This is a genomic window from Listeria farberi, from assembly GCF_014229295.1.
Lineage (GTDB): Bacteria > Bacillota > Bacilli > Lactobacillales > Listeriaceae > Listeria > Listeria farberi.
Map to the genome: position 1 here is coordinate 230687 of NZ_JAARZL010000003.1, position 57671 is coordinate 288357.

The 57671-nt window shown below is 36.8% G+C and carries 58 protein-coding genes, 4 pseudogenes and 1 riboswitch (2 of these 63 running past the window's edge); of the genes and pseudogenes, 55 read left to right on the top strand and 7 right to left on the bottom strand.

Annotated elements, in window-relative coordinates; translation table 11 throughout:
* The 5 genes from HCB38_RS10455 to HCB38_RS10475 form a co-directional block, all read left to right on the top strand.
* Positions 1-552: the 3' portion of an alpha-amylase gene (locus HCB38_RS10455; protein ID WP_185319524.1), read on the top strand. The gene continues 24 nt to the left of window position 1, outside the view; the window shows 552 of its 576 coding nt (coding positions 25-576); its start codon lies off the left edge, out of view; it ends in the stop codon at positions 550-552.
* A 14-nt stretch (positions 553-566) separates the two neighbouring features.
* Complete coding sequence (locus tag HCB38_RS10460) at positions 567-1046, top strand: hypothetical protein (protein ID WP_185319523.1); 480 nt, start codon at positions 567-569, stop codon at positions 1044-1046.
* Positions 1043-1579, top strand: coding sequence for a hypothetical protein (locus HCB38_RS10465; RefSeq protein ID WP_185319522.1), 537 nt, complete (start codon positions 1043-1045; stop codon positions 1577-1579). Before HCB38_RS10460 ends, HCB38_RS10465 begins: the two co-directional genes overlap by 4 nt.
* Before the next feature lie 18 nt (positions 1580-1597).
* Positions 1598-2020: a phage holin family protein gene (locus HCB38_RS10470; RefSeq protein WP_185619762.1), complete on the top strand. Its 423-nt coding sequence runs from the start codon at positions 1598-1600 to the stop codon at positions 2018-2020.
* Positions 2021-2150: 130 nt separating this feature from the next.
* Complete coding sequence (locus HCB38_RS10475) at positions 2151-3422, top strand: phage baseplate protein (RefSeq protein WP_185319520.1); 1272 nt, start codon at positions 2151-2153, stop codon at positions 3420-3422.
* Between the two features lie 49 nt (positions 3423-3471).
* Here the strand turns inward: HCB38_RS10475 and HCB38_RS10480 are convergent, their stop codons facing one another.
* Positions 3472-5829, bottom strand: coding sequence for a bifunctional metallophosphatase/5'-nucleotidase (locus HCB38_RS10480; RefSeq protein WP_185638451.1), 2358 nt, complete (start codon positions 5827-5829; stop codon positions 3472-3474).
* A gap of 186 nt (positions 5830-6015) precedes the next feature.
* Between HCB38_RS10480 and HCB38_RS10485 the strand changes: the two genes are divergently transcribed.
* Positions 6016-6765 (top strand): EAL domain-containing protein, encoded by a 750-nt coding sequence (locus HCB38_RS10485; protein ID WP_185319518.1) that lies wholly within the window; start codon positions 6016-6018, stop codon positions 6763-6765.
* A 67-nt stretch (positions 6766-6832) separates the two neighbouring features.
* Here the strand turns inward: HCB38_RS10485 and HCB38_RS10490 are convergent, their stop codons facing one another.
* Positions 6833-8341, bottom strand: a complete 1509-nt coding sequence (locus HCB38_RS10490; protein WP_185319517.1) for an IMP dehydrogenase — start codon at positions 8339-8341, stop codon at positions 6833-6835.
* A gap of 167 nt (positions 8342-8508) precedes the next feature.
* Here HCB38_RS10490 and HCB38_RS10495 point away from each other — a divergent pair, with 167 nt between their 5' ends.
* The 19 genes and pseudogenes from HCB38_RS10495 (at position 8509) to HCB38_RS10580 (ending at position 19475) form a co-directional block, all read left to right on the top strand.
* Positions 8509-8742: a (4Fe-4S)-binding protein gene (locus tag HCB38_RS10495; RefSeq protein WP_185319516.1), complete on the top strand. Its 234-nt coding sequence runs from the start codon at positions 8509-8511 to the stop codon at positions 8740-8742.
* An 11-nt stretch (positions 8743-8753) separates the two neighbouring features.
* Complete coding sequence (locus tag HCB38_RS10500) at positions 8754-9032, top strand: GNAT family N-acetyltransferase (RefSeq protein ID WP_185319515.1); 279 nt, start codon at positions 8754-8756, stop codon at positions 9030-9032.
* A 138-nt stretch (positions 9033-9170) separates the two neighbouring features.
* A riboswitch (SAM riboswitch) is annotated at positions 9171-9273 on the top strand.
* Positions 9274-9359: 86 nt separating this feature from the next.
* Positions 9360-10934 carry an ABC transporter substrate-binding protein gene (locus HCB38_RS10505; protein WP_003772562.1) on the top strand — a complete coding sequence of 525 codons (1575 nt, stop codon included), beginning with the start codon at positions 9360-9362 and terminating at the stop codon, positions 10932-10934.
* A gap of 101 nt (positions 10935-11035) precedes the next feature.
* Positions 11036-11986 (top strand): ABC transporter permease, encoded by a 951-nt coding sequence (locus HCB38_RS10510; RefSeq protein ID WP_185319514.1) that lies wholly within the window; start codon positions 11036-11038, stop codon positions 11984-11986.
* Between the two features lie 10 nt (positions 11987-11996).
* Complete coding sequence (locus HCB38_RS10515; protein ID WP_003724035.1) at positions 11997-12890, top strand: ABC transporter permease; 894 nt, start codon at positions 11997-11999, stop codon at positions 12888-12890.
* A gap of 189 nt (positions 12891-13079) precedes the next feature.
* On the top strand, positions 13080-13364 hold the full coding sequence (locus HCB38_RS10520; RefSeq protein ID WP_185638453.1) for a DUF3130 domain-containing protein: 285 nt from the start codon (positions 13080-13082) through the stop codon (positions 13362-13364).
* Entirely contained in the window at positions 13365-13733 is a 369-nt protein-coding gene (locus tag HCB38_RS10525) for a hypothetical protein (RefSeq protein ID WP_003740150.1), read from the top strand.
* Positions 13730-15037 carry a T7SS effector LXG polymorphic toxin gene (locus HCB38_RS10530; RefSeq protein WP_185638455.1) on the top strand — a complete coding sequence of 436 codons (1308 nt, stop codon included), beginning with the start codon at positions 13730-13732 and terminating at the stop codon, positions 15035-15037. Before HCB38_RS10525 ends, HCB38_RS10530 begins: the two co-directional genes overlap by 4 nt.
* A 4-nt stretch (positions 15038-15041) precedes the next feature.
* On the top strand, positions 15042-15485 hold the full coding sequence (locus HCB38_RS10535; protein ID WP_085643416.1) for a hypothetical protein: 444 nt from the start codon (positions 15042-15044) through the stop codon (positions 15483-15485).
* Between the two features lie 231 nt (positions 15486-15716).
* Positions 15717-15953, top strand: a complete 237-nt coding sequence (locus tag HCB38_RS10540) for a hypothetical protein (protein ID WP_003726469.1) — start codon at positions 15717-15719, stop codon at positions 15951-15953.
* Between the two features lie 5 nt (positions 15954-15958).
* Positions 15959-16192, top strand: coding sequence for an Imm74 family immunity protein (locus tag HCB38_RS10545; RefSeq protein ID WP_003732237.1), 234 nt, complete (start codon positions 15959-15961; stop codon positions 16190-16192).
* A gap of 126 nt (positions 16193-16318) precedes the next feature.
* Entirely contained in the window at positions 16319-16627 is a 309-nt protein-coding gene (locus HCB38_RS15095) for a dihydroorotate dehydrogenase (quinone) (RefSeq protein WP_312025808.1), read from the top strand.
* A gap of 150 nt (positions 16628-16777) precedes the next feature.
* A pseudogene (locus HCB38_RS10555) lies at positions 16778-17479 on the top strand (T7SS effector LXG polymorphic toxin); the annotation flags it as partial.
* Between the two features lie 11 nt (positions 17480-17490).
* Positions 17491-17928, top strand: coding sequence for a hypothetical protein (locus HCB38_RS10560; protein WP_185638457.1), 438 nt, complete (start codon positions 17491-17493; stop codon positions 17926-17928).
* Positions 17928-18278 carry a dihydroorotate dehydrogenase (quinone) gene (locus tag HCB38_RS10565; protein WP_185638459.1) on the top strand — a complete coding sequence of 117 codons (351 nt, stop codon included), beginning with the start codon at positions 17928-17930 and terminating at the stop codon, positions 18276-18278. The genes HCB38_RS10560 and HCB38_RS10565 overlap by 1 nt, the downstream gene beginning before the upstream one ends.
* Positions 18279-18338: 60 nt before the next feature.
* Positions 18339-18794 (top strand): annotated as a pseudogene (locus HCB38_RS10570) (T7SS effector LXG polymorphic toxin); the annotation flags it as partial.
* Between the two features lie 9 nt (positions 18795-18803).
* Entirely contained in the window at positions 18804-19046 is a 243-nt protein-coding gene (locus HCB38_RS10575; protein ID WP_070285306.1) for a DUF1871 family protein, read from the top strand.
* Positions 19047-19154: 108 nt separating this feature from the next.
* Positions 19155-19334, top strand: a pseudogene (locus tag HCB38_RS15100) (hypothetical protein); the annotation flags it as partial.
* Positions 19335-19475, top strand: a complete 141-nt coding sequence (locus tag HCB38_RS10580; protein WP_185319511.1) for a hypothetical protein — start codon at positions 19335-19337, stop codon at positions 19473-19475.
* Here the strand turns inward: HCB38_RS10580 and HCB38_RS10585 are convergent.
* A complete protein-coding gene (locus HCB38_RS10585) occupies positions 19456-21111 on the bottom strand; it encodes a peptide ABC transporter substrate-binding protein (RefSeq protein ID WP_185638461.1) in 1656 nt (551 codons plus the stop codon). The two genes, HCB38_RS10580 and HCB38_RS10585, sit on opposite strands and share 20 nt — an antisense overlap.
* Positions 21112-21333: 222 nt before the next feature.
* On the opposite strand from HCB38_RS10585, the gene HCB38_RS10590 reads away from it, so the two are divergent.
* Genes HCB38_RS10590 through HCB38_RS10600 form a run of 3 tightly spaced genes read left to right on the top strand, consistent with a single transcriptional unit; the run spans position 21334 to position 23745 of the window.
* Positions 21334-22272 (top strand): metal ABC transporter substrate-binding protein, encoded by a 939-nt coding sequence (locus tag HCB38_RS10590; protein ID WP_185638463.1) that lies wholly within the window; start codon positions 21334-21336, stop codon positions 22270-22272.
* 13 nt (positions 22273-22285) lie between these two features.
* On the top strand, positions 22286-22990 hold the full coding sequence (locus HCB38_RS10595; RefSeq protein ID WP_185607985.1) for a metal ABC transporter ATP-binding protein: 705 nt from the start codon (positions 22286-22288) through the stop codon (positions 22988-22990).
* Positions 22939-23745: a metal ABC transporter permease gene (locus HCB38_RS10600; RefSeq protein WP_185319507.1), complete on the top strand. Its 807-nt coding sequence runs from the start codon at positions 22939-22941 to the stop codon at positions 23743-23745. Before HCB38_RS10595 ends, HCB38_RS10600 begins: the two co-directional genes overlap by 52 nt.
* A gap of 1 nt (position 23746) precedes the next feature.
* Here HCB38_RS10600 and HCB38_RS10605 read toward each other — a convergent pair whose 3' ends face one another.
* Positions 23747-24433, bottom strand: a complete 687-nt coding sequence (locus HCB38_RS10605; RefSeq protein ID WP_185319506.1) for a Crp/Fnr family transcriptional regulator — start codon at positions 24431-24433, stop codon at positions 23747-23749.
* A 272-nt stretch (positions 24434-24705) separates the two neighbouring features.
* Here HCB38_RS10605 and HCB38_RS10610 point away from each other — a divergent pair, with 272 nt between their 5' ends.
* From HCB38_RS10610 to HCB38_RS10650, 10 genes and pseudogenes are all read left to right on the top strand, one after another.
* Entirely contained in the window at positions 24706-27045 is a 2340-nt protein-coding gene (locus tag HCB38_RS10610; protein WP_185638465.1) for an ATP-dependent DNA helicase, read from the top strand.
* A 44-nt stretch (positions 27046-27089) separates the two neighbouring features.
* A complete protein-coding gene (gene yidA / locus HCB38_RS10615) occupies positions 27090-27902 on the top strand; it encodes a sugar-phosphatase (protein WP_185607988.1) in 813 nt (270 codons plus the stop codon).
* Positions 27903-28132: 230 nt separating this feature from the next.
* Positions 28133-29215 (top strand): dipeptide epimerase, encoded by a 1083-nt coding sequence (locus HCB38_RS10620; RefSeq protein WP_246414953.1) that lies wholly within the window; start codon positions 28133-28135, stop codon positions 29213-29215.
* Positions 29216-29231: 16 nt separating this feature from the next.
* On the top strand, positions 29232-30110 hold the full coding sequence (locus tag HCB38_RS10625; RefSeq protein ID WP_185638467.1) for a C40 family peptidase: 879 nt from the start codon (positions 29232-29234) through the stop codon (positions 30108-30110).
* Between the two features lie 9 nt (positions 30111-30119).
* Positions 30120-30899: a serine hydrolase gene (locus HCB38_RS10630; protein ID WP_185638469.1), complete on the top strand. Its 780-nt coding sequence runs from the start codon at positions 30120-30122 to the stop codon at positions 30897-30899.
* A 21-nt stretch (positions 30900-30920) separates the two neighbouring features.
* Positions 30921-32570 (top strand): peptide ABC transporter substrate-binding protein, encoded by a 1650-nt coding sequence (locus tag HCB38_RS10635; RefSeq protein WP_185319500.1) that lies wholly within the window; start codon positions 30921-30923, stop codon positions 32568-32570.
* A 14-nt stretch (positions 32571-32584) separates the two neighbouring features.
* Positions 32585-33403 carry a D-aminopeptidase DppA gene (gene dppA / locus HCB38_RS10640; protein WP_185319499.1) on the top strand — a complete coding sequence of 273 codons (819 nt, stop codon included), beginning with the start codon at positions 32585-32587 and terminating at the stop codon, positions 33401-33403.
* Between the two features lie 210 nt (positions 33404-33613).
* Positions 33614-35143, top strand: a pseudogene (locus tag HCB38_RS10645) (SpaA isopeptide-forming pilin-related protein); the annotation flags it as partial.
* A 24-nt stretch (positions 35144-35167) separates the two neighbouring features.
* Entirely contained in the window at positions 35168-35380 is a 213-nt protein-coding gene (locus tag HCB38_RS15200) for an LPXTG cell wall anchor domain-containing protein (protein ID WP_425488849.1), read from the top strand.
* Between the two features lie 188 nt (positions 35381-35568).
* Positions 35569-37329 carry a SpaA isopeptide-forming pilin-related protein gene (locus tag HCB38_RS10650; RefSeq protein ID WP_185607993.1) on the top strand — a complete coding sequence of 587 codons (1761 nt, stop codon included), beginning with the start codon at positions 35569-35571 and terminating at the stop codon, positions 37327-37329.
* 47 nt (positions 37330-37376) lie between these two features.
* On the opposite strand, the gene HCB38_RS10655 is transcribed toward HCB38_RS10650, so the two are convergent.
* Entirely contained in the window at positions 37377-38213 is an 837-nt protein-coding gene (locus tag HCB38_RS10655) for an STAS domain-containing protein (protein WP_185319496.1), read from the bottom strand.
* A 212-nt stretch (positions 38214-38425) separates the two neighbouring features.
* Between HCB38_RS10655 and holB the strand changes: the two genes are divergently transcribed.
* The 6 genes from holB to rsmI are packed head-to-tail and all read left to right on the top strand — an operon-like array spanning position 38426 to position 42601.
* Positions 38426-39418, top strand: coding sequence for a DNA polymerase III subunit delta' (gene holB, locus HCB38_RS10660; protein WP_185319495.1), 993 nt, complete (start codon positions 38426-38428; stop codon positions 39416-39418).
* Positions 39419-39423: 5 nt separating this feature from the next.
* The gene (locus HCB38_RS10665) at positions 39424-40257 is read left to right on the top strand and encodes a PSP1 domain-containing protein (RefSeq protein ID WP_070024341.1); all 834 of its coding nucleotides are present in this window, start codon (positions 39424-39426) and stop codon (positions 40255-40257) included.
* Positions 40258-40267: 10 nt separating this feature from the next.
* Complete coding sequence (gene yabA / locus HCB38_RS10670) at positions 40268-40657, top strand: DNA replication initiation control protein YabA (protein WP_185319494.1); 390 nt, start codon at positions 40268-40270, stop codon at positions 40655-40657.
* Between the two features lie 57 nt (positions 40658-40714).
* Positions 40715-41467, top strand: coding sequence for a tRNA1(Val) (adenine(37)-N6)-methyltransferase (locus tag HCB38_RS10675; protein WP_185319811.1), 753 nt, complete (start codon positions 40715-40717; stop codon positions 41465-41467).
* Positions 41451-41723 (top strand): GIY-YIG nuclease family protein, encoded by a 273-nt coding sequence (locus HCB38_RS10680; protein ID WP_003759922.1) that lies wholly within the window; start codon positions 41451-41453, stop codon positions 41721-41723. The genes HCB38_RS10675 and HCB38_RS10680 overlap by 17 nt, the downstream gene beginning before the upstream one ends.
* Positions 41720-42601 carry a 16S rRNA (cytidine(1402)-2'-O)-methyltransferase gene (gene rsmI / locus HCB38_RS10685; protein ID WP_185607994.1) on the top strand — a complete coding sequence of 294 codons (882 nt, stop codon included), beginning with the start codon at positions 41720-41722 and terminating at the stop codon, positions 42599-42601. The genes HCB38_RS10680 and rsmI overlap by 4 nt, the downstream gene beginning before the upstream one ends.
* A gap of 43 nt (positions 42602-42644) precedes the next feature.
* On the opposite strand, the gene HCB38_RS10690 is transcribed toward rsmI, so the two are convergent.
* A complete protein-coding gene (locus HCB38_RS10690) occupies positions 42645-42929 on the bottom strand; it encodes a transcriptional regulator AbrB family protein (RefSeq protein ID WP_185319492.1) in 285 nt (94 codons plus the stop codon).
* 114 nt (positions 42930-43043) lie between these two features.
* On the opposite strand from HCB38_RS10690, the gene HCB38_RS10695 reads away from it, so the two are divergent.
* From HCB38_RS10695 to HCB38_RS10705, 3 genes are all read left to right on the top strand, one after another.
* Positions 43044-43901: a GRP family sugar transporter gene (locus HCB38_RS10695; protein ID WP_003759931.1), complete on the top strand. Its 858-nt coding sequence runs from the start codon at positions 43044-43046 to the stop codon at positions 43899-43901.
* 68 nt (positions 43902-43969) lie between these two features.
* The gene (locus tag HCB38_RS10700; RefSeq protein ID WP_376740638.1) at positions 43970-45229 is read left to right on the top strand and encodes a DUF1214 domain-containing protein; all 1260 of its coding nucleotides are present in this window, start codon (positions 43970-43972) and stop codon (positions 45227-45229) included.
* A gap of 274 nt (positions 45230-45503) precedes the next feature.
* The gene (locus HCB38_RS10705; RefSeq protein ID WP_185638472.1) at positions 45504-47867 is read left to right on the top strand and encodes a LapB repeat-containing protein; all 2364 of its coding nucleotides are present in this window, start codon (positions 45504-45506) and stop codon (positions 47865-47867) included.
* 47 nt (positions 47868-47914) lie between these two features.
* On the opposite strand, the gene HCB38_RS10710 is transcribed toward HCB38_RS10705, so the two are convergent.
* Positions 47915-49174, bottom strand: a complete 1260-nt coding sequence (locus HCB38_RS10710; protein ID WP_185619788.1) for a MucBP domain-containing protein — start codon at positions 49172-49174, stop codon at positions 47915-47917.
* Between the two features lie 271 nt (positions 49175-49445).
* Here HCB38_RS10710 and HCB38_RS10715 point away from each other — a divergent pair, with 271 nt between their 5' ends.
* The 8 genes from HCB38_RS10715 to ispE all read left to right on the top strand — a co-directional run.
* On the top strand, positions 49446-50306 hold the full coding sequence (locus HCB38_RS10715; protein ID WP_185319489.1) for a GRP family sugar transporter: 861 nt from the start codon (positions 49446-49448) through the stop codon (positions 50304-50306).
* Between the two features lie 65 nt (positions 50307-50371).
* Positions 50372-52372, top strand: coding sequence for a methionine--tRNA ligase (gene metG, locus HCB38_RS10720; protein ID WP_311769038.1), 2001 nt, complete (start codon positions 50372-50374; stop codon positions 52370-52372).
* Between the two features lie 267 nt (positions 52373-52639).
* The gene (locus HCB38_RS10725) at positions 52640-53413 is read left to right on the top strand and encodes a TatD family hydrolase (protein ID WP_185619790.1); all 774 of its coding nucleotides are present in this window, start codon (positions 52640-52642) and stop codon (positions 53411-53413) included.
* 291 nt (positions 53414-53704) lie between these two features.
* Positions 53705-54931 (top strand): resuscitation-promoting factor, encoded by a 1227-nt coding sequence (locus HCB38_RS10730; protein ID WP_185607997.1) that lies wholly within the window; start codon positions 53705-53707, stop codon positions 54929-54931.
* Between the two features lie 101 nt (positions 54932-55032).
* A complete protein-coding gene (gene rnmV / locus HCB38_RS10735) occupies positions 55033-55608 on the top strand; it encodes a ribonuclease M5 (RefSeq protein ID WP_185319485.1) in 576 nt (191 codons plus the stop codon).
* A complete protein-coding gene (rsmA, locus tag HCB38_RS10740) occupies positions 55601-56488 on the top strand; it encodes a 16S rRNA (adenine(1518)-N(6)/adenine(1519)-N(6))-dimethyltransferase RsmA (protein WP_185638474.1) in 888 nt (295 codons plus the stop codon). The genes rnmV and rsmA overlap by 8 nt, the downstream gene beginning before the upstream one ends.
* 119 nt (positions 56489-56607) lie before the next feature.
* Entirely contained in the window at positions 56608-56865 is a 258-nt protein-coding gene (veg, locus tag HCB38_RS10745; RefSeq protein ID WP_003718261.1) for a biofilm formation stimulator Veg, read from the top strand.
* 137 nt (positions 56866-57002) lie between these two features.
* Positions 57003-57671, top strand: partial view of a 4-(cytidine 5'-diphospho)-2-C-methyl-D-erythritol kinase gene (ispE, locus tag HCB38_RS10750; protein WP_185319483.1) — the 5' portion only. 207 nt of this gene lie beyond the right edge of the window; only the first 669 of its 876 coding nucleotides appear in the window; its start codon is at positions 57003-57005; its stop codon lies off the right edge, out of view.

A 57671-nucleotide genomic window follows, 5' to 3' on the forward strand; every position in this document is an offset into this window, starting at 1 on the left:
GAAATGCTTCTTCAAGGTCGAGAATTTAGAAATAAAACCAATGACAATTGGCAAAAATTAATGGATTGGTCTAACTTTATTTCTTCGGGAATAGATAAGATTTATACCTACGTGAACAAAGCAGATGCTACCTTAAATGCCAAAATTGAAACAGTTGATAAAGCAGTGAATGCAAGAGTTAACGAGCTGATTAGCGGAACAGAACAGCTAAGTGAAGTTGTTGATGCCAGATCTGATGCATTTGGCACTAGGTATCCGGTTTTAAGAGAACGTCTAAATCTAGAACAGCAAATTTTTAGCAAGAAAAGCACGGCACATTTTGATGTGGATAATGTTATAAGCATGGATAAACAAGATATTGGTTTATTGACCAGCAAATCAATTACTGAAGCCCAAACAGTTTGTTTTTTAAATATATCAAGCTTCAATGAGAATGCAGATATTGTTCTTGAAAAGACTAGTGAAACGAGCTTTTCAGAAAGTTTAACAAGTTTAGTTTTTGCAAAGTTAGGGACGAATGAACGTTACCAAATGGAGTCAGCTGGTGCGTAAAGGAGGAGTGAAGAATGACTGAAATTAAACGAATGCTACAAACAAAAGACGATAATTCTAAAGAACAATTTTATCCAGAGACACATGTAGCGGGAATTGTTGGACTGACAGAATATGTTTCTGGTCAGATTCCAACCGGTGTCGTTAGCGTCAATGGAAAGGCTGGCAGAGTATTACTAGAAGCAGAAGACCTACATGCTGCTAAGAAAATCCATGAACATGAAGTCGCAACATACACAACAGATGGATTTATGAGTTCTTTTGATAAACAAAAAATAGATCAATTAGTATCTCCGGAAGCAGGCGTAACAAGTGTAAACGGTAAAACAGGAATTGTCGACTTATTTGCAGTTGATGTAGAGGCGGCGGAAATAAACCATACTCATCCAGAAGCATCAACTAGTGAAAGTGGCTTTTTATCAAAAGAAGATAAAGAAAAAATAGATGCGATGCCAATAATCGCACTGGAAACTATTAAGGAGGTTATAGAATGACTAAAATTGTAAAAATGTCAGAGAAAAACGAACATGGAACGTTAGAGCAATTCTATCCAGAAACACACGCCGAGGCTGTTAAAGGGCTTGTGAGTGTTACAGATGAAGAAAAGGCGACATGGAATGATAAAGAAACTATTTCAGGTGCGGAACAAAAGGCGAATACAGCTTTGAATAGTGCCAAAAATTATGTGGATACTATTGGTGAAGGAACTGTTATTTTCAAAGGGGCTAATCTAATGGGGGCTGGACAATCATTTAAATGGGACGCCTCTAAATTGAAATTTGGAATTACATTACTATTTAGTCGATATGATCCTGTAAATAATACACCACAAGACTATTATTATCATTCTGTATTCCTATCAAAAGCTCAGTTAGCAGAGATTGCAGGGAGAGGTATTTTGATTCAGATGCCTTCAACAACATATGGTGATAGAAAGTACTTGTATGTATCAACAACAGGTGTTTCGGGACATTTTGATAACTCGAATTATGGGGCTTGGGCATTACGCCTATTAACAGTTATGTAATTAAAAAGGAGGTTTTCCATGGAAGTCATACTAAAAATTGGGATTTTAGGTTTTGGCGCGGTGTTTGGATACTTGTTTGGGGAAGTGGATTTATTGGTAAAAGTGCTGGTGTGCTTTATTGTAGCTGACTATATTTCCGGGCTACTCGCTTCAGGGTATCTTGGTGAACTTAGCAGCAAAATGGGTTTCAAAGGAATCGCGAAAAAAATCGCTATCTTGATTTTAGTGGCTATTGCGCATCAAATAGATTTGATTCTGGGAACGCATAATACGACGCGGGATGCGGTTATCTTTTTCTATTTGGCGAATGAGCTGATTTCTATATTGGAAAATTTCGTTCGAATGGGAATGAAGGTCCCGGAAGTATTGAAAAATTTAATTTTGATTTTTGATGCGAAATCGGGAAACAAGGAGGATGATCATGACAAAAATATGGATTGATGTAGATTTCTGTGATAGCACATAAAAATTTTGAAATCAAAGGAATATCAAAAGGATTATTGTGTGGGAATTGTTGCAGGAGTGAAGTGGATTTTCAAATAAAGAAATAAAATTGTAGGAGGAATATTAAATGAATGAATTAGTAAAAGAATTTGATATTAAAAAAGCGCAGGACAATTTGGCAACACTTGTAAATTGCTGGGAGCCGTTTCAGTTTATTATGATTAGTGATTCTTATGTGTACGGAGTTTCTCAAACAGCACGGGTAGAGCCAAATGATGCTACTATTTATCAAATTGATAATAATGGTGAAGTTATGGGGAAAATGTTACTAGTCGGAGGTACTCATAATTCTGCATATGGTGTAAAAACTATCAATGGAAAAGACTATATTTATGCACCGATTCATACTTCTAGTGGAGATAAAGTTGTATATAAATTTGAATTTGAGAAGGACACAACCATCACTGAAAACTCTTCTAAAGCTAAGAAATTAGGAGATTTTAAACAAAAAAAATCATTAAATATTAGTATTTCAAATGATGATGTATTTGTTTTTACCTTATTAGCAGATAATACAGCTACAGTGATGAAATTTTCACTTGCGGAATTTGAGCAAGGTGCTACAGATAGCTCGATTAAGTTTGACGTAGGAAATAAAACCTATGGCTATTTACAAGGATTTGCTGGTTTTGGTGATAAAGTTTATATTGCGATTGGTCCAGGAGGTACAGCGCTTGATCCTGTAAGTAAATGTTACTTGTACACGCATTCCCTCATTGACGGTAGTTTGTATGACAAGCAATGGATTTCGTGGGGTAGTGATGATGAGCTGGGTGAGCCCTTTAACAAATACCGCGAGCCAGAAGGTATGGACTTTTTTGTAAGCAAAACGGGGGAACCGGTTTTAGTACAAACAGTCTTTACTGGTGGAAATAGTGGTGATGGGAAGACGGTTCGAAGACGTAATAAATTATATACAATAACAAATTTAAATAATAGTGATGATTTTACAAATAAGTTTAGTCGAAAAAGACCTGCATCAGCAACTCTATTTGAAGGCCAGTTAAAAGGAAATGATACTAGTACAGTATATTTACCAAGAGATATAGCTAATTTTGAGTATATTGTAGTGTCATGGATGCACGGTGACGGTGTTCGACGTCAAGAGAGTTTTCATGTGAAAAAATTAGAAGATTATCCGCGAGTTGATCTTTCTAATATTGTCTTACAAGGAGATGGGTTTGCTACTATCTATTACTTTATTGTTGAATTTACAACTTCTAAAATGCGTGTCGCTAATGCAAGAGCACGGAGAATGAAACCTACAGGCTGGGATGCTCTAGTTGATCCTTATGCTAATTCGATTATTCTATCTGTAGAAGGTTACAATTTACGTTAATATAAAGGAAACCCACTAATAAAGGAGCTATTAGTGGGTTTTTTCTTTATTAACTTCTTTTACGCAAAGTATAAAGCGCGGTAGCTGTTAAAATAGCTCCAAACACAGTTGCAAGTCCTGCTGTATCACCAGTGGTTGGTAGGGAAGTGTTGGAAGGTGTCCCTGTGTTAGATGTATTTGGTGTAGAGGTTGTTGGGTCTTCGGTAGTTGTAGTTCCGCCAGTATTTCCGGAGCCATTACCGTTATCTGTGCCACTATTTCCATCTGTTTCGCCGTTATTTCCGTTGCCATTGTCCGTTCCACCATTACCGTTTCCATTATCTGGAGGGGTAGTTGAAGCTGCTTCTTGAACAGTTGCTTGGAAAGTGGTGCTGTAGCCGTTTGTGTCAGTGATTGTTGTTGTTACTTGGTCACCCTTTTTGAGGTTTAAAGAAGTAACATCTACGGAAAACTTACCGTTTGCGTCAGCTGTTGCGTTAGGTCCGGCAGCGAGTGCCATTTTTGCATTAGCAGTTGCTTTTTGAACGGAGACAGTTGCGCCAGGCAAAGTAGTTCCAGTTAGATTTTTATCTTTTTCAGCTAATTTATTGATTTTTGTTGCATCTTTGATTGCTTTGATAGCTGCGTCTTCGGTTTCTTTGTCGATTTCAGCTTGGGATTTGTAGACTTTACGACCTTCTTTTTGAGCTGTAATGACTTTTCCAGCAGCTTTTTGGTCTTTGATGTAGTTGATGAATGTTTCAGTGTCTGGGTCGATTGCAGTTACTAGGTTTGCTTTTTTAAAGGCTGAGAATCCATCGCCACCGCCAAATAGGAAGTCATTGATTACGACTTTGTATTTTTGGTCAGCTTTTAAAGGAGTTCCATCTTCTGTTGTAACACTTGCCACTTTATACGCGTGATCTAAATCATCTGTATCAGTGAAAGTATATTTTAATCCAGAAATTTGTAGGAAATAAGTTTGGTTGCTTAAATATTGTTGGTTTAGAGCTTCCAAAATATCAGCGCCAGTCATTTCCACTACTTGCAAAATGTTACCAAATGGTTGAACAGCTTGAGCCGCACCCCATGTGATTTCGTTTTGGCCATTTGCAAGACGAGTAGTAAGATCAGAACGGATTCCGCCATTGTTAGTCATAGCAAAATCGACATCGGCGCCGGCTTTATTTGCCATGTAACGTTGTGCATCCGTAATCATGTTACCGAGCTCGGATTCTTTATCATCAATTGCTTTGTTATCTGGATTTGTATCACGAGAAATAACGTCTTTATTTGCTAGTCCGATAGTTTCGTTGATAACACCTTCAATGCGGCTTTTCGCATCTTCGGTTACAGTGGTAATATCGGCATTTGGTGTGACGCTTCTCGTGTTGTATGTAATTTTAGCGTCAGGTGGTGTAACGAAATCGCCGGTTGTTTTATCAAGTTCGCCAGTTACATCTGAAAAAGCTTTACCATTGTTGTAACTTTGAACAATACGAGTTTTTCCAACTAATCCGTTTGTGTATTGGTGATTGTGCCCTGCAAGGACTAAATCGACCGAGTTATTTGGGTCTAATTCATTTGCTTTGGTAATCATATTAGCAGCTTCCCCGGCTACATCTTGTTTTGTTCCAGTGTTTGGGTTTCCGGTGGAAAGTGCTGGAACGTGGGATAAAACAACGATTGCGTTAACGCCTTGATTTCTTAGTTCAGCAGAGTATTTAACGATTGTTTCTGCTTCATCAAGGAAATCGTAGTCTTTAATATGATTTGCAAGAACTAAATTAGGAATTTCTGTTGTAACGATACCGATGAAGCCAACTTTGACACCATCAATTTCTTTTACATAATATGGTAAAAAGCCTTCTGCGACTGTGTTTGTTCCTTTGTTGACCACGTTAGCTGCGACGATTTTCATGTCACTTTTAACGCGTGGATAAGCTTCTACGATTGGTCCGAATTTGTTTGTAGAAACTCCGTCCAAAATTCGTTTGTATTCAGGTAATCCTTCATCAAACTCATGGTTACCTAATGTGCCGACTTCGAAATTCATTTTTTGGAGAACTTTCATCGTTGGCTCGTCTTGAAGTAAACCTGATACTGCTGGACTTGCGCCGACCATGTCGCCTGCTTGAACACGGATAGCATTGTCAGTTGTTGCTCCAGGATTTGCCTGTAAAAATGAGTTAGTGGCATTATCCAAATTGGTAGCTAAGTAATCTGCTCCGCCAATTGGTGAGCCCGATGCATCTTTAGAGGCTGTTTCAAGCGCTCCGTGGAAATCGTTTATTCCCAAAATCTGGATAGGAACTGTATCTGCTGCTGCTTGTGCTGTTGTCCCGGTGAATGGTGCTGTAAGTCCGATTGTGAGCCCTGCTACGAGTAAAACATGTGTAGTTTTCTTGAAAAATTTGTTCACTTTCACACTCTCCCTTTTTTCGCCAGTGGCAATTTGTAAGCGCTAACTCATGGGTGTCTAGCTATAATTGTAGCAAAGAGGAATCACCCTAGCAATAGGAAATATGGATTTTGTGTAAATGTAGTGATAATATTTGGCTATATTTTCATTTCGACGGAAAAAAGGGTAAACTAGAGAAAAAGGAGGGTTAAGATGGATATCTCGAGTACGGAAATATGGGATGCGATTAGGAGAAATAGTTACTTGCTGTATTATCAACCAAAAGTAGACGCGAAAACAAATAAAATTATCGGTTTTGAAGGTTTGATTCGACTAAAAACTGCGACGACTATTCTAGCTCCAATTGATTTCTTTGATGATATTGTCCTTTTAAATGCAACGCGGGAAATGCAAGATTTTGTCGCTGAAACAGCGATAAAACAAATTAACCAGTTAGGTGGACGCTTTTCAATTTCGATTAATATTCCGGCGCATTATGTAGCGAGCAGTACGTATATGACTTTTTTACATGATTATGTGAAAGAAAATTTAAAGTATCCGGAATGCCTAGAAATAGAGATTATCGAACGGGGTGAAATAACGGAACTTGCTATCGCGGATAAAAACTTACGAAAAATAAAAAACCTTGGTGTCAAAGTGAGTATGGATGATTTTGGAAAAGGTTATAGTTCGCTTGCGTATTTGCGCAGCTTGCCGATTGATATTGTGAAAACAGATATGTCATTTATCGCGCTTTTAAAAACAGATCGAAAACAGCAAATTATTATTCGCGCGATCGTCAATTTGTGCCATGATTTAGGCGGAAAAGTGGTTACAGAAGGTGTGGAAGATATGGAACAAGTGGAAAAATTAAAGGAAATGAAAGTAGACTATTTTCAAGGTTATTATTTTAGTCGACCATTACCGATGGAAGATATTAAAGAAAAATATTCTTTTGTGTAGAAGAGTATATAAATAAAAAATTGGTTGGTGTGAGAATGGTAATTTACCAAATTCACACCAACCAATTTTATTTGATTAAATTGTTTGAAGCATCTTTTACAACAACGTCATGTGCGCCGCCTTCTACGATAGAAGTAGAAGATACAAGGGTGATTTTTGCTTTTTGCTGTAATTCTGGGATATTAAGCGCACCGCAATTACACATGGTAGAACGGACTTTACTAAGGCTGATTGCGACATTGTCTTTCAATGATCCAGCGTAAGGAACATAAGAATCTACGCCTTCTTCAAAAGATAATTTCTTGTCGCCGCCAAGGTCATAACGTTGCCAGTTACGCGCGCGGTTAGCCCCTTCGCCCCAATATTCTTTCATATATGTGCCGTTTAAATTCACTTTATTAGTAGGGCTTTCGTCAAAACGGGAGAAGTAACGACCAAGCATGATGAAGTCAGCTCCCATTGCGAGTGCTAGCGTCATATGGTAGTCATAAACAATTCCGCCATCAGAACAAATCGGGATGTAAACACCTGTTTCTTCAAAATATTCATCGCGGGCTTTAGCAACATCAATTAGCGCAGTTGCCTGTCCGCGACCAATGCCTTTTTGTTCGCGCGTAATACAGATTGAACCACCACCCACACCAACTTTGACAAAATCTGCGCCAGCATCAGCAAGATAACGGAAACCATCACGATCAACGACATTTCCTGCACCAATTTTAACCGTATCCCCGTATTTACCGCGAACGTAGTCAAGTGTGCGTTTTTGCCACTCGGAGTAACCTTCAGAGGAATCAATACACAGAATATCTGCTCCTGCTTCTACTAATGCGGGAACGCGTTCTTCGTAGTCGCGCGTATTAATACCAGCCCCAACAACGTAACGTTTCGAGGAATCAAGCAGTTCTAATTTATTTTCTTTATTAGAGTCATAGTCTTTACGAAACACCATGTGAACCAAGTGTTCGTTATCGTCTACAAGTGGCAGGGCATTTAATTTGTTGTCCCAAATAATGTTGTTAGCTTCTTTTAAAGTGGTCGATTTTTTAGCAGTAACTAGTTTTTCAAAAGGCGTCATGAAATCTGCTACTTTTTCATCAGGACTCATGCGCGTTACGCGGTAGTCGCGACTTGTCACGATACCTAGTAATTTACCGTGCGCTGTGCCATCTTCTGTAACTGCAACTGTGGAATGACCAGTTTTTTCTTTTAAATCAAGAATATCTTGGAGGGTTTTATCTGGGCTAATATTAGAATCACTAATAACGAATCCAGCCTTATGATTTTTCACGCGGGAAACCATGGCTGCTTCACTTTCGATGGACTGGGAGCCGAAGATGAATGATACGCCACCTTCTGTAGCAAGAGCAATACCCATATTATCGTCAGAAACAGCTTGCATAATTGCGGAAACAAGCGGAATGTTCATTGTGATTGCAGATTCTTCACCCTTTTTAAACTTTACGATTGGTGTTTTTAAGCTAACATTAGTTGGAACACATTCAGCGGATGAGTAGCCTGGAACAAGTAAAAATTCACTAAATGTGCGGGACGGTTCTTCAAAATAAAATGCCATTATTTCCACTCCTTCTTCTATTTTTAAATGAATTTATAAAATATCTTTATTATTTCAATATCTGGTTAGAAAGTCAATGATTGGAAGTGCTTTTTCATAACGTTTTCTTTTAATAGATGAGTGGAATATAATAATGATAGGTAAACTTTCGCGAAGGAGGTAATCAGATGGATGAAGAAACATTATTAGAACAAGGCTATCGTAAGTATCGCGGGGCGGACATAGATATTTATTTTAATACAAATGTTTGCGCGCATTCAGGTAATTGTGTAAAGGGTAATGCAGAACTTTTTAATTTAGATAGAAAGCCTTGGATTGTGCCAGATAATGTATCAAAAGAAGAGGCAAAGCGTGTGATTCATACTTGCCCTAGTGGAGCGCTTCAATATATAGAGAAATAGGAGGATATCAAATGCAATATAAAAATGGTGAAAATAGAATTTATGCGGTAAATGATGAAGGAGTAGAAGTTGGCGAAGTGACTTTTGTTCCAACTGGGGAAGATATGTTTATTATTGACCACACAGGTGTAGATGATGCTGCACGTGGCCAAGGGATAGCGCAAGAACTTGTGAAACATGCTGTCGAAAAAGCGAAAATAGAAGGAAAGAAAATTATTCCGCTTTGCCCGTTTGCTAAAGCTGAGTTTTCCAAGAAGCCAGAATATCAAGTAGTACAAGCTTCAAAATAAGAAGAGTAGACTAGGTTTTATTCCTAGTCTATTTTTATGAATTAATTTTTAAAAATCCAGTTTTCTCTTCTTGACATCTGGTTCTTTTCAGTGTATCTTTAATTCACAGTAAACTTATAGGAATAATAGTATTACGTTTTCTTATCAAGAGTGGTGGAGGGAATCGGCCCAGTGAAACCCGGCAGCGGAGCGCAAGTTCTATGCTAATTCCGATCAGAAGTAATATTCTGGCAGATAAGTAGTAGCTTTTAATGAGGCGCTTCGATTCTGACCAAAAAACAGAAGAAGCGTTATTTTTTAGCGCTTAAAGAGGGGAGTTTTTGTTAGATGAAGAAATTTTTATTAGTAGCGGTTATCTCGGTTTTTGCCTTGGTGTTAACGGCTTGCGGTGGTTCTGGCGCTAGTTCAGACAAAGCAAACGGTTCAGGCAAAGCGAAAGACGGCGGCTCTCTAATTATCGGCGTTACAGGAGATCCAGAAGTTATCAATCCTAACTATGCTTCTGACCGAGTAACATTAACGATTCAACAAGCTGTATACGCACCGCTATTTTGGGAAGTTGACGGGAAACCGGCACTTGCAAAAAGCTTAGATATTTCAGATGACAACTTAACTTACACTGTGAAACTAAAAGATGGTTTAACTTGGCATGACGGTAAGCCTTTAACTGCAGACGATGTAGTATTTACTGTAAATTCTATTTTAGACACAAAACAAAACAGCCCGAACCGCGGCAACTTTGTTTTTGATGATAAACCTGTAAAAGTAGAAGCAGTAGACGACACAACGGTGAAATTCACTTTACCAACTGTTGCTCCAGCCTTTGAAAATACAATTAAAACGTTCTTCCCAATTCCAAAACACATTTTTGAAGGGGTAGAAAACATCGAGAAAAGTGATAAAAACAAAAATCCAATCGGCTCAGGTCCGTACAAATTTGTTGAATACAAAACGGGCGAATATGTTTCCCTAGAACGATTCAACGACTACTTTGACGGTAAACCAAAATTGGATAAAGTTACTTTCCGTATCACAAAAGATCAAAACGCAGCTAATTTAGCCTTGCAAAATGGCGAAATTAACTTAAAATCCATTCAACCTTCCGATAGAAAAAAAGTAGAAAAAGCGAGCGCGGTAAACATTATCACTTACCCGGAAAATCGCTTAAGCTATGCGACATTCAACGAAAACCAACCAGCGCTTAAATCAAAAGAACTTCGCCAAGCCCTTTCTTATGCGCTTGACCGTGAAGAAATCATTGATGCAGCATACGGTTCAGATGAATACGCAAAACCAGCTTCCTCGTTCCTAACAGAAAATACGAAATACTTCACGGATAAAGTAGAAACATACGACCAAGACATTGCCAAAGCGAAAAAATTAGTAAAAGAAAGTGGTTTTGATACAAGTCAAAAACTAACTGTTTACTATTTAAACAACAGTAAATCACAAGAAAGTATCGCGCTTTACCTGCAACAACAATACAAAGAAATCGGCGTGACACTTGACTTGAAACCAACAGATCCAAATGCACTAAGCAACATCACACTTGACCGCAAAAACGCAGACTACTCTATCGCACTAAATGGCTATATCATGGGGAACGATCCTGATGCATATAAATCTCTATTTAAAAGCGATGAGCCATACAACTACGCTAACTATCACAACAAAGATCTGGATGCACTTTGGGAAAAAGGTGCTGTAACTGCGGACGATAAAGAACGTCAAGAAATCTATGAAAAAATCCAAAACACCATTGCTGATGATGCTGTAATTTATCCAATTTCTTATGATAATGCAGTGCTAGCTCTTGATAGCCGTTACGGTGGCCAAAAAGCTGCAACACCACAACCAGTAACAATGTTCCGTGATCTTTCTAAACTATATTTAACGGAATAATAATTAAAAATCATTCGTAAAAAATCTGGCCTGCCATGCTTGTTTTTGGCAGGTTCAGGTTTTTACTTGTCATTTTTAGTGTTTTAGATAGGAGATAAATTATGCTAAAAACAATCATAAAACGCGTATTGCAAATTATTCCGATGCTATTTATTATCTCGATTATTTCGTTTGCACTTATAAAATTAGCGCCCGGGGATCCCGTGAACTCTTTTGTTACGCCTGATATGAATCCTGACGATGTAGAGCGGATTAGACAGAGCTTAGGGCTGGATCAACCGATTTATGTACAATATTTTATTTGGCTTGGAAACTTGTTGCAAGGGAATCTTGGTTATTCGATTGTGAACAGCCAACCAGTTTTGCAACAAATTTTAGAGAGAATTCCGGCGACACTTGGTTTGGTGGGAACTTCGCTTGTTCTGACGCTATTATTATCGATTCCACTTGGTTTAGTTGCGGCGAATTATGAAAATACGTGGATTGATAAACTGTTAAACGGGATTTCATATATTGGGATTTCGATTCCGATTTTTTGGTTTGGGATGATTTTAATAGATGTATTTTCGATTCAATTAGGGTGGCTGCCAAGTCTAGGGATGCGAACGATTGGGGTTGACTCTTTTTGGGATATGGCGGAACATGCGATTTTGCCAGTTATAACGCTGACTTTCCAAGGGTGCGCGGCATATTATCGCTACGTCCGTTCGAATACGATTAACCAATTAAAAGAAGAATATGTTTTATTTGGTTATGCGAAAGGTCTATCCAAAGTGCAAATTATGGGGCATCATGTCTTGAAAAATTCCTTGCTACCAGTTATAACACTACTTGGGATGTCACTTCCGCAAGTCATTACAGGCGCTTTTATTACCGAAAGTATTTTTTCATGGCCGGGAATGGGCTCGCTTGGAATTAATGCGATTTTCCAACTAGATTATCCGGTTATTATGGCGATTACGCTATTTTCAGCGCTGTTATTAATTATCGGAAACTTGTTGGCCGATTTAGCTTATATGATTGTCGATCCGCGGATTAGGGAAATGGGGTGAGGAATTCATGATGCGATTAGATTTTTCGAAAAAAACAATGCAGGATTTCGAGCGGGATGCAGAAGTTGTTCACGCAACACGAGAGCGGAGTTTTTGGCGTTTTATGCTGGCTGACCGCCGCGCTGTTTTTGCGACGAGTGTGCTGATACTTATTACGGTGGCTTGTATTTTCGCGTTCCTTTCGCCTTATGACCCTAATGCTCTTTCCGTTCAGGACAAACTGATGCCGCCAAATTCGTCGCATTGGTTTGGGACGGATGACCATGGTCGGGATTACTTGACGCGCGTCTTGTACGGCGGCCGGGTCTCGCTACTTGTTGGCGTGTTTGCGATGATGATTGCCGTTGTCGTTGGAACACTCGCGGGGACCGTTAGTGGCTACTTTGGTGGCTTCATTGACAATATGGTGATGCGTTTTCTAGATATTTTCATGTCAATTCCGTCATTTTTCCTACTAATGATTTTAAATGCGTACTTAAAACCAGGAATTTCAAACATTATCATCATTATCGGATTGCTTTCTTGGATGGAAGTGGCGCGGATAGTCCGAGCAGAAACCCTGACACTAAAAGAACGTGAATTTATTTTGTACTCCAAGTCTTCGGGTGGCGGATTTTTCCACATTATGTTCAAGCATATTATTCCAAACGCGATGCCATCCATCGTCGTTGCAGCTTCATTAAACGTCGCTACAGCGATTTTAACCGAGTCGGCACTAAGTTTCCTTGGCCTCGGCGTTCAACAACCTAACGCTTCGTGGGGCAGCATGCTGAACAATGCGCAAGGCTACGTCGGCGAAGCAACTTACTTGGCGCTTTTCCCTGGATTATTAATTTTGATGACCATTCTTTCCTTCAACGTCCTTGGCGATGTGCTGAGAAAAGGGTTGTCACGTAGATATTAAATGTAAAAACACTTTGATTTTTTCAGTCAAAGTGTTTTTTTGTTTTTTAAAGAAAAGGTACTTAAAATAGAAACGTAAAAAACGTGTTTTAGCCAATTTCCAAGGCATAAATTCACAAAACGAGAATGCGTGCGGTGCTATAATTAAAGGATAAGGTTTCATTATTATAGACAGAGATGAGGCGCAGAAATGAGTGAAATAAAAGTTAAAGAAGCAACATTAAAAAAACACGCGACAAAGCTAGATTCTAAAGGGAAATCAGCCGAATATTTACCGATGAAAGGTGGCAATATGGCCTATAGCCAAGCCAATTCCATCAACCATTTTCGAACAGCATTGTTTGACTTGGTAGACGTGGTGGACAATTTTCAAGGTGTGGTAGGAACGGATGCCAAAAGATTGAAAGAATTAGGCGCATCATTTACTCGCAAAGACCAAGAGCTTGAACGGAGCATGGGATTGGGGGGTAAATAAATGGATGCAAAGAGCCAGCAAATGGAGACACAACTGCAACTGCTGAAAAAAGAACAATCCGCGGCCGAAGATTTTTTGCAAGATTTACAACGACAACAAAATGAACAAGAGTGGTTAGCGGAAGATTTTGCACGTGTCCATCAAGAAGAACGGGAGTCGCTGGAGCTTCTGCGCGAAGTTTGGCAAGGCGCAGAATCAAGAAGTTTCGGCTACTATTTGGCGGATTTACAGGAAGAAGAAAAACAGAAGTGGCATAAAAAAATCCAAGCAAATGAAGAGGAATGCCAACAAAAAATCACCGCTTGCCAAAAAAACATCTACCAATTAGAAAATCAACAACAAGATTTACAAAAGGAGTTGTTACAGTGAGCCGAATTGACATCGGAGAAATACAAACCTTTGCGCACCAACTACATACAGCCAATGAAACAGCGAGAAAAAGCATTAAAGACATCAAAAACGCCGTAGAAAACTATACCGAAGACGGCAGTTTAAAAGGAAAAGCGATTGATGCATCGAAAAATTACTACCAAATGACCTATTTTCCATTATGTGATGCGATAATCGAAGCAATGAACGAAAGCGAAGAACGATTAGCGCAATATATAGCCGATTTTCACGCCCAAGTGGATGGTTCTGCTGATGCGAGAATTGATGCGGACGGCTTATACGAACTCGGGAAAATGATTGATCGTATCGAAGCGAAAAAAGAAGCACTAGCCCAGCGAATGAATACGGGAACAGAAGGGCAGATGCAGAGCTATCGTTCCCAGCTGAGTATCGCCTACAAACAAGAAAATATCTTAGAAAAATACTTGGCATTTGAACAGAGTCATGGCAGTTTTTTTGATAATTTAACCGATTTAGTCCAAGGAATTCAGCAGACTATTCGCGAACTCCAGTCGAATATCCAATTTAACAGTAAAACCGGCACCTATGATATGAGCAAACTGAATTTCACCACCGTAACCCGGATGCAAAACGCCTTAGAAAAAGCGCTAAAAAACAACGAAGCAACATTCAATTTTGACGAATATCAAAAAACATACCGTGGTCAAATGTGGGTATTAATGAAAAATGGTATAGTAGACATAGAAGCAACGAACGCGTACAATGCCGCCGTGCTTAATGGGGAACTACCGCATGAAAGCAATGAAGCGCAAGAAGAAGCCGAGTTGTTGCAGGCGGTTGTTCAATCGGTGAAAGAAGGAATTGATCCGGTTACTGGACAAAAGATAAGTAAAGCGCAAGGGTTTGGTATTATAAGTGGTCTTGTTTTCCATTATACTGTTGGAGGTTATAAAGGGAAGAAGTTCAAGATTCCAAAAGATTGGTTAAATAGAAGAAAGAAAGCCAGAGAAGGTTATATAAAATCTGATAATATAAAATTTGGAAGTTCTGTTAAATCTACAAAAAAAGTAAATAATCAGATGAAAAAACGTGGTTGGAGTGAAGAATCAGTAAAAAGTGTAGTTGACCATCCGCATACAACAAGAAAGAGTGTCAATAAAGCTACTGGAAATGATGCCACCGTATTTTATGACAAAGATGGTTCATATGTAATTATTGATGACAAAACAAAGGAAATTGTTCAAATCAGTGATAAGTTTGATAAAAACTGGGTGCCTGATGCTGGAATAGCCGATCCTTATAAACCTAAAGGAGGAGAATAATAAATTGGAAGAACAAGAGATCATTGAAAAAGTAGAAATCTTACCAAATAATTTTAGTGAAAATGACAGTATTTATATATCACAAGAAAACATTAAAAATTTGGTTTTATTTTCAAAAGAAAATCAAACAGTTTTAGAATTGTTGATTACTCCTTTTCTAATTTGTGTAAATAGTGGGTTGAAATATGAGTTACATTATTATGAAATTTCAACAGAAATTAGTAAAAATGATACAGAAATCATAGGTTTTCCTTTTGGAAATAAGCTACCAAAAGAAATTACAGATAATATTTCTCCTAAACTTTTTGTAAGAAGAGAAGATTATTCAGCTTTTGAGAATTTTTTAAGTCAGTATTTTAATGCAATGAAGAGCATGGAATTTGCAGATGATAAACAGGCTATAGGTATGATTGAACATGGTGCAACCTTATTCTACGAAGTATTATAATTTTAGATTCTAAAGAGCTAGTATTGTCATTAAATGGTCAGAGATAATGAATTCATTATCTCTGACCATTTTTGAAATATATATTTAAAACTTTTTAGCAACAGAAAGGATAATAAATTTCGTACATAAAAACAATAAACTTTCCCTCCCAAGAAAGCCAGTGGGGCTGATATAGCTAAAAGTAAAGGTGGCGTTACTTTAGAATCAACAATAGGAAATAAAAATATTGAAATGCCAGACTGGGATTTTAATAATCCTGAGTCAATGAAAGCATGGGATTTGGCTTCTGGTTCTTATGCAGAACAAGTTTCTGGTGAAGTTCGTGCAGTAGTTGGTTCGGATTTGAGAAAAGGAAATATTTGGGAAAATGTTGAGTTACCTAGATTAAAAAATAATCCTAACGTAACGAAAATAACAACGATTGATCCTAAAACAGGACTTGAAAAAATAATTTTTGAAAGGAAGTAAGTGAAATGAAAATTACAGGTAATAGTTCACATGTGAAATTTGATTTAGAGAATGGATATGTAGTGAAAGCAGATGGAGAAATGTTAGTTGGAGGTAAATTTGTTGTATTTAAAGATTCTATGAAGAATTGGGAACCTCCATATGAAAATAAAAAGCTTTCTGAATCTGAAGTGCAAGAAATTATTCAACAGGTAAAACAGAGTACAAATGAAAATACAGTACAAATTTCATTTGAATAAAAGAAATGCGAGAAGTAGAGTAGTTGTTTAATCCTAAATGTTAACAGGTGGACATTGGGAATAATAAGGAATGGCGGAAGATAAAATATGGATAATTTTTATTAAGGTTTCGAAGGATATCCAGAAATTGACTTTTATACTTATATAAATGGTGAAAAAACAGGTATAGAAATGTGGGAAGGCTACTTTGACAAAATTATGAATGAACTTAATCCAGTTGATGATAGATGGGTTTCATTGGTATATTATTACCATCTGGATGAGGGATGGTATGATGAAAGCCCATGGGTGATTCCAGATAATAAAAAAATCTTAGAACAATTTGAAACAATCGATATAAAAGTATTGGATAATGTTACACAAGAGATTATGATGAAACTAATTAAGCTATTAAAAGATAACTTAGATAGCGAAATTTTTATAGAGTATTCTTAATAAAACAGAGGGCATCTTTAGAATATATAAAGGTGTCCTTTGTTTTATTCAATATTTTTGACATTTAAAGTTAACTCATTCCAATCATTCTCTATATAGCAGTATATATATTCTTTATTTACTTCACTTTCAAAACTTTCCTCATAGCCTCGGATGCAAAACGCCTTAGGAAAAGCGCTAAAAAACAACGAAACAACATTCAATTTTGACGAATATCAAAAAACGTACCGTGGTCAAATGTGGGTGTTAATGAAAAATGGTATAGTAGACATAGAAGCAACGAACGCGTACAATGCCGCCGTGCTTAATGGGGAATTACCACATGATGGGAATGCCCCAGAACAAGATGCGGAACAATTAAAGGCAGTGCTAGAATCACTGAAAAATAAAAAAGACCCTATTACTGGAGTAGATATAAGTAGCGCACACGTTATATCTATTTTGAGTGGACTAGTATTTACCTATACTGCTGGTATCTATAAAGGAAAGAAAATCAGTATATCTAATCACGATTTATGGAAAATTAGAAACAAAAACGGCACTCAAAAAGTAATATATAGTGCCAATGGTAAACCTTATCTAAAAGCATTAAGAAGAACTCAATTTGATGAAATTTTAAAAAACGGTTTCCCTAATGGAACAAAGTTCAATCAACATGCTTATAATTCACTTTTCAAATCTGGTAGAAAAGATATTATGCCTGATGATATCATTGAAGCACTAAGTAATAAACCAGTGCCATCAGAACCTGGAAGCGTAAAATATGTAAATGAAAAAACTGGAACGTCTGTATTTGTTAACCCTGAAACAAATACAGTTGTTGGAATATGGCCTCAAAAATTTAAACAGTAAGGAGTATAATTTTGAAAATAAAAAAAATATTACCACAAACAATAAAAAGTGAAGTTTCTTTTATAGATGAAATTAAAAATTTTGATATTGTAACTGAAAAAATGAATGACGATTTCTACTCCTACAGATTAGGAAGTAACGTTATGATGTGGTTGAATGATGAAGGGGTAATCGGGGAGATAGAGTGCATTTTCCCTGCGCAAACAGATAATTTAATCACCTTATGGGAAGAAGAAAATACTGTAGTACAAAATGGATTTCCGATGATTGATACTGATATTGTTGAGAACAAACCTTTTATTCCAAAAGTAAGAGTTTTTAACCATGGTGATTATTTTATACTATATTTCAGTAATATGTATAAATACGATAAAGAAATTATTTCTGAAAAACTTACTTTTTATATTAATGATACAGAATTAATTGCAATTAAAGCGGAATTAACTTGATGTTGAAAAAATATTATACAGGTTTCGAAGGATATCCAGAAATTGACTTTTATACTTATATAAATGGTGAAAAAACAGGTATAGAAATGTGGGAAGGCTACTTTAACAATATTATGAATGAACTTAGTCCGGTTGATGGTAGATGGGTTTCTTTAGCATATTATTATCATTTATATGAAGGTTGGTATGATGAAAGCTCATGGGTGATTCCAGACAACAAAAAAGTTTTGGAACAATTCGAAACAATCGATATAAAAGTATTAGATAATGTTATACAAGAGATTATGATGAAACTAATTAAGTTATTAAAAGATAACTTAGATAGCGAAATTTTTATAGAGTATTCTTAATAAAACAAAGGGCATCTTTAGAATATATAAAGGTGTCCTTTGTTTTATTCAATATTTTTGACATTTAAAGTTAACTCATTCCAATCATTCTCCATACCGTGGCCGTGGGTGTTAATGAAAAATGGTATAGTAGACATAGAAGCAACGAACGCGTACAATGCCGCCGTGCTTAATGGGGAATTACCATATGAAAGCAATGAAGCACAGAAAGAAGCCGAGTTGTTACAAGGAATCATCCAATCAGTGAAAAACGGAAGAGACCCGGTTACTGGACAAGAGATAAGTAAAGCGCAAGGGTTTGGTATTATAATCGGTCTTGTTTTCCGTTATACTGTTGGAGGTTATAAAGGGAAGAAGATTAAGATTCCTAAAGCTTGGTTAAATAGAAGGAAGAAAAATAATAGCGTTGAAGTTGGAACGGACTTTGGGAAAATAGGTAAATTAGTTACTGCTTGGGGTAAAAAAGATTTTGATGAAGGAATGGAAAAAATAATAGAAAAATTGTATGGAAAGTAGGGTGTCATTATGTATGAAAAAGTAGAAAAAATAATAAATGATTGGGATCCAATAGAGCTGTTTCCCTTAGCTCCAAAAGATGAATATAGCCAGGAAATCAACAAAATAATTAGTATTGTGATAGAAAACCCTAAAATTGATGTGAATGTACTAGCTAAAGGGATAAGAAAAATTTTCATGGATTCATTTGGAGAAAATTTATTATTTAAAAATAATGAAGATGAAATAGCTGAAAAAATTTTAGCGTTATAATTTTAATAAGAGCTAGGATTTAGCTAGTAACTGACTAAAATTTGTTAGATGAACTGACAACTAGTGGAGTTAAGCATAATCCTGAAGATGTTGTTATGATGTCCAAAAATCTTGATAGAAGGAAATCAATATTTGATTTCTAGTTCTGCCCATAAAGTCTTAATAATTGACGCAATTAGCGAAGAAAATGGAGTGGATAAAGGGCTTACTCGAATAGAATGTTTGCTTGAAGACTTTACTTTTTTACTGAGGAATATAAAAGATGTTCTGAGATATGAAGAGAAGTAGATGGTGAACAGCCTTGTTATTCGTCACTATTTTGGGATGGATGCTGAGGAAATTGATATAACTTTATACAACAAAAACCCAGCAATTTTTAAAATTGCTGGGTTTCTTCCAAACTGGCGAATTACTTCTCCACCCGAATAAACTTATAACTATAAGGCGAACCAAAAGCATGTTTCTGCACGCCCGTAATATCCGTACGTTGCAACACTGCTGTTTGATGTTGATAAAGTGGCAAAATCGCCGCGTCATCATCAAGCAGAACTTTCTCAGAAGCTACGAACGCATTCCAACGTTCTTCTGGTTTCGTCGCAAGTGTTGTATCAGTCGATTTTACAAGTTTATCATAAGCGGGGCTGTTGTAACTCATATGGTTATTAAAGTAATCGGATAAGAATAAACTACTATATGTCCACGGATCCTTAAAATCAGGCATCCAAGCAGCCAGTGATAAGTCGTAATTACCGTCAGAAGTTAGCTGTGTAGCGCTCTTTGCAGGCATGTTTTTCACTTTAATCGTCACACCTGGCAAATTATCTTCAAACTGCGCTTTCAAATATGCGAAAATGGTTTTCGTTGTTTCTTGGTCATCGCCGAGCAGTTCAATTGTTACTTTGTCGGTTCCAAGTTCTTTTTGTGCTTGTTTCCAATATTTTAAAGCTTCTTCTTTGTTATAAACTAAATGGTCGCCACTATCTGTGCGGAAATCAGCGCCCGTTGTTGGATTTTGAACGAAATCTTTTGGAAGCAGTCCGTTCGCTGGGAAGGAACCGTCACCGAGAATCCGGTCTGTTAATTGTTTTTTATCAACAGCTAAATTAAGCGCGTGACGTAAGGAATTGTTTGCAAGCGGAGTCGCTTTACCGTCACGTTTTTGGTTCATGCGCAAGTAACTTATCAGCGCATCTTTTTCCGTTTGAAAATCTTTCTTGTCTTTGTATTGTTTCGCGAAATCGCCTGAAAGTGGTACGCGGTCAGCCTCGTTTGTATTATAAAGGTTCACGCCGGCGTTAATATCTTTCGCAACTTGCACATCAATTTCATTTACTTTGACATTATCTTTGTCCCAATATTGGTCGTTTTTCGCGTAAGTCCATTTATTCGTAATGTTGCCGCCCCAATCCTTCATGACAAAAGGACCATTGTATAAAGTATGCGCACTATCTGTCCCGTATTTGTCGCCTTGTTTTTTCACATAGCTTTCTTTTTGTGGGAAAAATGTTTCAAAAGAAAGAAGTGAAATGAAGTAGGGAACTGGTTTTTTAAGTGTGATTTCAAGAGTTGTTGGATCAGTTGCAACGACACCAAGATCAGTTACAGGTAGTTTGCCTTCATTGATTTCAGTGGCGTTTTTTATCGAATCTTTGAAGAGCGCGGAATATCCTGGTGCGGTTTTTGGATCAACGGCACGGCGCCACGCATAGACGAAATCATCGGCGGTTACTTGTGAACCATCGGACCATTTCGCGTTTTTCTTTAATTTAATGGTATATTTCGTTTGGTCAGCGCTGATTTCTGGCATTCCATCAGCAACCCCAGGAACAAAGTTATCTTTTTGATCAAGTGTGTATAATCCCTCGAAGACTTGGTTTTGTGCGGTGAAGCTAGCAAAGTCTTCTTCAGCTGTCGTATTTAAAGTCAGTAATTCACTGGTTTCAAGAAATTTAATTTTGTCCGGGGAAGTTTTTGTCGCAGATTTATCATTGTCATTTCCGCAAGCTGTAAGTAAAAGTACTGTCAAAATGGCAAAAATAGGCAATGTTTTTTTAAAAAAATGCATGGTTTTCTCCCCTTCTATCTGTGTATTTATCGTTATTATAAGTATTCCGATAAGATAAGTCAAGTTAATGGTTTCTTGAAAAAACTGCTTGACGCAAAAAAAATCCCATGATAAGATATTTTGTGCAAATAAGAATGATTACGTTTTACGATATGCAATCATAATTTACATAGTGTAACTTTAAGTTTTAAATCGTAATCATTACGAAAAAGGAGAGATAATATGAAGAAATGGTCGTTTTTAGTTGTAACAGTCTTAGCGTTCGTTTTAGTTTTGGCAGGATGTGGCGCGAGTACTGATAAAGCAAGTGGGGATAAGCTCAAGGTAGTGACAACATTTTATCCAATGTATGATTTTACTAAAAATGTAGCAGGGGATAACGCTTCGATTGACATGTTAATTGACGCCGGAACAGAACCGCATGATTACGAGCCGAGTGCCAAAGATATTGCCAAAATTGAGGCAGCCGATGTTTTTATTTATAACAGTGAAGACATGGAAACCTGGGTACCAAGCGTACTTAAAAGCCTAGATTCGAAAAAATTAACGATAATTGATGCTAGTAAAGGAATTAAACTATTAGAAGGTAGCGAAGAAGAAGAGCATGACCATGACCACGGCGAAGAAGGTCACCATCATGAACACGATCCGCACGTATGGTTAAGTCCTGTCCTTGCTGAAAAAGAAGTGAAAAACATCCAGAGCGGTTTAAGCAAAGCAGATAAAACAAATGCAGATACATATAAAAAGAATGCAGAAAAATATACAGAAAAATTAAAAACACTCGACAACAAATTCAAAACAGCTTTTGAAGGAGCGAAACAACGCGATTTCGTAACGCAACATGCCGCATTCCAATATTTAGCAAACGAATATGATTTGCATCAAGTAGCAATCGCCGGCCTTTCACCTGACCAAGAACCAAGCCCAGCGCGCTTAGCAGAATTACAAAAATATGTAAAAGAAAACAATATCAGCACTATTTACTTTGAAGAAGTAGCATCACCAAAAGTAGCAGAAACGCTTGCAAACGAAACAGGTGCAAAATTAGAAGTACTAAGCCCAATCGAAGGTATTACCGATAAAGAACAGAAAAAGGGCATGGATTACATCGCTTATATGGAACAAAACTTACAAGCCTTGCAAAAAACAATTAAATAAGGAAGCGATAAAAATGAAATATATTGATATAGCCAATATTGGTTTTAAATACGAATCTGAGCCAGTACTTGAAAATATTTCATTTCAAGTCAGTGCAGGAGAATTTATCATACTAACAGGAGAAAACGGAGCAGCTAAATCAACACTGCTCCGTATTATTTTGGGGATTTTACAACCTGATAAAGGTTCAGTTACTTTTGCTAAAAAGAATGCAGATGGTGGGAGGCTTTTGACAGGTTATGTACCACAACAAATAGCTTCATTTAATGCTGGATTTCCTAGTACGGTCCTCGAATTAGTAAGGTCAGGTCGCTTTCCAAATGGTAAGTGGTTCAAACGGCTGACGGAAAAAGACCATGCGCATGTTGAAAAAGCATTAAAATCTGTCGAAATGTGGGATTATCGTCATAAACGTATCGGTGAGTTATCTGGAGGTCAAAAACAGCGGATTTGCCTAGCGCGAATGTTTGCAACCGATCCAGATATATTGATTTTGGATGAACCGCAAACCGCAATGGATAAACAAAGCAAAATTCGGTTTTATGATTTACTAAAGCATGAGGCGCAAGTACATGGTAAAGCGATTTTGATGGTAACACATGATAGTGAAGAAATGGAAGATTATGTGGATAAACATATTCGCCTCGTTAGAAAGGAGGATGTGTCATGGAAATGTTTCTCTATGGATTTATGCAAAGAGCCTTCCAAGCTTCAATGATTATTGCTATTATTGCTCCTCTTTTAGGAGTTTTCCTAATTATACGAAGACAGTCACTTATGGCGGATACACTTTCGCATGTGTCGCTTGCGGGAGTTGCTTTTGGGTTAGTTTTAAATGTGAATCCTAGTGTGACGACGCTTATTGTGGTGGTAATTGCAGCACTTGGGATAGAATATTTGCGCGGAGTTTATGCAACCTACTCGGAGTTATCAATTGCAATCCTTATGGCTGGAGGGCTTGCTGTGGCGTTAGTATTGATGAGTTTGGATCAAGGTGGAATTACAACGAGTGTACAGCAATATTTATTTGGTTCCATCGTGACTATCAGCAAAGCACAAGTACAATTATTAGTAATTTTAGGGATTCTTATTGTTATACTGTTTCTAGTATTTAAGCGGTTTATGTTTGTACTTACTTTTAGCGAAGATGTCGCCGTTGCAGAAGGTGTTCCTGTACGTTTGATTTCTCTTTTGTTTAGCGTTGTTACTGGTATTGCAATTGCGGTTATTATGCCTATAGCTGGAGCGTTACTCGTATCTGCACTTATTATTCTTCCAGCTGCTATTGGTATGCGAATTGCAAAAGGCTTTCTTATGTGTGTCGTTAGCGCAATCTTAATTGGGATAATAGGAATGTTTTCAGGCCTAGCATCATCTTATCAATTAGGTACCCCACCAGGAGCTACCATTACTCTCATGTTTATCATTCTCTTCATGATAGCAACTGTTGTATTAAAAATAGCGCGAAAGTGATTTATATATATGTTTGCCCATTTTGCAACATTAGATTTAGCTCTTTATTATAGATTACCCAAGATTTATCTTGTTTTTCGATTTGATTAGTTGCTTTCAAATATTGTAAATCTTTATAAAAACAGCTTTTTGATAGGTTGCTATACGAAAGTAGATGACTTGTTTTAATTTCGGGAGGTAAGGTAACTTTACCATCCTCAGTCGGAGTACCATGAAGTAGAGCAAGATTGGAAAAAGTGAGCATAAGTTTTTCAGAAGCCGGGCTACTCGCCATTAAACTTTTAAAGTAAATATGAGTAGCCTGGTTTTTCATGATGAAAAATTGAAAACCAAAATTTTCTGGGAACATAGATAGAAAGTATTCTATATCAAGTTTTGAGTATCTATATAAGAAACATTTGGAGAGCGTTTTATATTGAAAGCGATTAATGCTTTGATCTTGATCTAGTAACGTAAAATAATTTAAAAAAGCACCTTCACCTTGAATAGAATAAATTTTAGATTGTTCTTTTCCATCATTTAAAAATAAAGCCACATAACCTTCAACAACAAGATAAATATAGTTTTCTAAATCTGTTTTTTTATTTAATAAAATGGTATTTTTTTGAACTTCTATTTTTTCAAAGGATATTTTTCCTTTATGAGACAGATGAATGAATTCGTGGTAATTATACAATGACTTAGGCACGATGATTACTCCAATCTTTTTTATGTCTTTACTTGTGTATAAATAATTGTATCAGAAACAAAATATCTTATTGTATGGAGTAAAGTAGTATTTCAAGGGGAAATGTTTCTAAAATGTGAATTATTTAAGTCGTATAAAGCTAATAACTACAAAAAAGTCTTATTTAATTGATAGTATTGACTATTTTTGGACTTTTGGGAGAATAAATTTAAAATTGATGCGAACGTAGGTTCTGTGTTATAATTCTACTGGAAAATAGAGGAGGATTATTGATGAAAAAGGTACAAATCTCAGTGAGGCGCTTAGTAGAATTTGTCTTAAAAAGCGGTAGTATTGACAGCCGAATGACTGGTATGGACCGTGCCTTGGAAGGGACAAAAATTCATCAATTACTCCAAAAAGAAGCAGGGGAAGAATACGAAGCTGAGGTGCGATTAAAGCTGGAACGAGTAATAGATGACATCGCATTTACACTTGAAGGCAGAGCGGATGGCATTATTAATGGAGAAATGATAGATGAGATTAAAACTACCGAGGTAGGAATGGATGAAATTACCGAAGATTTTCGACCATTACACTGGGCTCAGCTTATTTGCTATGGATTCATGTTAGCGGAGAAGTCAGATTTAGCGGAAGTCACGCTCCAATTAACATATTATCAAGTATCCGATAAAGAAGTGAAACAATTCTCGCGAGTCATGAGTCGTAAGGAAATGAGTACTTTTGTGGACGATTTGCTTTCAAAATATGCTATTTGGGCAAAAATGTCTGCAGCTTGGGAAATGAAGCGAAATAAATCTATTCAAGAATTAACTTTTCCATATGATAGTTATAGACGTGGTCAAAGAGAGCTAGCGATTGCCGTTTATCGTACAGTGATAGATGATGAAAAGCTATTTTGTGAAGCGCCTACGGGTATTGGAAAAACGATGTCAACACTATTTCCCGGCGTAAAAGCAATGGGTGAGGGAATGGCAGACAAGCTTTTTTATTTTACTGCAAAAACAATTACGAGACAGGTTGCCGAAGATGCATTAGATGAAATGCGTTGTAAAGGACTAGCGGCAAGGAGTGTTACAATTACCGCGAAAGATAAGATTTGCTTTTTAGATGAAAGAAAATGTGATCCAGAACACTGTCAATTTGCGCGTGGCTATTATGACCGCTTGAATGAAGCGTTGTTCGATATGCTACAAACACAAGAAACTATAACTCGGTCGGTCGTCGAAGAATTTGCCCGGAAATATACTTTATGCCCGTTTGAGTTGTCGCTTGATGTGGCGCTTTTTTGTGATGTGATTATTTGTGATTATAACTATTTATTTGACCCGGTCGTTTATTTGAAACGTTTTTTTGCGGATGGACCTGGTAGATATACTTTTTTAGTGGATGAAGTTCATAATTTGGTGGACCGAGCTCGTTCGATGTTCTCGGCGACATTAAATAAATCAAACATCATGCAAGTAAAACGTGAATTAGACAAAAAAACTGATAAAAAATTACTAAATTCAGTAACAGCAATGAATAAAATAATGATTTCCCTAAATAAACAACTAGCCGAAGAAAATAAAACGATCTACGTTAAAAAAGAAGCCTTGACCGATTGGAACGAAGCGGTTTTGAAGTTTAGTTATGTAGCAAAAGACTGGTTGCCAAAAAATACAGAGGCAAAAGCTCAAGCAGATGTACTGGAGCTTTATTTTGAAAGTTTAAGGTATTTAAAGATTGCTGAGCTATACGATAAGCGCTATGTCACTCAAATTACGCGAAACCGGTCCGATGTACTGATAAAACAGTTATGTTTAGACCCAGCGTTTTTACTATCTGAGAAATTGAAATTAGGTGCTAGTTCAGTACTTTTTTCGGCGACGCTTAGACCGATTGATTACTATACGAATTTACTTGGTGGAAATAATGATACAAGTCGTCTTACGTTTGCGTCTCCGTTTAAACAGAACAATATGCATTTAATGGTAGCGGATTATATTAGTACAAAGTATCAAAGGCGTGAAAACAGTTTGGAATCAGTTATTGATGCACTTTATGCGATGCTTTCCGGGAAAAAAGGCAATTATTTGTTTTTCTTTCCATCATTCCAATATTTAGAAACAGCATTTGAATTGTTTAGCGAAAAATATCCTAAAGTGCGAGTGCGAAAACAACAATCTTTTATGAACGAAGCAGAGCGCGAGGAATTTCTAGCAGCTTTTGAAACGGGGCGTGAAGAAATGTTCGTTGGTTTTTGTGTATTAGGAGGAGTTTTTTCTGAAGGCGTTGATCTTCGAGGGGAACGTTTAATCGGAACGGCAATCGTAGGCGTGGGGCTTGCGCAGATGAATGTGGAATCGGATTTAATTAAAGATTATTATAATGAAACAATCGGGCGCGGATTTGATTATGCTTATCAGATTCCCGGTATGAACAAAGTCCTTCAAGCGGTAGGACGTGTTATTCGCGGCGAAAAAGATCAAGGCGTTGTCTTATTGATAGAAGAACGTTTTGCAACAGAACGGTATAAAGCCTTGTTTCCAGCTCATTGGAACCATGCCAGGGCAGTGAAAAATACGCTGCAAATCGAGCGAGAAGTAAACGAATTTTGGCGGAACAACTGATTTTCTAGTAGAATGGATGTAATGAGTCGATTTAGGAGGAAATTATGTATAAAATTATTGCGATAGACATTGACGGAACGCTATTAAACGATGCGCACGAAATTACCCCAGCTGTACGCGAGTCGATTAAAGCTGCAAAACAAAAAGGGGTCAAAGTAGTGCTTTGTACAGGACGTCCTCTTGCTGGAATCAAGAAAAGCCTAATTGAACTAGATCTTTTAGATATTGGTGATTATGCGATTACCTTTAATGGGGCAGTTATCCTAGAAACAGCGACGGAAGAATCATTAGCAGATATTACTTTAAATAAGACAGAACTAGAGGAAATTTATACATTTTGTCATGCACAAGATGTTAATGTAACGTATTTTGACGGAAAAAACATGTATGTACCAAGTCGGAAAATCACAGAAATAACTTGCCAGGATGCTTTATTGCTTCAAACGCCACTCTATCATTTGCCTGTAGAAGAAGCGCCTGAGTCGATTCATGTCTCCAAAGTGATGTTATTAGATACGCCAGAAAAAATCACGGATGTTATTAAAAACTTACCAGAGACAATTAAAGAGAACTTTTATGTAGTTCGAAGTGTTCCTTACAACCTAGAATTCTTGCAAAAAGGGGTTAATAAAGGTTCTGCACTAGAACTTCTCGTGAACAAACTTGGCATTTCTCAAGGGGAAGTAATGAGTATCGGTGATCAAGAAAACGATATTACGATGATAGAATATGCTGGGATGGGTGTAGCAATGGGAAATGCAACTGAGCATATTAAAGAAATTGCTAATTATACCACAACAACAAATAACGAAGATGGGGTCGCTAACGCAATTCAAATGCTCGTTCTCGACCGTTAAAAGAAAAACATTCCATGTGAGTTTTTCTTTAGAGGTATAAATATTGACAGCGCTTTATTTAATGAGCGAAAATAGAAGATACAAAACTAACATACTGTGAAAGCTTTTTTGGTAAGGTTGGCGGAAAACCATTAATTGATGGAAGTTTTCCTATCGAGGCTATCTTGCCAAAAAAACGTTCCTTTGTTATTGTTTTAGGAATAGTTTGACATTTAAATAAAAAGGAGTGAATGTGCTTGAAAATCACAAAAATTAAAACACACATTTTACCGATTCAGTTAAGTGCTACTTTTAAGACGGCGCTTAGGGAAGTTAGTCATGTGAACGTGGTACGAGTTTATATTCATTTTGATAACGGGATTATAGGTATTGGAGAAGCTGCTCCAACGCATGTAATAACAGGGGATACGGAAGTCAGCATTTTGAGTGCAATAAATGATATTTTCGGTCCTTTTTTAATTCATCGCGAACTAGACGAAGAACTTACGATTTTAGATGAAATGAAATCTTTATTAGTACATAACTCCAGTCCGAAAGCCGCCATTGATATTGCTTTACATGATGCACTAGCAAAAGCCCATTCAAAGCCGCTGTATGAATTCCTCGGTGGTGGATCCCCGGCGCTTGAAACAGATTATACCATTAGTATTGGGACACCAGAAAAAATGGTCCAAGATGCAGAAACCAAAGTAGCAGAAGGATTTCAGTCCCTTAAAGTTAAATTAGGTCTTGATCCAGTTGAAATAGAAGTAGCAAAAATCAGGCAAATGAATGACGCGTTAGGTGGGAAAATTCCTTTTAGAATTGATGCAAATCAAGGATGGACTTCGGATGAAGCCATTCAAATTCTAAATGAGTGGCAAGATATTCCGATTGACTTCATCGAACAACCAGTAAAAAGTTGGGATTTTACCGGTATGGCAAAAGTGACTGCGAACACTAGTATTCCAATCATGGCTGATGAAAGTTTATTTGGCTTTCACGATGCTAAACGACTTTTAGATGAAAAATGTTGTAATTTGCTTAATATTAAATTGATGAAAAGTGCAGGAATCAAAGAAGCGCAAGCGATACATGATTTAGCGAGCAGTTATAATGTGGATTGTATGATTGGAACGATGATTGAAGGATATGCAAGTTTATCAGCTGCCGCCCATTTTGCCACTGCGTCTAAACAGGTGAAATTTTATGATTTGGACGTGCCATTTATGTGGGATTTACGTGGTAAAAACTTAGCTGATATAGGCCTTGAAATTGGACGCGGACAAGTGCTGTTAACAGAAGAAGATGGGATTGGCATTCCAGCTTATTAAAGAAAGTAGGGATAATATGAACAAATTAGTTAGTCAAAGTAATGCATTTCTTTGGAGGAAAAATGAAATGAACCCGGTTTTGGCCAATATTTTAGAGGCAAGAAAAGAAACTGACTTGGTTCAAATTAAGAAAGAAGATGCGATGAAATTATATGAGGATAGCCTTGTTGACTCAGATTTACTTTATAACGACTTAGTAATTGTCGACAAAATCGAGGGCAACTGGGCAAAAGTAGTAGTTCCTTCCCAACAAAGTTTTCAAGATGAGCGTGGTTATCCGGGTTGGATGCTTCTTTCTGACTTAGAAGATACAGATAAAGCGAATGATAATGGTGAGAAAATCGCAGTTGTCGTACCAAAGGCAGAAATTACATACGAAAATGGTGATAAGCGCACTGTTTCATTTGGCACACTTTTCACCAAAATCGCTGAAACTGATGATAGTTATACGATTGAAACTCCTCATGGGCTAGCAAGCATTTTACAAACTGAAGTAGGCATACAACATAAACAAGGCGACCACATCGGCGTCAATGTCGTGCAAATGGCGATGCAATTCCTTGATTTACCATACGTTTGGGCGGGAATTAGTAGTGCCGGTTTCGACTGTTCAGGGTTTGCGTTTACTCTTTACCGGACATGTGGGAAATATATCGGCCGCGATGCCACAGAGCAATCTTTCACAGGGGAAAAAATTGATTACGCAAACGCAGAGCCAGGTGATTTACTGTTTTTCGCCTATGAGGAAGGAAAAGGAGAAGTCCATCACGTGGGAGTTTACATCGGAAATGACGAAATGATCCATTCGCAAACACCAGGATCGAAAGTAATTTTAACTAAAATCGCAGGCAGTAAGTACGAACCAGAACTTTGTGTTACTTCAAGACATCGATAAAGGAGGTGGATGAAACTGACTAATTATCAAGAAATTAATCAAGATTTCAACATAATTGATTCAAAAGCGCTTTTTATATCAGATGGGGAAAAGGTGCTTTTTGCAGAAAATGAAAACCAGCTTTTTACAGCTGCAAGTGTCATCAAATTACCGATTTATTTATATTTTTTCGAAAAAATTGCCAAAAAAGAGTTAGACTTACAAACTGATTTCCAAATTCCAAGCGAAAAAGTAGTAGCTGGAGCGGGAATCATCCAAATTCTTCCGCAAAAAAGAATTTGGACACTGGAAGAATTATTGCATTTAATGATAGCTGTTTCGGACAATACAGCTACCAACCAATTAATCGAGCTAGTAACTATCGCCAAACTACAATCATGGTTACGCGAAAACAACTGGGAAGATGGAATTCAGCTAGAACGGCAAATGATGGATTTCACGACCGTAAAGCAAAATAAAATCAGCGCTAAGGCAGCCGTGACCATTTTACAAAAAATAATGATGCTTAGTGAAGCTTATCCAGACTTAAAAGAAACTATCCGGCGTCCGCTACTAAATCAACAATTTCGTTCCAACCTAGCGGGCACGTTAGAAGAAGCTGGAATTTCAGGGCTTCAAATGTTAAATAAAACGGGGGAACTAAAAAATATCCAGCATGATGTTGCCGTTTTTGAGTATAAAGGAAAGACCAGATTTGCAGCCGCACTAACGAATAACACAGGGTTAGAAGCGAATGCGACAGCTTGGATGCAGACAGTCGGTCAACAATTGTTTTCTGAGATGACATAAACCAAAATAGGGGGAACTAAAATGAAAAAAAGATTAGCATTAGTTTGTATTATGATTCTATCTATCTCAACCTTTTTAATGGCATGCGGAGGAAATAAAGACGAAGTAAGCAAATCAGAAGGTAAAAAGATACTAAAAATCATGGAAAACGCTGAAGTTTCTTCTATGGACTCGACTTTATCGCAGGACGTTCCAAGTTTCACTGAACAAGGTCAAGTCTTTGAAGGTCTTTATACATTAAATGGCAAAGATCAAGCAGTTCCGGCAATTGCAAAAGATATGCCGAAGTTAAGTGAGGACCAAAAAACATATACAATCAAACTGCGTGACGATGCCAAATGGTCAAATGGCACGAAAGTAACCGCGAATGACTTCATTTTTGCTTGGAAAAAACTAGCAAACCCGGACACAGCAGCTCAGTATTCTTTCTTACTTGATGGCACCGTTAAAAATGGAACAGATGTTATAAATGGTAAGAAAAGCGTAGATGAACTAGGTTTTAAAGCCCTTGATGACTACACCATTGAAATTCAATTAGAACAACCAGTGCCATATTTCACCTCACTCTTAGCATTCAATTCCTTTTATCCTCAAAATGAAGATTACGTAAAAGAGCAAGGCGATAAATACGCACAAAGCAGTGAAAACATGATTTACAACGGTCCTTTTACAATGAAAGGCTGGACGAATACAGAAAAAGCTTGGACTCTAGAAAAAAATCCTGAGTACTGGGATAAAAAGAATGTAAAATCCGACAAAATCGAAGTAAGCGTAGTAAAAGCTCCGAACACCGCAGTAAATCTATATGATACAGGGAAGCTTGATGTAGCAACGCTTTCTGGTGACTATGCTTCCCAAAAAAGCAATGACAAAGACTATCACTCTGAGCTAGACGCATACGTAACACACCTAAAACTAAATCAAGAACTGGATGGTAAGAAAACGCCACTAGCTAACGAAAACTTAAGAAAAGCACTTTCCCTTGCAGTAGATAAAGAATCACTTACGAAGAAAATCTTGGCTGATGGCTCAAAAGCAATTTATGGCTATGTTCCAGAAAAATTTGTCACTAATCCAGAAACTGGCGAAGATTTCCGGAAAGAAAGTGGAGACTACATGAAGCAAGATAAAGCTGAGGCGAAAAGCTATTTTGATAAAGCAAAACAAGAACTCGGTGGCGGTGAAGTTACCGTGGAACTCTTAAACTCTGATTTAGAATCAAGCAAAAAAGTCGGCGAATACTTACAAAGTCAACTAGAATCCACATTGCCAGGCTTAAAAGTAAACTTAAAAACAGTCCCTAAAAAGAACTTATTGCAATTAACACGTGAGCAAAAATACGAAATCGTTTTATCAAACTGGGGTCCCGATTTCCAAGACCCACTTACATTCCTAGGAAACTACACAACGGGAAACACATATAATGCGAGCGGATATTCAAGCGTCGACTACGATAAAATGATTAACGCAACTTCAACAACACTCACAACTAAACCAGAAGAACGCTGGGAAACCTTTATTGATGCTGAAAAATTACTAATAGAAACCGATGCAGCAATGATTCCGCTCTATCAAACCGCCGTATGTAACTTGAAAAAAGATACTGTAAAAGGAATCGTTCACCATAATTTTGGAACAAGCTTTTCCTATAAAGGTGCTTACGTAGAATAAAAGGAGAGAGCAAAATGAAACTTTGGATTTCCGTAGATATGGAAGGGATAAATGGCCTTCCTGATGATACTTTTGTTGATTCTAGTATGCGAAATTATACTAGAGGACAAAAAATAATGACAGAAGAAACAAATTGGGTAGTAGAAGAAGCATTAAAAGCTGGATATGATGATATTATTGTGAATGATAGTCATTCAAAAATGAATAATATATTGATAGAAAATTTACACGAAGAAGCAAGACTCATTACTGGTGACGTAAAACCTTTTTCGATGGTGCAAGGGTTAGATTCAAGCGCGGATGCGGCTATTTTTATCGGTTATCATTCGCGCGCTGGCCAACCAGGCGTAATGAGCCACTCGATGACCTCAGGCGTTCGTAATTTTTATATTAATGACATGGTAATTGGCGAATTTGGCTTAAATGCATATGTTGCGGGAGCTTACGGAGTCCCGGTTATTCTCGTTTCTGGCGATGATTATATTGCCCGAGAGGCGAAAGAGCTCATACCTGGAATTGAGACAGCTGTTGTAAAAGAAGCGGTATCCCGTTCGTCCGCAGTAGCTCTCTCTAAGTCAAAAGCAGAGAAAATCATCCGCGAAAAAGTGGCGCTTTCGTTAAAACATAAAGAAGCCGCTGTACTGGTACCACCAGAAAAAACAGTATTAAAAATAGAGTTCTGTAATTACGGTCAAGCGGAGTGGGCAGCGCTTGTGCCAAAAACTAAAATCATTGAAGAAACTACTGTTATATTCGAAGCAGAAAATATTTTAGAAGCGTACCAAGCAATGGTTGCAATGACGGAACTTGCTATGAAATGTGCTTTTTCATAAACTAAAGCCGAAACTTTCTCTCAGGGAGTTTCGGCTTTTTTGTTCAATTAAAGACAGCATTACAAATTGTATTCTTACATTGTCACTAAATCTCCATATAGTTGTTAATTATAGTGCGATACTTCCGGGAAGTGAGGTAGATTGGAGTTACTCTATTGTCATATGATATGTGATAATAACAAAACTTCAATTGTAAAGGATGAATTTGTAATGAGTAAAAACGGAAATCTTTTAAAAAGTATTGGGCTAGCATTCCTAAGTGTTTTAATTATAGCTAGCACGATTTTCCAGACGACCATTGTAAAAGCAGCAACGAGTTACGGCTCTGAATTTTTAAATACAGTAGAGCTTTTAGATAAAGACGGTATGCCTCAAACGGATTTTGGCTATTACGATAATATGAATGTACGCTATACTTGGTCAATTCCTAACTCAACGAATGTAAAAGCAGGCGACTCAATGGATTTCGCATTACCAAGCCAACTGTCATTAGCGACAGATCTTGCTTTTGATGTAAAAGACAGCAAAGGCCAAACGGTCGGAACCGCAACTGTAAAACGAGCAACAAATCAAGTGACTGTTGTATTTAGTGATTATGTCGAAAAACATTCAGATATTAAAGGTGAACTTGATTTTTGGACTACATTTAATCAAAAAGTAATTACTGGGAACGAAAAAATTAATTTAGAATTTCCTCTTGAGAACGGTACGATTAATGTAGATGTTAATGTTGGCGAAAAAACACCAGTTAGTCCAACTGAAACTATTTTCAAATATGGGTGGGTTGATGCTAATAATCCAAGTTTAATTCATTGGGTTGTCCGCGTAAACTATGCTCAAAGTAATATTCCAAATGCCGTTTTTACTGATATTATTGGTGCAAAGCAGACATTGAATTTTGACTCTATCAAAGCATTTCACGGAACATATTCATCAGACCGCATATTCACAGCAGGCGAGCAAATTTCAAATGCCAATTTTTCTAAGACAAGTGATGGTTTTAGCGTAACACTAGGAAATTTAACGGATTCGGTACAAATTTCATATACAACAACTGCTACAGATGGCGGGAACTCTACTCAATATGATAATACTGCCAAGTTAGCAGGAACGGACTTTGTAACTAAACAAACGTCTACTTGGACTCCTGCATCCGGTGGTGGAGGTGGAGCAGACGGCACAACAGGTTCGGTTACGTTAACAAAACAAGATGCCAAAACGAAAGTAACTCTTGAAGGGGCAGAATTTAAATTAGTCGATGCAAATGGTACTATTTTACAAGAAAATATCACAACAGATGCAAGCGGCCAATTAAACGTTTCTAATCTCAAATTCGCTACCTACCAATTAATCGAAACAAAAGCCCCGACAGGCTATAAACTGGATAGTACACCAGTAGAATTCACAATCGGAGAAAATAATAAAGATATTACAGTAACAAAAGAAAATACATTGGAAGTAGGAGCGGTAGAGCTCACTAAAGTAGATGCCGCGACAAAAGCAACACTGGCAGGAGCAACATTCGAGTTACAAGATAAAGACGGGAAGACTTTGCAAACAGGCTTAACAACTGATGAGAATGGTGTGTTAAAAGTGACTGATTTAATACCAGGAACATACCAGTTAGTGGAAACAAAGGCGCCAATTGGTTACGAGCTAGATGCTAAGCCCGTTGTATTTGAAATTATCTCTGGAGAAACTGATGAGATCGTTAAAGTAATCAAAGAAAACAAGGCAGAAACTACACCCCCTCCAACACCACTAGTGCCAAATGAACCAGACGTTCCAGTTGTTCCTGAAAAACCAGAAAAACCAACATTATCAGAAAAACCAACACTACCAGAAAAAAGCCAAAATTCATCTGAAATATCTACAGCTGAAAAATTACCACAAACAGGTGATACACAAAATTCAGTGGGATTAGGAATTATTCTAATTGCCTTGTCAGCAAGTTATTATCTTATAAAACGAAGATAAAAAAAGGAGCCTAGATATTTTTATCTAGGCTCCTTTTTGAATTAATAATGATTATAAACATTCACAAAATGTTCGCAATTTAAAAAGGATTTTTCGGGAAAAATGTCAATTACGCTAAATTATACGGTATACTCACAATAAATTAGTAAGAACATTATATTAGGATTAATTTGAAAAGGATGGTTTTTATGAAAGAGCGTGTCATTTTAAAACGTAATCTAAGGAAAATAGCTTTAACATTTCTGAGCGTTATCTTATTTGCTAATGTTTTATTTCAAACTAACTTTGTTAAAGCAGCAACTGATTATGGTTCTAATTTTTTGCAATCAGTTGAATTATTAGATGCAGATGGTAATCCGCAAACTGATTTTGGTTATTATGATAGTGTTCAAGTTCATTATACTTGGGCAATCCCTAATTCAAATAATGTGAAGGAGGGCGATACAATGCAATTTGTATTACCTCCAGAGCTAAAAATCGTAACAGATTTAGAATTTTCGTTGAAAGATCATAACGACAATGTAGTAGGCAATGTAGTCGCAACTAAAAGCACGGGCAAGGTAGTAATTACTTTTACAGACTTTGTGGAAAAAAATTCTGATGTCAGCGGTTACCTTGATTTTTGGAGTAACTGGGATAAATCATTAGTAGAAGGAAACGAAACAGTCCCATTAGAATTTCCTCTAAATGGTACTATAGAAACTATTAACGTGGAAGTCGGTGGGCAAAATCAAATTGACCCAACAGAAACCTTATACAAATATGGCTGGGCAAATGCCAAAAACCCAGAGCTTATTCAGTGGGTAGTTCGCGTTAACTATGCCAAAGAAAACATTCAAAATGCTGTTTATGAAGATTTTGTGGGACCTAAACAAGTAATTGATTTTAATTCTATCAAAGCAGTACACGGCGAGTTTGATTCTGATGATAATTTCACTCCAGGAGCTACAGTCCCGTCCTCTGACATTATTCAAACAACAGATGGTTTTAAAGTAAACCTAGGGAACTTAACAGATTCTGTAAAAATTTCTTACTATACTACCTCCACTGACAATGGAGCATCTCCTAGTTATACAAATAAAGGCCAACTAACTGGCGATAACTATGTTACCCAAGAAATCGAAGTGGCGACCCCGACATCTGGCGGTAGCGGCGGCGGAGAAGGAACAACTGGCTCTGTTGAATTAACTAAAACGGATGATACTGCGGAGAGAACCCCTCTAGCAGGCGCCGAATTTAAATTAGTCAACTCAGCAGGAACAGTACTGCAAGAAAATATTGCAACTGGTACCGATGGGAAACTAGCTATCACAAGCTTGAAGTATGACACATATCAATTAATCGAAACAAAAGCGCCAGCGGGATACGTATTAGACGCGTCACCAGTAGAATTTACAATTGATGCTACCCACCAAGCTATATTTGTTTCAAAAGAAAATAAGGCAGTTAAAGGCTCTGTTTCACTCGTAAAAGAAGATAGTGAAACAAAAGCAACTTTAGCAGGGGCGGAATTTGAATTACAAGATAAAGCTGGTAATACTTTACGCTCGAATTTAATCACGGACGGGACTGGTAAGTTAAACATCACAGACCTTGCGCTTGGAGATTATCAACTTGTGGAGACAAAAGCACCGGTTGGCTATATTCTTGATGCAACACCGGTTAGCTTTACTATTAGTGAAGTACAACTTAATTTAACTGTTACAAAAGAAAATACGAAAGAACCTGAAATACCTGTAGTTCCAGAGAAACCTATAATTCCGAATAAACCCACTGTGCCAATACCCCCTCAGGCATCAGAAAAATCGGTAGTGCCAGATAAAATAGTAAGTTCAGATGAGCAATCAACAACATTACCAAAAACAGGAGACACCTCATTTGTTAGCGGCTGGGGCTTACTCCTAGTAGCGATTTCTACAGCTGGATTAATTGCGTTTAGAAGGAAATAACAAAAAAGAAACCAAAAGCGACTACCTTAATGCTTTTGGTTTCTTTTTTATATTGTCCGAGTTTGATCTTGTAAAACAGCTTTTAATGAGTGATAAGCTGGAATAGATAAGTTTAATTCGACACGATTAATTTGTTGTGCCATTTTTGGTTGGATACCAGAGATGAACGCCTCGACACCTAAAAGCTTGAGAACAGTTACTAAATTATTTAGCATATCTCCAAGGGCATCATCAAAGTAAGTTATTCCTGACAAATCAATACAAAGTTGCTCGACGCCCAATTGAACGCATTTCTTAGAAGTGATTTCAGTTAATTTATTCGCCCTATCACGGTCAATCCCTCCCATTAAAGGAAGTATCGCTAGTTTGTCAGTTATGGAAATAACTGGGGTACTAATTTCCTCAATCAAACGATGTTGTTGTTCTAGATGTTTCACAATATCGTTATAATACATAGCAGAAAAAGCTTCATTAATTCGGTCAAACCCGTGATTAACCATCGCCAAGCTGGAAGAAAAATCACATTTAGAAACCTCATCATTATGAATGCAAAAATCGTTAACTGCCGAAACGAATTCACGACGTAGTTTATCTAAGGTAGTAATTACTTCAGGCAAAGGAACTTCATTTTCCATACGACGTGCGTACATGTTATCAAGCCATTTATCAAGTTTCAGAAAGAAAGCTTTTTTTCCAGTAAAATAAGAAATGATTAGATCTGCTGTCTGTTCGCTATCTGCGCGTAGTTCATCTTTGTAACGTGGTGAGTAAACAAAACTAGTATACGTATTTTCATTTTCATAAATTTTCGAAAGCCAGTTGTTAATTATTTCTTCTGTATGGGCTCTTAAATAAAGTTCCATACTTCCATTCGCTTCATTCATACCAGACAACCCCTTTAAGTCTAAGTATAATACTTTTCTTTTATTCTATGCCCAAAAAGGTGTACTGTCCATTTATATTTTAGAAAAAATACTAATTTATTGAAAATGTAATATTATTTAATAAATCAGTCGTTATTTTTTGTTAAAATTCCGAAGCTATTTAAGCTTTGTCATGGTATAATATTACAATATGGATAGAAAGGAAGTTTTTTGTGGGATTACAGGATGAACTTACAATGATGCAACCAGTGGTCATGAAGATTTTTTCAAAAAGTGTCCGCGAAAATCGATTATCTCACGGCTATTTATTAGAAGGGTCAAGAGGTACAGGTAAGAAACGCACAGCACTTTGGTTAGCTCAGAGTCTTTTTTGTTTGGAGCGGACTGAAACCAACCTTGCTTGTGGCGAGTGTGCCAATTGCATAAGAATAGCGAGTCATAATCATCCGGATGTTCATTTGCTAGAGCCAGATGGAGCTAGTATTAAAATAGATCAGGTTCGCACGCTAAAGCAAGAATTAAGCAAACGCGGAATGGAATCAGATCAAAAAGTAGTTATCATTTACGATGCAGAAAAAATGACTGTTCAATCAGCCAATAGTCTGCTGAAATTTATAGAAGAACCAGAAGGCGGTTTGTTATTACTATTTTTAACGACAAATCCCGGGCAAATTTTGCCAACAATTCAATCAAGACTGCAACCAGTCACATTTAAATCACTGACTTTTGATAGTCTACTCGCATCACTAACAGCGGCAGGCATTTCCGAACAAAAAGCGCGGATTTACGCTAGTATTACTGGTAGTGTGGAAGAAGCAAAGGCTTTTGAAGAGAGTGAGTGGTTTAGTGAGGCAAGAAACGTTGTCATCAAGTTATACGAAGGAATTCATCATCAAGGAACTAGCCCATTAATTATCATTCAAGAATCATGGATGCCACTTTTTAAAGAAAAAGATAAAATGGCGCTTGGACTTGAATTATTGTTACTGCTTTATCGCGATAGGCTACATCTTACGCTTGATGAGAACTATGAACCTATTTGCACTGCGCAAAAAGAAATGCTCGGACAAGATGCGCTACGCAAGTCACTGTCCGAAACCACAGGGGAAATCGAGAAGATTCTCGCTGCGAAATCAAAACTGGATTCCAATATGAACACGCAACTTCTAATGGAGCAGTTAGTTCTGGAAATCCAAGGGAGGTAATCGCTATGCTTAAAATTGTAGGCGTCCGTTTTAAAGACGTGGGTAAAATATATTATTTCTCACCTGGAGATCTGGAAATCACAGAAAACCAAGGTGTCATCGTTGAAAATGCACAAGGTATCGAATTTGGGAAAACGGTCATTGAACCGCGCTATGTGGATGAAGAAGATGTCGTTTTACCGCTAAAAAAAGTACTTCGTGTCGCAACAGAAGCAGATTATAAATGTGTCGCTGAAAATGGCGACTCTTGTCAGAAAGCCTTTTTACTGTGTGATGAAAAAATCCGCGAGCGTGAATTAGATATGAGTTTGGTGGACGTGGATTACACATTTGATCGAAACAAAATTATTTTTTACTTTACTGCAGAAGGTCGTGTTGATTTCCGGGAACTCGTGAAAGATTTAGCGTCTGTTTTCCGGACCCGTATCGAACTTCGCCAAATCGGCGTTCGTGATGAAGCGAAATTGCTTGGTGGGATTGGCCCATGTGGCCGTATGCTTTGCTGTTCCACTTTCCTAGGTGACTTCGAACCTGTTTCTATCAAAATGGCCAAAGACCAAAACTTGTCCCTTAATCCAACGAAAATCTCTGGTTTATGTGGACGTTTAATGTGCTGTCTGAAATACGAGAATGATGAATATGAGCAAGCAAAACGTGAAATGCCAGATGTTGGTGTAAAAGTAAAAACTCCAGAAGGCATAGAAGCACGTGTTTCGGGAATCAACTTGCTGTCTAGAATCCTACAAGTGAGTTTGCCCGAAGAAGAGACGGTTATAGAATACGAATTGGACGAGTTACGCCCATACAACGAATTTCTAAAACAACCGGCAAAGTCTTGAGGTGAAAAAATTGGATAAAAAAGCTATTTTTGACTCAGTCAGTAATATGGAGGAGCAAATTGGCGAATTGTATCAGCAACTTGGAGATCTAAAGACAAACTTAGGCGAAATGTTGGAAGAAAATAACCGATTAAACCTTGAAAATGAACATTTGCGACGCAGACTTTCTTTGACCGATGAAGCAACACCAGAACTTAAAGTCGAAACAGAGGCTGAACATGGTGTAATGGCGCCAAATCGGAAAGAAGCAATGCAGCAAATGATTGAACTTGGGGAAGGTTATGACAATCTTGTCCAACTTTACAAGGAAGGATTTCATGTTTGCAATGTACATTTCGGCAGCCCGCGTGGCAATGATGAAGATTGTTTATTTTGTCTGTCCTTGCTCAATAAAAAATAACATGACGAGCCTTTCTCGATTCAGGAGAAGGGCTTTTTGTTAGAAAAGGTGAATCATTTGGAAAAACTCAAATTAATAGGCGATGAAAGACTCGATTATTTATTAGCAGAAAATTTGCGGATTATTCAAAGTCCATCGGTATTTTCTTTCTCAATAGATGCGGTTCTCCTTGCAAAATTCAGTTATTTACCAATTCGTAGAGGGAAAATAATTGATTTATGTAGCGGAAATGGTATTATTCCCTTGTTACTAAGTACACGAACAAAAGCACAGATAGTTGGTGTGGAAATTCAAGAGCGCCTTGCAGACATGGCCAAAAGAAGTGTATTCTATAATCAACTGGAAGACCAAATTGAAATTATTGAATACGATTTAAATAATATTACTGATTTAATTCCAAAAGAACGTGCAGATATCGTTACGTGTAATCCACCGTATTTTGCCACTCCGTCTACAAGCTTGAAAAATGAAAACGAACATTACCGTATCGCTCGTCACGAAATTATGTGTACGCTAGAAGATACAATTCGAGTTGCCGCAAGCCTTTTAAAACAAGGTGGTAAAGCGAATTTTGTTCACAGGCCGGAGCGCTTACTAGATATTATTGATTTAATGAGAAAATACCGCTTAGAACCGAAACGTATCCAGCTTGTCCATCCGCGAATCGACCGAGAAGCAAATACAGTTCTCGTAGAAGGCATCAAGGACGGAAAGCCAGGCGTGAAGTATGTTCCACCTGTTATCGTATATGATGAGTTAGGTGAGTATACCCCGGTTATTAAGGAGATTTTATATGGCGAAAGCGAATGAACATTTCTTTTATGTACTAAAATGTAGCGATAATTCTTATTATGGCGGCTATACGACGGATGTAACGCGCCGAGAAGCCGAGCACAATGCGGGAATTAGATGCAAATACACTAAAACACGCCGCCCAGTAAAAGTCATCCATTTTGAAAAATTTGAAACGAGAAGTGAAGCCACTAAAGCTGAAGCTGCTTTCAAAAAACTATCGCGCAAAAATAAAGACAGCTACTTAAGCGAACGGGAGGAAGAGTCGAAATGATAAAAAGTCAAAAAAGTTTCAGCGGTGCTAGTCAAGGAGCATTGTATTTAGTGCCTACACCGATTGGTAATTTAGAAGATATGACATTCCGTGCAATCCGTATGCTTAAAGAAGCAGACATTATTGCAGCGGAAGACACGCGAAATACTGTGAAACTGTTAAATCATTTTGAAATTACGACCCGAATGACGAGTTATCATCAATTTACAAAAGAAAATAAAGAAGATAATATTATTCAGCGGATGATAGATGGCGAAGTGGTGGCGCTAGTTAGTGATGCTGGCATGCCGTCTATTTCTGACCCGGGATACGAACTTGTTCAGAGTGCGCTAAATGCTAATATTCCAGTCATTCCACTGCCAGGAGCTAATGCTGCTCTAACTGCACTGATTGCGTCGGGTCTAGCACCCCAGCCATTTTATTTTTACGGATTTCTTCCACGCCAAAACAAAGATCGTACCCAAGCGATTGAAAAACTAGCGGCGCGCGAAGAAACGTGGATTTTATATGAATCACCACATCGTTTAAAAGAAACTTTAAAAGCGATTATTAAAATCACTGGAAATGACCGGAAAATAGTTCTGTGTCGAGAACTTACAAAACGATTTGAAGAGTTTTTACGAGGAACAATTGAAGATGCGCTAAGCTGGGCAGTGGACGAAGAAATCCGCGGTGAATTTTGCTTAATTATTGAAGGAAATGCCAATCCACCACTTGCAGAAGAGCAACTATGGTGGCAAGAACTTGATATTAAATCACACGTAAGCACGGTAATGGAACAGGAAAATATTAGTTCTAAAGATGCTATTAAAACTGTTATGAAAGTGAGAAATCTACCCAAAAGAGAAGTTTACTCTGCTTATCATGAAATAAAATAAAATCATGCGCGAGCCCTTAAAAAAGACTTCGCGCATGATTTTTTTATAATGTATCCCCAAAGCGGCGTTTAATTTCTTCCATTAATTCCGCAGCACCTTCTTTACTGAGTGTCAATTTGCCATCTGCGAATTTTTTATTATCAACAGAAAATTCACCAGTAATGTCACAAACCAAACCAGCAGAATACTTTTTCAATATAATTGCATCTTCATCAGTAAAAATTTCTAAAGAATCTTTTACGTTTAAATTCATTGTCCGTCTGATTTCAATTGGGATAACGACACGACCTAACTCATCGATTTTTCTTACCATTCCAGTTGATTTCATTTTTTCACCTTCTTGATAATTTTAATTCATTTTAACAGATTATGAATATAATAGGAATGAATTCGAGAAGAAAAGGGTATAGACCATAAGCAGAAGAATTAGGGGGAATAAAAAATGAATATAGTTATAGCATTAATCCCGGCAGTAATGTGGGGGATTATGCCATTAGTTGTTTCGAAAATTGGTGGTAAGCCGAGGCAACAAATTATTGGTACAACATTCGGGGCACTAGCTTTCGCAATAGGTGTTTTTATTTTTACAAATCCAGAATATACAGCCACAATTATTATTGCTAGTTTTATTTCTGGGGCATTTTGGAGCTTAGGGCAAATGAATCAGTTTCGGGCCTTTACGCAAGTGGGCGTTTCTAAAACAATGCCACTTTCAACAGGAATGCAATTAGTCGGTACTTCACTGTTTGGTGTTTTTGCGTTCCACGAATGGGGAACGACATCTAAATTAATTCTAGGTTTTTCCGCATTAGCACTTATTATTATCGGGATATTTTTAACGAGTTATCAACAACATAAAGACGAAAATTCTGGACAAAATATGAAAAAAGGAATTGTTACTTTACTTATTTCATCAGTAGGTTATGTAGGATATGTTGTTATCACTCGCTGGTTTGATATTAGTGGATGGGATGCGATTTTACCTCAAGCAATCGGTATGGTAGTCGCAGGATTATTATTCTCTATTAAGTCTGAAGAAAAACGTTTTACAAAACAAACATGGTTAAATATGATTCCAGGGGTCATGTGGGCCACTGGTAACTTGGCTTTACTCTTCTCAAACAAATTGGTTGGGATTGCCACAGGTTTTTCACTTTCACAAATGGGTGTTGTAATCTCGACCATTGGAGGAATCCTTTTCCTAGGGGAGAAAAAAACCAAGAAAGAACTTATTCTGGTCATTATCGGAGTCATCTTAGTTATTATCGGTGGAACGATGATAGGAATCGCTAAAAGCTAAGACTGAGCTTCCGGTTTGATATAATGCTATACTTAAATTAATCTAAACTAAAGGTGGTTATGTTGAAAATGAATGCGAAATTAGAAGTGAATGGTGAACTTGTAAAAGAATCTTATGTTTATTTATTATCGCGGTATCTCGTTTTACGTCAAGAAAATTTTGATACAAAAGAAGATAAAATTCCATATAACACCCTTAAGCATAATTCGATCTCACCAGCAGACGCGAATTTTGTAAATCCTAACTTTGACGTGGTTTATTCAGAGGCTTGGATTGCTGTAGACGACGATAATGCTGTTGTTTTAGAAGTACCAGAAATTAAAAACCGTTACTACACAGTTCAAATTCTAGATGGTTGGGGTGAAGTGGTAACAAATATCAATGAACGTAATTATCCGGATCACCCATATGGAAAATTTGCTTTCGTTAAAAAAGGAACAAATCCTTCCATTCCAAGTGATGCTGTAAAAATCGAATTACCATCAGAAAAAGTGAAAGTGCTTCTTCGTGTAGAACAAAAAGACGATCCAGATGGTGCAGTAAAACTTCAAAAAGCATTCAAATTTGACGCGCCAGATAATATAAAAATCAAAGAACCACTTGAAATCCCACATTTCACTAATGCAGATTTCTTGTTAGAAGAAATCTATTCCAATTTAGAAGAATTACTAGCAACTTATCCTGATAAAATGCCTAAAGCACCTGAATTTCAAGATAAAGCAAGACAAGTTGCAGCTTATATTGAGCTTGGAGACGAGCAAAAAGCAGAAGTAAGAAACCTCATAATAAAAGAAGCTATTCCTTATTTTACTGATGGGGCAAAAGGTTTCGGAACGCAAAAAGGCGGATGGTCAGTTACTTATGTGGCAGGAGCATTTGAAAACGATATTTTAGCACGAGCAATTATTAATTATGGAGGCATCTGGGCAAATTCTATCCAAGAAGCTTTATATTTCATTGGTCAAAAAGGTACAGATGGTGAGCTTCTAAATGGAGATAAAGTCTACAAAATTCATTTTCCGAAAGAACAACTTCCAAATAGTTTAGCAGAAGCTTTCTGGTCCGTTACACTTTACGGGGTCCCAGACTATCATGTTATTCCGAATGATTTAAATAAATTTAGCATCAATGATTATACTGGACCTAAAACAAATGATGATGGAAGTCTAACCCTTTATATCGCAGCTGAAAAACCAGCAGATATTAACCCAGGTAACTGGTTACCAAGTAAAGCTGGCAAAAATTTCTCGTTAAACTTCCGCTTATATGTTCCAAAAAAAGAAGTATTAGAAGGAAAAGTATTTTTACCACCACTTGAAGTACAATAAATTAATCAGTTAATAAATTCTAAGCATGTAGATGCCTTTAATAAAGGTATCTACATGCTTAGTTTTTTTTGAGAAAGTGATTCTTATACATTTTATATTCTCAATATACTTTTTTAATATATATGATTTCATTTTGCGCCATTTGTTCATTAAAAAGACATAGATACAGCGGTTACTCTCTTTTATTGATACTAAAAATAGAAAAAAATCTTTGTGAAGTCTGTTATTATAAGTAGTGTTAAATAATATTAATGACAATCTGGAGGAAACGAAAATGAGGAAGTTAACTACTGCTGTCTCTCTTGCTTTGTGTTTTAGTCTAGTTAGTCCAAGTATTTATGCCAGTGCGGAGGAAACTATAACTAAGGAAGCTATTACTGAACAAGAGGTAAACAGTAACTTAGAGAATAACGATAATAAATCTAATAGCTCAACTGATAATCAAATAGAAGAGGAACAAGAGCCGATCAATGAGGAACCTATCCCAACTCCCCCTACTGAATCTAAAGTAGTTAAAAGTGATAAATTAACATCAAACTCCACAAATTCCACAAATGAAAATACGTATGCTACTTTTTTCCCTGATGCTAATTTAGCCAAAATAATTGCTAAAACAATTACTGGTAGTGAAGATATAAATGTAGGAGTAACTGAAAGCCAGTTGCAAAGTATTACAAACTTAGATGCTTCTAACAAGAATATCTCTAACCTTGCAGGAATAGAACACTTAACAAACTTACAATCAATAAACCTAAGTTCTAATAACTTAACGAATATAAACCAATTAGTAAGTATGCCTAAGCTCGAATCTATAAATGCAGCAAATAATGAAATAACCTCAACTTTGCACCTAACAAACCCTGCATCAGCAATAATTACCTTGGATTTAAGAGGTAACCACATCACAGAATTAGATATTGAAAATCAACCTAAGCTAACAAATTTATATATTAATGAGTTGGAAGTACAGAGTTTAACTTTAAAAAATCTAGAGAGCTTAGACAGTATAGGTAGAGTTGCTGCTGCTGTTACAATTGACTGGGGCGAGCTCGAAAGTATAACATTAAGCAACTTACCAAAAATTACAAGAGTTGATATTAGTGGTAATTATTTAGATAGTGACACCATAAACATAGAAAATCTTTCAGCCGTTACGAGCATGGATTTTAGCAGTAATGAGCTTACTAAATTACCACAACTTAATAATCTTCCTGTACTGACTTCACTTAATGTAAGAAATAATAAAATAGACAAACTTGAAACAGCTAAACTAGCTAATTTATCCAGCCTTAAAACGATAAATGCTGAAAAACAATCAATTACACTTCCAAAAACGATAGCAGCAAAAAACTTAACTATCTCGAATAAGGTTGAAAACTTAGCGGGAAAAATAGTTACGCCAAAAACGATTTCTAACAATGGAACCTATTCAAATCAAAACATCATTTGGTCAAGAGAAAATTTAACAGATCTATCTAAAGTTTCCTATACGTTTGATGAAGTGATTAATAGCTCGACAATTACCGGAAAATACACTGGTACAGTGAACCAACCGGTGGAAGTAAAAGCTTTACCAGTTATTTCCGCTGATAAGAACATTTCTTATAATCCAGTAAACGCAGTAGACGAAGCAACATTTTTACGGGACATTCATGCATCTGCTTCTGAAAATGCGCAAATTACTAGTGACTATAAGGAAGTAGTCGACTTTACAACACCAGGTGATTATACAGTTACGCTACAAGCAACAAATAGTTATGGTTTAGAAGCGGAGGCTGTTTCTGTTGTAGTGCATATTAATGACATTCAAAAACCACAAGTAACAGTTGCTAATAGTGAACTTTCATTGGAAGTTGGCACAGAATTAACTAGTGAATTGCTTCTTGCTAAATCTGGAGCAAATGTTACTGATGCTTACGATAATGATATTAAGATGGATGTGGATATAAATGAAGTAGATACTAATAAATTAGGAACTTATGAAGCTTTCATAACTGCTAAAAGTAAAAGTGGTGCTTCGGCAGACCCTATTAAAATTACCATCAAAATTGTTGATACTGAAAAACCTGTTATTCAAGTCGATAATTCGGAAATAACCGTTGCGAAAGATAGTAAAATTACAGATGAACTAGTCATTACCGAAGCAGGAATTACAGCGACAGATAACTACGATGAAGAATTAAGTATACATGTAGATTTTTCCGAAGTTGATACTTCTAAACCGGGTAGCTATAAAGCAATGATTTTTACAGAAGATTTATCTGGAAATCGTTCAGAAACAATTGTTACTGTAAAAGTATCAGAAACTAAAGTAGCAGAACCCACTACTGAACACAGTGATAGCAGCAATAGTGAAAGTAACAATAGTGAAAAAAGCTTAAGTAATACGATTACAGATGAATTAAACGAAACAATAGCTAAATATGTACCAAGCTATAAGCCAAAAGAAAAGTCAGCTTTAACACTTGAAAAAACTTCAACTAAAGAAATTGGAAAGAATTTAAAAGCACATTTACCAACCAATCAAAATCCTATAAAACTTCCAAAAACTGGTGATACTACCGATTTGATCTTCGTATTTATGGGAGTGCTCATGTTAGCTGGATTAACAACTTCTAAAATTAAAAAAAATAATTAATCAAAATAAAAAATCACCCAGTAAAAAATTTTACTGGGTGATTTTTTTTATTTCTTTTTAAAGAATAGAAGTGGAGTACTTATTAGAATAAGCAAACCGCCCAAAATTTTAGCGAAGATGCTTTGATTAGTATCGCCAGTTGTTGGTAGAGATGTATGGGTTGTTTTCTTTTCTGAAGAAGTAGTAGAAGTATGCGGAACACTTTCTTTTATAGGTACAGTTACCTTTTCAGTAGGCTTTGTTACAGCTGATTTTTTTACTACCGGAGTAACTGAATTTTCAACCACCGGCGTAGAGTTTACAATATCCTTTTTATAAATATAATTAACCGTCTGAGCAGTGTCAGTAAAAGTACCCATTGCATTTTCGGGTGTGCTTTCTAAAGAATAACCAGAGATTTTTTTGCTAGTTGACTGATAATCGCTATCTATAATTCCGGTTAATGTATCTGATTCTGCTAGTTTATTTCCAGCACTATCAAGGTAATTAACAGTTACTTCTGCTCCAGCTACAGGTGTAGGATTAGCGATGTGCACTTTGACATTGATTGTGTTTGATACGTTACCAGCTCTGTCTGTTGCTTGCACATTCACAGAATAATTACCAGCAACTAATAGGTCAACTGCAGAAGAAAAATTGCTTGTTAGACTGACAGTAGAATCATAATTATCAGTAACACTTGCATTAATATCGGTTAAAAATTGTTCTTCTGTAATGTTACTTCCTGGACTGTAAGAGATATCCGTTTTATCTGCTGAAACAATAGGAGCATTAATGTCTTTTGGCTTTAAAGTTCCACGAGTTGTCGTTTCGTTGTTAGCCCTGTCTTTGCTTGTAGCAGTCAATGTCGCGAGCAAGGAATCAATATTTGCTTCTCCGCCTTCACCTGAATAAGAAGTTTTCCATTCCATTTTTATTTTCGATTTTGATAAACTGTCCCAACTAGTGACTTTATCAAACTTATAGGTAATAGAATTAGTTTCCTTATCATAGTTAGTTGTACCAGTTTGATCAGTAATATCTTCCTCGCCTACAAAAATATGCAAATTCGTATAATCCATACCAGTAGGAAGTACTAATTTTATTTCAAATTGATAGTTTTCTGGAGTTTGCCCAGTTAAATCAGGCATAGTAAGAGTAGTTGTATATTTATATGGAACATTCACGTTTTCGCTTATATTTTGTAGTAAGGAAATATTATTTGTACGGTTAGTATCAGCCTGGGCAGAAATGGGTGTAATCGCTATTTGGCCAGCAAGAGAGCCTAAAATAATGAGGCTGGTGATGGTTTTTTTCTTAGTAAACATTTTTAAAATAACCTCTTTCCTAATAATGGACTTTATATATTATTATTGTAGCACTTAAATTTAGAGGGATAGTTTAATAATAGTAGTATTACCAGCTCATTATTTGTCTAAAATATGACTAATGAGAATCATAAAAAGAGGGAGAAATACTTGGTTACTTCGTTCTAGATAAGTGTTTTTTACTCTGAAACCCTCTATCATCTTCCTGTTATTTCAGATATAATAAAGTAATTGAAAACTAAATTTAACGGCAAACAAGGAGGAAAACGATTTGAACATTATGATTGCGCTGATTCCTGCGCTACTATGGGGAACAGTACCACTTATTATTACAAAATTTGGTGGTTCAACGAGACAACAAACAATAGGGATGACATTAGGAGCGCTAAGTTTTGCAATAATCGTTTTCTTCTTTACAGATCCGGTATATACACTTAAAACGGTGGGGATTAGTTTTATAACAGGGTGTCTATGGACTGTGGGTCAGATGTTCCAACTAAGAGCTTTCAAAATTATTGGTGTTTCAAAAGCTATGCCGATTTCAACAGGAATGCAATTAGTCGGAACAACTCTTTGTGGTGTAATCTTATTTCATGAGTGGGATACGGCGCTGCGAATTATTTTAGGATTTATCGCACTAGCACTGATTGTTGGTGGTATTTTCTTAACATCTTATGCTGAAAAAGAAGAAGATGGCGTTAGTACGTTAAAACAAGGTTTAATCACATTATTCATTTCTGCTTGTGGTTATGTTGGCTTAGTTGTTCTTATACAAGGTTTCAAAATTGATGGAATTAATGCGATTTTGCCGCAAGCAATTGGGATGGTTTTAAGTGCGCTAATTATGACACATAGTGGTGGTACGGAAAAACGTTTCAATAAACGAACGCTCTTACTTACTATTCCAGGAGTAATCTGGGCAGCTGGGAATGTTGCGATGGTTCACGCAAATCAACTTGTGGGGGTTGCGACGGGGTTTTCACTTTCACAATTAGGAGTGGTTATCTCTACAATTGGCGGGATTGTACTATTAAAAGAAAAGAAAACAAGAAAAGAAATGTTTTATGTGATTGTTGGGGTAATTTTAGTCGTTTTCGGAGGTATTTTAATTGGCGTCGCAAAAGGGGCTTAATTAATTATTTCGTTTAACACGAAAAATGATATAATGATACTAATTGTTTTATTTTTAAGGAGGGAATTGTGTTGCCTGAAGAGAAAAATACGTTTTATATTACCACACCAATCTATTATCCAAGCGGAAAAGCGCATATCGGTCATGCTTATACGACTGTTGCGGGGGACGCGATGGCTCGTTATAAACGCTTAAAAGGATATGATGTGTTTTACTTAACTGGAACAGATGAGCACGGTCAAAAAATCCAAGCGAAAGCGAAAGAACGCGGAATTTCTGAACAAGAATACGTGGATGAAATCGCAGAAGGTTTCCAAGAACTTTGGAAAAAACTGGAAATTTCTAATACTGATTTTATTCGTACAACACAAGACCGTCATAAAACATCCGTAGAGAAAATCTTTGAACAACTATTAGAGCAAGGCGACATTTACTTAGGTGAATACGAAGGCTGGTACTCTGTTTCTGATGAAGAATACTTTACAGAAACACAATTAGAAGAAGTATATAAAGATGAAAATGGTAAAGTAATCGGTGGAAAAGCCCCAAGTGGTAATGAAGTCGAGCTTGTTAAAGAAGAATCTTACTTTTTCCGCATGAGCAAATACGCGGACCGTCTAGTAGAATATTATAATTCTCATCCAGAATTTATCCTTCCTGAATCCAGAAAAAATGAAATGATTAATAATTTCATCAAGCCTGGTTTAGAAGATTTAGCAGTATCTAGAACTACTTTTGACTGGGGTATTAAAGTTCCTGGTAATCCAAAACATGTTGTTTATGTTTGGATTGATGCGCTTTCTAACTATATTACAGCACTTGGTTATAATACGGACAATGATACAAAATTCCAAAAATACTGGCCTGCTGATGTACAAATCGTTGGAAAAGAAATTGTTCGTTTCCACACGATTTATTGGCCAATTATGTTGATGGCGCTTGATTTACCGCTTCCAAAAATGGTGTTTGGCCATGGCTGGATTCTAATGAAAGATGGTAAAATGTCGAAATCCAAAGGGAATGTAGTAGATCCTTATATGTTGATTGACCGCTACGGATTAGATGCGCTTCGTTACTATTTATTACGTGAAGTTCCATTTGGTTCAGATGGTTTATTTACACCGGAAGACTTTGTTGACCGCGTAAACTATGATCTTGCTAATGACTTAGGAAACTTACTTAATCGTACAGTTGCAATGATTAATAAATACTTTGATGGTGAAATTCCAGTTTATCAAGGTAATGTAACAGAATTCGATCAAACATTAGTAGACTTCAAAAATAATGTTGTGAAAGAATACGAAGGCAGTATGGATCATATGCAGTTTTCTGTAGCATTAAACCAACTGTGGTCATTAATTTCTCGTACAAATAAATATATCGATGAAACTGCTCCATGGGCACTAGCTAAAGATGAAGATAAGCGCACAGAATTAGCAAGCGTAATGACACATTTAGCTGAAAACTTACGTATCATCGCAGTTCTATTACAACCATTCCTAACCAGAACTCCTGGTGAAATCTTCTTACAACTAGGCTTGCAAGAAGAAAACTTGAAGAAATGGGATAGCATCTATGGCTACGGCGAAATTCCTGAAGGCACAACTGTAGTAAAAAAAGGTACGCCAATTTTCCCAAGACTCGATGCAGAAGTCGAAGTTACTTATATTCAAGATGAAATGAAAGGCTCTGCACCAGCTCCTGCTGAAGAAGTTGCAGAAGTGGAAGCACTTGAAACCCCGCAAATTGGTATTGAAGATTTCGACAAAATCGATCTTCGGGTTGCAGAAGTAAAACAAGTAGACAAAGTGAAAAAAGCAGATAAACTTCTTTGTTTCCAATTAGACTTAGGTGAAGGTAAACTACGCCAAGTTCTTTCAGGTATTGCAGAATTCTACCAACCAGAAGAGTTAATTGGCAAAAAAGTTATCGTTGTTTCTAACTTAAAACCTGTAAAACTTCGCGGACTAATGAGTGAAGGCATGATTCTCTCAGGAGAAAAAGATGGAAAACTAAGCGTAATTGAAGCAAATAGCGCACTTCCAAATGGCGCGAAAGTAAAATAATAAAAACGAACCCTAATTCGCTGGAGTTAGGGTTCATTTTTATATCGAAAAAAACTTTTAAAAAAAGATTGCATAATGCAAACGATTACAATATAATGTAACTATACTTACTTAATTCATAGAAGGAACTTTACGACCTTATGAAGCAATCGTTTATCAAATTAATTAAATAATTGTAAAAGCCACCTTTTATTTAGGTGGCTTTTTTTGTATGCACAAAAAATTATAGTATAATAGAAGGAAATGATTTTATTAGGAGGAATTCTCTTGCTATTTGATACGCATGTACACCTGAATGACGAGGCATTTGACGATGATATAGAAGAAGTAATAAAGCGCGCACAGGAAAACGATGTGATCCGTATGGCTGTTGTGGGCTTTAATAAAGAAACAATTGACCGAGCGCTTGAATTAGCCGAGAAATATGATTTTATCTCCTTAATCATCGGCTGGCACCCCACAGACGCTATTACCTTCACAGACGAAAATTTAGAATGGCTCCGTGATTTAGCACTTACCCACCCGAAAGTAGTTGCTTTAGGAGAAATGGGGTTAGATTATCACTGGGATACTTCACCAAAAGAAACGCAATTCGAGGTATTTAGAAAACAAATCCGTTTAGCCAAAGAAGTGAATTTACCGATAGTCATCCATAACCGTGAAGCAACAGAAGATGTTGTTCGTATTTTGCAAGAAGAACACGCCGAAGAAGTAGGTGGAATTATGCATTGCTTTGGTGAAACTGTTGAAGTAATGGAAGCATGTCTGGCGATGAATTTTTACATTTCATTCGGTGGAACCGTCACTTTTAAAAATGCAAAACTGCCAAAAATTGCAGCCCAAGCTATACCAATTGACCGTTTATTAATTGAAACTGACGCGCCGTATCTCGCTCCAACCCCAAATCGCGGAAAAAGAAATGAACCAGGATACGTCAAGTTGGTTGCCGAAAAAATTGCCGAACTGAAAGAAATGAAATATAGCGAAATCGCTACGCACTCAACCAATAACGCAAAAAGGCTTTTTAAAATTAAAGACTGATTGTAATATAAATGTAATATAAGGCCAAGTCTGTAACCCAATCTTAAGCTTTTAGAAGATAAAAATTACTACTTGGACAAAAACCCTTATTTCATGCCTACGACCAGAGACGTAGAAAAATGACACATTTCTGTTACATTTGACACTTTAACAAGTTTTTATATTTACAAATGGCTTCATATCAACGTTTTTTCTTTTGGTTTGAGAAGTTGTGAACAAACCGTAGAAAAAATTGACAGTTCTTTAGTCCCCTGTATATAATCACTAGCGAAGTAGAAAGGGGAGAAATACATGACCATGGAAAACAGCAGTAACGTAGCCCAATCATCAAAATGGAAATTACCAATCATGATTGCAGGATTTGTTATTGTAGTAGCATTGGTTTTTTATTTCGTTTTCGAAGGAACTAAAAACGATATCACTATAGTAAACGCTGGTGAAAAAATTGAATCAAGAACACACGCTAAAACAGTTTCTGAAGCATTAGACGAAGCAGGAATTAAAGTTAGCGAACATGATGAAATTGCGCCAGGAAAAAATGCGGAAATTAAAGACGGTATGGAAATCAAATATCTTCCAGCTCGTCAAGTTACAATAAATGATAATGGTACAAAGAAAAACGTTTGGAGCACAAAAACAAACGTAGCAGACTTACTTAAAGACGAAAATATTACTACTCGTCCGCAAGATGTATTAAATGTTGCATTAGATACTAAATTAAAAAATGGTCTAGAGGTTAACATTAACCGTGCCATTGAACTTTCCTTACAAAACGGAACAAAAAAAGATACAGTATGGACAACTAAAACAAAAGTTAATGATTTACTTGCTGAGAAAAACATCAAACTAGATAAAGATGACCGTGTATCTCCTGCTAAAGACAGTAACTTAAAGGAAAAAATGACTGTACAAGTTACATACGTCAATTCAAAAGCAGAAAAGAAAAATGAACAAATCAAATTTGAAACAGTTTATAAAGAAGACGATAGCCTAAATAAAGGCGTTGAAAAAGTCGTTCAAGAAGGTAAAAATGGTGAAAAAGTTGTCGAGTATAATGTAACTTTTGAAAATGACAAAGAAACAAAACGTGATGTCATTAAAGAAAATGTTACTTCTAAAAAGACAGATAAAATAGTTGTACGTGGCACAAAAGAAAAAGCAAAAGTGTCACCAATTGCAAATGCTTCATCTTCAAAAGCAAGCACTACTAAAGCTTCATCCGTGTCATCCACTCCTTCAGGGGGTAAAACATATCGTATGGAATCAACAGCCTATTCAGGTGGTGGTACGACAGCTTATGGTATTAACTTAAGTGCGAACCCTGGAATGAAAGTAATTGCAGTTGATCCAAACGTTATCCCATTAGGTTCTAAAGTATGGGTTGAAGGTTACGGTGAAGCAATTGCTGGAGATACTGGCGGTGTTATCAAAGGAAATATCGTTGACGTTTATTTCCCAAATGAAAGCCAATGTTACTCATGGGGCAGAAGAATGGTAACAGTAAAAGTGTTAAACTAATTTCGTATAAAAACGAGGCTGACTCATAGGGCCTCGTTTTTTCTTTGCCCAAAATGTGGTATGATGTATTTACTTATTTTATAAAAAAGGATGTTATCAATATGAGCGTGAAGCCTGTAATACATGAGTTTATAGTTGTAGAAGGACGTGACGATACAACTGCAATCAATCGTTCAGTTATTGCAGATACTATCGAAACCAATGGCTCAGCACTTTCACAAGAAACAATTGAAAAAATTAGACACGCTCAAGAACTACGAGGAGTTATTATTTTTACAGATCCAGATTTTCCAGGTGAGAAAATTAGAAAACAAATTGATTCTGCGGTGCCCGGATGTAAGCATGCGTTTATTAATCGACAAGACGCTTTGCCAAAAGCCGGACGTGGTCTCGGGGTAGAACATGCGAGTAGTGCCCATATTAGAGAAGCTTTAGAGCACTTTCATACAAGTGGCAATCCAACAGAAAAACAATATATCTCCAAAGAAATCCTTATTAACTTAGGGCTTTTAGGTGGAGTTGGAGCAAAAGAACGTAGAGAAAAAATCGGCAATATATTAAAAATCGGTTATACGAATGGAAAACAATTGCAAACAAGGTTGGAATCATTTGCCATTAGTGAAGAACGATTAGTAGCCGCATGCCAAATGATTATGCAGGAGGAAGAAAATGAGTAAAGATATTGCAACTCCCGGAAGAACAACGGAAATTTTAAAAAAATATGGTTTTTTATTTAAAAAAAGTCTTGGTCAAAATTTTCTTATCGACAGCAATATTTTGACGCGGATTACTGATACAGCTGAAATCACGAAAGAAACGAACGTCATCGAAATCGGACCAGGAATCGGTGCGCTAACCGAGCAACTTGCCAAAACAGCGAATGAAGTCGTTGCGTTCGAAATTGACCAACGTTTGTTACCCATTCTGGATGATACACTTAGTAACTACGATAATGTTCGCGTTGTCCATAATGATGTGCTTAAAGCCGATGTTGCTGAAGTAATCACTGAACAATTTGCGAAACCTGAACTGCCTCTTAAAATTGTGGCAAATCTGCCTTATTATGTAACTACCCCTATTATTTTAAAATTACTTCATGATAATATCCCAGCAGACTCGATGACTTTTATGTTGCAAAAAGAAGTTGCTGACCGAATTAGTGCTGTTCCAAGCACGAAGAGTTACGGCAGCTTAACAATTGCTATCCAATTTTACATGGAGGCAGAATTAGCCTTTATTGTTCCGAAAACTGTCTTTATGCCGCAACCTAATGTCGATTCTGCCGTCATTCATTTAAAACGCCGCAAAGAACCATTAGCAAAAGTAAACGACGAAGAGTTTTTCTTTGAAGTCACAAGGGCTTCTTTTGCCCAAAGAAGAAAAACATTATGGAATAATTTAGCATCCAAGTTTCCGCCTTTAAAACCTCGTAAAGAAGAGTTGGTAGAAGGTTTAAATGCAATTGGTATAGACTTAATAAGACGCGGAGAAACGCTTGATATACCAGAATTTGCTAAATTAAGTAACTTTCTTGCTGATTTCCTCGCAGAAAAATAATTTTTTTCAAAAAGAGCGCTTTCATAGTTGACAGCTAACCCTTCTAACTGTTAAAATATTTGGTTATTGATTTCGAGCCTCATCTGTGCTATAATAGATATTAGTGAGGTGGAAAATAAATGCCAAAAACCATTGCAAGCATTAAGACGAATTTAGATTCTAGATTAGGTAAAGCATTGACATTGAAAGCAAACGGTGGTCGTAAGAAAACGATTGAACGTTGCGGTATCCTAGCTGAAACATATCCATCCGTTTTCATTGTGGAGCTTGATCAAGATGAAAACAACTTTGAAAGAGTATCCTATAGTTATACGGATATCTTAACAGACGCAGTAGAACTTGTATTTACAGATGATAATAAAGAGTTAGCTTTATAATAAGCTGAAGTAACCGAACCGTATAGTGTGGTTCGGTTTTTGCTTTACATAGAAACCCTTTTGGACCGCTAGCTACATATTTTTTCTTTCATATGATAGAATAGAAAAAGAGATTTTGAACGCGGAGGCCAAGAAAAATGAAAATAAGCATAACAGCACCAGCTAAAATTAATCTTTCGCTTGATGCGCTATACAAACGTGAAGATGGCTATCATGAGGTGGAAATGGTGATGACAACGATAGATCTTGCTGATAGATTATTCTTAGAACGCTTAGACGAGGATAAGATTGTGTTGGATGTAAAAGCGCATTTTATTCCAGAAGACCGTCGTAATTTGATTTATCAAGCGGCCCTCCTTTTAAAAAATCGGTTTAACATAAATATGGGAGTGCGCATCACAATTGATAAGCACATTCCAGTTTCAGCGGGATTAGCTGGTGGGAGTTCGGATGCTGCGGCAGCGCTCAAAGGTTTAAATATCATTTGGGAGCTCGGTCTTTCGATAGAAGAAATAGCAGAAATAAGTTCCGAAATCGGCTCTGACATAGCTTTTTGCGTATATGGTGGAACTGCTCTTGCGACTGGGCGTGGAGAAAAAATCTCTGCGTTGCCTAATATGCCTGGTTGTTGGATAGTACTGGCTAAACCTAGCATTAGCGTCTCGACACCAACGATTTATAAAGAATTACAAGTAGATAATGTAGAACACCCTAACACAGAAAAAATGGTTGAATCTATCAAAAATGGTGATTTAGACGGAATTTTTGCTTCAACAGGAAATGTATTAGAGTCTGTGACACTAGAA

Coding starts and splice junctions, on each gene's coding strand:
- HCB38_RS10460 (WP_185319523.1), top strand. CDS start 567: ATGACTGAAATTAAACGAATGCTACAAACAAAAGACGATAATTCTAAA.
- HCB38_RS10465 (WP_185319522.1), top strand. CDS start 1,043: ATGACTAAAATTGTAAAAATGTCAGAGAAAAACGAACATGGAACGTTA.
- HCB38_RS10470 (WP_185619762.1), top strand. CDS start 1,598: ATGGAAGTCATACTAAAAATTGGGATTTTAGGTTTTGGCGCGGTGTTT.
- HCB38_RS10475 (WP_185319520.1), top strand. CDS start 2,151: ATGAATGAATTAGTAAAAGAATTTGATATTAAAAAAGCGCAGGACAAT.
- HCB38_RS10485 (WP_185319518.1), top strand. CDS start 6,016: ATGGATATCTCGAGTACGGAAATATGGGATGCGATTAGGAGAAATAGT.
- HCB38_RS10490 (WP_185319517.1), bottom strand. CDS start 8,341: ATGGCATTTTATTTTGAAGAACCGTCCCGCACATTTAGTGAATTTTTA.
- HCB38_RS10495 (WP_185319516.1), top strand. CDS start 8,509: ATGGATGAAGAAACATTATTAGAACAAGGCTATCGTAAGTATCGCGGG.
- HCB38_RS10500 (WP_185319515.1), top strand. CDS start 8,754: ATGCAATATAAAAATGGTGAAAATAGAATTTATGCGGTAAATGATGAA.
- HCB38_RS10505 (WP_003772562.1), top strand. CDS start 9,360: ATGAAGAAATTTTTATTAGTAGCGGTTATCTCGGTTTTTGCCTTGGTG.
- HCB38_RS10510 (WP_185319514.1), top strand. CDS start 11,036: ATGCTAAAAACAATCATAAAACGCGTATTGCAAATTATTCCGATGCTA.
- HCB38_RS10515 (WP_003724035.1), top strand. CDS start 11,997: ATGCGATTAGATTTTTCGAAAAAAACAATGCAGGATTTCGAGCGGGAT.
- HCB38_RS10520 (WP_185638453.1), top strand. CDS start 13,080: ATGAGTGAAATAAAAGTTAAAGAAGCAACATTAAAAAAACACGCGACA.
- HCB38_RS10525 (WP_003740150.1), top strand. CDS start 13,365: ATGGATGCAAAGAGCCAGCAAATGGAGACACAACTGCAACTGCTGAAA.
- HCB38_RS10540 (WP_003726469.1), top strand. CDS start 15,717: ATGCCAGACTGGGATTTTAATAATCCTGAGTCAATGAAAGCATGGGAT.
- HCB38_RS10545 (WP_003732237.1), top strand. CDS start 15,959: ATGAAAATTACAGGTAATAGTTCACATGTGAAATTTGATTTAGAGAAT.
- HCB38_RS10565 (WP_185638459.1), top strand. CDS start 17,928: ATGTTGAAAAAATATTATACAGGTTTCGAAGGATATCCAGAAATTGAC.
- HCB38_RS10575 (WP_070285306.1), top strand. CDS start 18,804: ATGTATGAAAAAGTAGAAAAAATAATAAATGATTGGGATCCAATAGAG.
- HCB38_RS10580 (WP_185319511.1), top strand. CDS start 19,335: ATGGTGAACAGCCTTGTTATTCGTCACTATTTTGGGATGGATGCTGAG.
- HCB38_RS10585 (WP_185638461.1), bottom strand. CDS start 21,111: ATGCATTTTTTTAAAAAAACATTGCCTATTTTTGCCATTTTGACAGTA.
- HCB38_RS10590 (WP_185638463.1), top strand. CDS start 21,334: ATGAAGAAATGGTCGTTTTTAGTTGTAACAGTCTTAGCGTTCGTTTTA.
- HCB38_RS10595 (WP_185607985.1), top strand. CDS start 22,286: ATGAAATATATTGATATAGCCAATATTGGTTTTAAATACGAATCTGAG.
- HCB38_RS10600 (WP_185319507.1), top strand. CDS start 22,939: ATGGAAATGTTTCTCTATGGATTTATGCAAAGAGCCTTCCAAGCTTCA.
- HCB38_RS10610 (WP_185638465.1), top strand. CDS start 24,706: ATGAAAAAGGTACAAATCTCAGTGAGGCGCTTAGTAGAATTTGTCTTA.
- yidA (WP_185607988.1), top strand. CDS start 27,090: ATGTATAAAATTATTGCGATAGACATTGACGGAACGCTATTAAACGAT.
- HCB38_RS10620 (WP_246414953.1), top strand. CDS start 28,133: ATGTGCTTGAAAATCACAAAAATTAAAACACACATTTTACCGATTCAG.
- HCB38_RS10625 (WP_185638467.1), top strand. CDS start 29,232: ATGAACAAATTAGTTAGTCAAAGTAATGCATTTCTTTGGAGGAAAAAT.
- HCB38_RS10630 (WP_185638469.1), top strand. CDS start 30,120: ATGAAACTGACTAATTATCAAGAAATTAATCAAGATTTCAACATAATT.
- HCB38_RS10635 (WP_185319500.1), top strand. CDS start 30,921: ATGAAAAAAAGATTAGCATTAGTTTGTATTATGATTCTATCTATCTCA.
- dppA (WP_185319499.1), top strand. CDS start 32,585: ATGAAACTTTGGATTTCCGTAGATATGGAAGGGATAAATGGCCTTCCT.
- HCB38_RS10650 (WP_185607993.1), top strand. CDS start 35,569: ATGAAAGAGCGTGTCATTTTAAAACGTAATCTAAGGAAAATAGCTTTA.
- HCB38_RS10655 (WP_185319496.1), bottom strand. CDS start 38,213: ATGAATGAAGCGAATGGAAGTATGGAACTTTATTTAAGAGCCCATACA.
- HCB38_RS10665 (WP_070024341.1), top strand. CDS start 39,424: ATGCTTAAAATTGTAGGCGTCCGTTTTAAAGACGTGGGTAAAATATAT.
- HCB38_RS10680 (WP_003759922.1), top strand. CDS start 41,451: ATGGCGAAAGCGAATGAACATTTCTTTTATGTACTAAAATGTAGCGAT.
- rsmI (WP_185607994.1), top strand. CDS start 41,720: ATGATAAAAAGTCAAAAAAGTTTCAGCGGTGCTAGTCAAGGAGCATTG.
- HCB38_RS10690 (WP_185319492.1), bottom strand. CDS start 42,929: ATGAAATCAACTGGAATGGTAAGAAAAATCGATGAGTTAGGTCGTGTC.
- HCB38_RS10695 (WP_003759931.1), top strand. CDS start 43,044: ATGAATATAGTTATAGCATTAATCCCGGCAGTAATGTGGGGGATTATG.
- HCB38_RS10700 (WP_376740638.1), top strand. CDS start 43,970: ATGAATGCGAAATTAGAAGTGAATGGTGAACTTGTAAAAGAATCTTAT.
- HCB38_RS10705 (WP_185638472.1), top strand. CDS start 45,504: ATGAGGAAGTTAACTACTGCTGTCTCTCTTGCTTTGTGTTTTAGTCTA.
- HCB38_RS10710 (WP_185619788.1), bottom strand. CDS start 49,174: ATGTTTACTAAGAAAAAAACCATCACCAGCCTCATTATTTTAGGCTCT.
- HCB38_RS10730 (WP_185607997.1), top strand. CDS start 53,705: ATGACCATGGAAAACAGCAGTAACGTAGCCCAATCATCAAAATGGAAA.
- rnmV (WP_185319485.1), top strand. CDS start 55,033: ATGAGCGTGAAGCCTGTAATACATGAGTTTATAGTTGTAGAAGGACGT.
- rsmA (WP_185638474.1), top strand. CDS start 55,601: ATGAGTAAAGATATTGCAACTCCCGGAAGAACAACGGAAATTTTAAAA.
- veg (WP_003718261.1), top strand. CDS start 56,608: ATGCCAAAAACCATTGCAAGCATTAAGACGAATTTAGATTCTAGATTA.